The sequence below is a fragment of the Agrococcus sp. GW821-FHT14H11 genome (genome assembly GCF_058803545.1).
Genome location: NZ_JBXAPA010000008.1, coordinates 1 through 54179, shown reverse-complemented (window position 1 = coordinate 54179; position 54179 = coordinate 1). Strand labels below are relative to the sequence as shown.

Genomic DNA, 54179 nt, shown 5'->3' with positions numbered 1-54179 from the left:
GTAGGTCGCGGGGCCGACGACCACGGGGCGCGCGTGGACGCCGGCCTCGCGAGCCTCGAGGAAGCGATCGACGATGCGGCGGTCGGCGAGCGAGAAGGTCGAGTCGGCGTCGAGCTCGGGCACGAGGTAGTGGTAGTTCGTGTCGAGCCACTTCGTCATCTCGAGCGGCGCGTCCTCGGCGTCGCCGCGGGCGAGCAGCCACTCGCCGGCGAGCCCGCCCGGGAGCCGGCCGCGCAGCCGCGGCGGGACCGCGCCGAAGGTGAGCGTGGCGTCGAGGACGTGGTCGTAGTGCGCGCCGTCGACGGGGATGGACGCGTCGTCGGGCCGGAGCCCGAGCGCCACGAGCCGCTCGAGGTCGGCGCGGCGCTGCTCGGCGGCGGCGGCGTGGAAGCCCTCGTCGTCGAGTCGCCCGCGCCAGTGGGCCTCGAGCGCGCGCTTCAGCTCGCGTCGGCGGCCGATGCGGGGGTAGCCGAGGATCGTGCCCCCGGGGAAGGTGCTGGTCATGGTGCTCCTGTCGTGATCGTGCGGGTGGGGGCGAGCGCGCCGATGCCGTGCAGCACGTCGATCGCCGGCCGGTGGTCGTTGAAGGTGTAGAGGTGCACGCCCGGCGGGTCGTGCTCGGCGAGCGAGTCGATGAGCGCGACGGCCGCATCGACGCCGATCGCGACCGCCTCCGCGGGCGTCGCCCGCTCGAGCCGCTCGGCGAGCACGCGCGGCAGCCCCTCGCCGGCGAGCTGCGCCGAGCGCACGAGCCGGCGGTGCGAGGTGGGGATGACGACGCCGGGCACGATCGGGATGGTCACGCCGCGCGCGCGTGCGAGCTCGACGTAGCGCGCGTAGTCGTAGGGGTCGTGGAACAGCTGCGTGATCGCGAGCGTCGCCCCCACCTCCTGCTTCGCGAGCAGCGCGTCGACGTCGCCGCGGTGCACCCCCGCGCCGGGGTGGCCGTTCGGGAAGGCGGCGACGGCGATCTCGACGCCGCAGCGCCGCTCGGCGAGCGCCGAGGCCCGCAGCCCCGGCAGCGGCACCTCGGCGTAGGGCACCCGCTCCGAGTCGACGCGATCGATGAGCTGCACGAGCTCGGCCGCCGACCGCAGCGACGTGGCGGGCTCGGGGACGCCGTCAGCGGGCGGGTCGCCGCGGAGCGCGAGGAACCTCGTGATGCCGGCGTCGAGGAACTGCCGCACGAGCCGGGCCGTGTCGCTCACCCCGAGCCCCGTGCAAGTGAGGTGCGCCATGGGGCTCACCCCCGCGTCGAGCAGTCGCTGGAGGACGCCGAGCGAGTGCCGCGAGGTCGTGCCGCCGGCGCCGAACGTGACCGAGACGAACGCCGGCTCCACGGCGGCGAAGGCGTCGACCGCCTCGAGCATGCGCGCCGCGGCGGCATCGTTCCGGGGCGGGAAGAGCTCGAAGGAGTAGGGGAGCGCGCTCACGGTGCCTGTTCCTCCAGGGCCAGCCCCTCCAGCGCCTGCTCGAGGTCGGCCACGATGTCGTCGGCCCGCTCGAGCCCGACCGAGATCCGCACGAGCCCCGGCGTGATGCCGAGCGCGCGCCGCTCCTCCTCGGCGAGCTTGCCGTGGATGGTGCTGCCGGTGTGGATCGCGAGCGTGCGCACGTCGCCGATGTGGGTCATCTGGCTCACGAGCCGCAGCCGGTCGAGGAAGGCGCGCGCCGCGGCCCTGCCGCCGCGCAGCTCGACCGAGACGACCGATCCCGCGCCGTCGGGCAGCATCCGCCCGACGACCTCCGCCTGGGCGTCGTCGTGGTCGGGGTGGTGCACGCGCGCGACGGCCGGATGCGCCGCGAGGGCGGCGACGACGGCGCGCGCGTTGGCGACGTGCCGCTCCATGCGCAGCGAGAGCGTCTCGATGCCGTGCAGCAGCAGGAAGGCGCTCGTCGGCGGGAAGGTCGGCCCGTGCTCGAGCACGATGACCGAGCGCAGGTAGGCGCCGTAGGCCGCGCTCCCGAAGCGCTCGGCGAACGACGGCGCGCCGTGCGGGCGCGGGGCGTGCAGGTGCGGGAAGCGCTCGGCCGACCAGTCGAAGGCGCCGCTGTCGATGACCGCGCCGCCGATGACGGAGCCGTGGCCGCCGAGCCACTTCGAGGTCGAGTGGATGACCACGGCCGCGCCGTGCTCGAAGGGGCGGCACAGGTAGGGGGTCGCGACGGTGTTGTCGACCACGAGCGGCACGCCGGTGCGCGCCGAGACGCGGCCGAGGAGCGCGAGGTCGGCGACCTCGCCGAGCGGGTTCGCGATCGACTCGGCGTAGATGGCGCGGGTCGTCGGCCGCACGGCCGCCACCCAGCGCTCCTCGTCGGCGTCGATCGGCAGCTGCTCGAACTCGAGCCCCTGCCGCGCGAGCGAGCCGCGCACCATCTCGCGCGTGCCCTCGTAGAGGCGGTCGGTCGTGAGGATGTGGTCGCCGGCCTGCGCGAGGGCGTGCAGCGCCGCGGCGATCGCCGCCTGGCCGCTCGCGACGAGCACCGCGTCGGCGCCGCCCTCGAGGTCGGCGATGCGGCGCGCCGCGACGACGTTGGTCGGGTTGTCGTTGCGGGAGTAGGCGCGCTTGGCGCTGCGGCCCGCGAAGCGCTCGACGCCGTCGTCGAAGTCGTCGAGCACGTAGCCGGCGCTCTGGTAGATCGGCGTGACCCGCGCGCCCGCCTCGCCGTCGACGATGGCGCCGGCGTGGATCTGCCGGGTCTCGAAGCCCCAGCCGCCGCTCATCGACCGGCTCCCGCGCCCACCGGCAGCACGGCGTCGGCGATCCGCTCGACGGCCTCCTCGAGCACCGGCGCGGGTGTCGCGAAGACGAGCCGCACGTGCGTCTCGGAGCCGCGGCCGCAGAGCGCCCCGTCGGTGAGCGTGACGCCGGCGCGCTCGCGCAGCAGCGTCGCGGGGCTGCCGGCGGGCAGGCCGAGGCCCGCGAGGTCGAGCCAGGCGAGGTAGGTCGCCTCGGGCGCGCGCCAGCGCACGCCCGGCAGCCGCTCGGCCAGCAGCCCGGCGAGCAGGTCGCGGTTGCGCTGCAGGTAGGCCACCGCCTCCGCGAGCCACGGCCCGCCGTCGCGGTAGGCGGCGGTCGACGCGATCACGCCGAGCGTCGAAGCGCCGTGGGCGACGGCGAACCCGAAGCGGCGGTAGACGGCCTCGTCGGCATCGTTCGCGGTGATGAGCTGCGCGGCCTTCAGCCCCGGGATGTTCCACGCCTTCGAGGCGCTCGTGCCGGTGACCGCGTGGGCCGCGGCGGCGGGGGACACGGATGCGTAGGGCACGTGCGCGCGCCCGTCGAAGCGGATCGGGGCGTGGATCTCGTCGGCGAAGACCCGGCCGCCGTGGCGCTCGACGATCGCCGCGATCGCCTCGAGCTCGGCGCGCGGCAGCACCGTGCCGGTCGGGTTGTGCGGGTTGCACAGCACGAGCGTGCGGGCGCCGGCGGCGAACGCGCGGTCGATGGCCTCGAGGTCGTGGCACCAGCGGCCGTCCTCCACGACGCCGGGCACCTCGACGACGGGTCGCCCGAGGGTCGCGAGGTAGGTGAGGAAGGGCATGTAGGCGGGGGTCGGCACGATGACCGCCGAGCCGGCCGGCGAGTACTCCTCGACGGCGACGCCGAGGGCGGCCATGACGTCGGAGACCGCGTGCACCCGCTCGGGGTCGACGGCCCATCCGTGCTCCCGCGCCTGGAAGGCGGCGGTCGCCTCGGCGAGCTCGGCGGCCGTGGCCGGCGCGAGGTAGCCGAGCACGTCGTCCTGCACGGCGCGCGCGAGCGCCTCGCGCACGGGCGGCGCGGTGCCGAAGTCCATCTCGGCCACCCAGGCGCCGATCGTGCCCGGGTGCAGGCTCCACTTGCGGCTCGACGGGCGCTCGAGGTCGACCCGGCGGATGCCGTCCCAGGCGTGCTCGCCGCGACAGTGCTCGGCCATGCTGCTCCCTCATCTCGTGGACGAGGGCCAGACTCGCAGTGGCTGCGCCGCAGGCGCACCCCGGGCGGTAACACGGCGACATGCGCCGCGCGCGCCCGCGGGCGTCAGTCGTCGCGCTGGGGAGCGTTCCGCCTCGCGGCCCAGGCGAGCGCCCAGAGGGCGACGACGACCGCCGCGCACACCATGGACGCCCACAGCCCGGCACCCGTGGAGACGACGACCTCGAAGATGAAGCTCGTCACGCCGACGAGGAGCACCGACACGACCACGAGCGTCGCGATCAGCAGCACGTTCGCCAGCCGCACGATCTCCTGCTTCATGCGCTTCTGGAAGTGGAGGCGGTGCACGAGCACGGGCGTGAGGCCCAGGACGGTCGCGAGCGCGGCGAGCGCGACGAGCACGAGGTAGTGCATCACCTCGTCCTGGTCGAGGTCGCGGAAGCCCGACTGGAACGCGACCGCCAGCAGGAAGCCGGAGACCAGCTGCGTGCCGGTGAGCACGACGCGGAGCTCCTGCAGGATGTCGCCGAAGTTGCGGTCGGCGCGCTCCTCAGGGGTCTCGTCGCGCCCGCGGGTGTCGTTCTGCATGTCGGCATCCTGCCACCGACTCGGGCCATCCGTGCGCCACGGGCGCCGCCACGGCGCAGCGCTCCGGTTCAGTGGTCGCGGAGGCGCTCGATCAGCTCGGCCTTCTTGAGCCCCGAGGTGCCCTCGATGCCGAGCTCCTTCGCTCGGTCGCGCAGCTCGTCGCCGGTGCGATCCTCGTAGCGCTCGGCGTCGCCGCCGCGCTCGCCGACCTCGGAGCGGCCGTCGCGCGCCGCCGCGTTGGCGATGCGGGCCGCCTTCTCCTTCGAGTTCCCCTCGTCGCGGAGCTTCTCGTAGAGCTCCTCGTCCTTGATGTGCGGATCAGGCATCGGATTCCTCTCGCAGCGGGTCGTCGTCGGGCACCGACGCTACTCGTCGACGCCGTCGCGTCAAGGGCCGCGGCACGGCGAGCAGCGCGATGCCGGCGCCCACGACCACGAGGCCCGCCCAGCCGACCGGCGTCGGCCGCTCGCCGACGACGAGCACCGCGAGCAGCGTCGCGACCACCGGCTCGGCGAGCGCGAGCGTGGTCGCGCTCGACGACGGCAGCGCCCGCAGCGCGTAGCCGAAGAGCAGGTAGGCGAGGGCCATGGGCACGAGGGCGAGGTACCCGATCGTGAGCGCGCCGCCCGGCGATGCGAGCGGGCCGAGGCCGACCACCGCGAGCCACGCGAGGCACGCGAGCCCGCCGAGCAGGAAGAGCGCGCCCATCGCGCCGGTCGCCGGAGCGCCACGGGCGATGAGGCGAGCGCCCGCGAAGGCGTACAGCGCGTAGCCCAGCCCGGCCGCGAGCGCGAGTGCGACGCCCGCGGGCGCGGCCGAGGCATCCGCCGGTCCGCCGCCCGCGGCGGCGCCGTGCCCGCCCACCGCGAGGAGGGCGATGCCCACCACCGCGACGCCCGTGGCGGCCGCCCAGCGCCGGTCGGGGCGCCGGCGGTCGACCGCCCACTCGAGGAGGGCCGCGAAGATCGGGCCCGAGCCGAGCGCCACGACGTTGCCGACGGCGACGCCCGCGAGCGTCATCGACGGGTAGTAGGCCGCCGGGTAGAGCACGACGCCCGCGGCGCCGGCGAGCAGCCACCCCAGGTGCGCGCGCTGCCGCAGCACGCCGAGCACGCGCCGGGCGGATGCGGCGGCGAGCAGGAGCCCGCCGACGCCGAACGTCGCGAGCCCGATCGCGAGCGCCGAGGAGCCGGACGGCGCGAAGTGCGCGACGGTGCCGGTGGTGCCCCACAGCACGGTCGCGAGCAGCACCGCGACCGCGTGCGAGGGACGCGCCTCGGCCGCGGGGATCTGCACGCGACGATCCTACGGACGTGCCAGCATGGCCCCATGCGACACCGCGTCTCCGAGCTGCTCGCCGGCGCCCGACTGCTGCTGCGCGGCTTCGGCACCTGGGCCCGCGACCCGGGCCTCATGCTGCTGGGCGCCATCCCGGCGCTCATCGTGGGGCTCGCCATGCTCGCCCTCGTCGTGCTGCTCGCCTTCCAGGTGGGCGGATGGGCCGAGGCGCTCACGCCGTTCGCCGACGGGTGGGACGAGCAGTGGTCGGGCGCGCTGCGGCTCGCCCTCGCCCTCGGCATCCTCGTCGGGGCGGTCGTGCTGTGCGTGCTCACCTTCGCCGCCGTCACGCTGGCGGTCGGCGAGCCGTTCTACGAGCGCATCTCCCGCTCGGTCGAGCGGCGGCTCGGCGGCATCCCCGACGAGGTCGAGCTGGGCTTCTGGCCCGGGCTGGGCAAGGGCCTGCGCGACGCGGTCGTGCTCATCGGCATGGCGATCGGCACGGGCGCCGTCGTGTTCCTCGTGGGCCTCGTGCCGCTCGTCGGCACGGTGCTCGGGCTCGTGGCGGGCGCCGTGCTCGGCGGCAGCGCGCTCGTGCGCGAACTGACCGGCATCGCCGGCGACGCGCGCGGCCTCTCGCTCGCCGAGCGCCGCGCGCTGCTGCGCAGCCGTCGCTGGCGGTCGCTCGGCTTCGGCATGGTCGCCTACCTGCTGCTGCTCGTGCCCGGGCTCGCCGTCGTCGCGACGCCCGTGGCTGTCGTGGGCGCTACCCTGCTGGTGCGCGACCTCCGCGGCGAGCCGACGACGGCCGTCCAGAGCGCGCCGTAGGCTGGTCGGGCCCACCCCACCGAGAGGTTCCATGCCTGCTGCAGCCGCTGTCCGACGCGCCTCCGCCGACGAGATCGCCGATTGGGACGCGCTCATCGAGGCGAACCCCGACGGCGGGCACATGGTGCAGTCGAGGGCGTTCGCCGAGGTGAAGCGCTTCGACGGCCTCGAGCCCGTCTTCCTCGTGATCGACGCGCCCCTTCCGGTCGGCGGCGGCACCGAGCGCATCCACGCCCTCGCCCTCGAGGGCTCGGTGTCGCTCGGCCGCTACTGGTACCTGCCGATGGGGCCGACCGCCACCGACATGGCGGCCGTCGTCGAGGGCCTCCGCGCCTTCGCCCGCACCGAGCAGGGACTGCTGGTGGTCAAGATCGAGCCGCACCTCGAGCGATCGCCCGAGCGCATCAACGAGCTCGTCGCGCTCGGCCTCGAGCAGAGCCGCGACATGCAGGTGATGACGCACACGGTGGTGCTCGACCTCGCGCAGGGCGAGGAGGAGCTGTTCGCGTCGTTCTCGCAGATGATCCGCCGCCAGGTGCGCGGCGCGACCAAGAAGGGCTACCGCGTCGAGCGCCCAGAGCCGACCCGCGAGACCTTCGACCGCATGCACGCGATGATGCTCACGGTGCAGGGCGGCAAGGGTATGGCCGGCATGCGCGAGCGCGCGTACTACGACGAGTTCTGGGGCCGCTTCACCGAGGCCGGCACGGGGCGCTTCTACTTCGGCTACGACGACGACGGGGACGAGCCGCAGGCCGGCATCTTCGTCACGACCGCGGGCCGCACCGCCGTCTACAAGGACGGCGGCTCGCGCCCCGACCGCAAGATCAACGGCGGCTCAGCGCTGCTGCTGTGGACGGCGATGCAGGACTGCATCGCCGAGGGCAAGCTCGCCTTCGACCTCGCCGGCACGCCGCCGGCCGACCGCGCCGACGACCCGACGCATCCGTTCCACGGCCTCGCGCAGTTCAAGCTGCGCTTCGGGTCGATCACGAGCTTCCTGCCGTCGTTCGACCTCGTGCTGCACCCGGTGCGGCACCGCCTGTGGGAGTCGGTCGTGCGCCGCGTCGAGTGGCGCCTGAAGCCCGGCCCGGACACGCTGCGATGAGCGCGCCCACCGCGGTCCGCTTCGCGACCGACGACGAGATCGCGCGCTGGGACGAGCTCATCGAGCAGAACCCCGACGGCGGCATCATGACCGGCGCCCGGGCCATGGGCGAGATCAAGCGCTACGACCGGCTCGAGCCGCGCTTCCTCGTCGTCGAGGGCGCTGAGACCGTCTACGCGCTCGCCCACGAGGGCACCGTCTGGCTCGGCCGCTACTGGTACGTGCCGCTCGGCCCGACCTGCGCCGACCTCGAGGGCATGGTGCGGGCGATGCGCGAGTTCGGCCGCCGGCAGGCGGGCCTGCTCGCCATCAAGGTCGAGCCGCACCTGCTCCGCAGCCCCGAGCTCATCGCCCGCATGGAGGGCGTGGGCGCCGTGCGCAGCCGCGACATGCAGCTGCTCACCCACACGGTCGTGCTCGACCTCACGCGCGGCGACGAGCTCATCATGGACTTCCAGAAGAAGCTCCGCTCGTCGATCCGCGGCGCCGAGAACAAGGGCTACCGCGTCGAGCGCATCGAGGCGCACGACGCGACCGAGCACGACTTCGAGCGCTTCTACGAGCTGCTGAAGACCATCAACGGCGGCGAGGGCGTCGCGGCGATGCGCGAGTACGCCTACTACCGCCTCTTCTGGGGCGAGTTCGCGAAGACCCGCAACGGCCGCTTCTACTTCGGCTACGACGACGACTCCGGGCAGGCGCAGGCCGCGATCTTCGTCACGCTCGCCGGCCGCACCGCCGTCTACAAGGACGGCGGCTCGCGCCCGACGCGGCACATCGCCGGGGGAGCGGCGCTGCTGCTGTGGCGCGCGATGCAGGACGCCGCGGCCGACGGCAAGTCGGCCTTCGACCTGTGCGGCACGCCCCGCCCCGACCAGCTCGACGACGAGACGCACTGGTACCACGGCGTGGGCCAGTTCAAGAAGAAGTTCGGGCCCGTCGTCAGCTACCTGCCGTCGTTCGACATCGTGCTCCGCGGCGTGCGCCACCGGCTCTGGGAGCAGGCGGTGCGCCGCATCGAGTGGCGACTGAAGCCCGGCACCGACGCCCTGCGATAGGAGACCCGTGGCATCCGCATCCGCCCACCGCTGGACGATCCGCCGAGCCCGGCAGGACGAGCTGCTCGACTGGGACGCCCGGGTCGAGGCGAACCCCGACGGCGGCCAGTGGACCCAGGGGCTCGCCTACGCGAAGCTCAAGGCCACCGAGCGCCTGCACCCGGTGTTCCTCGTGCTCGAGGCCGAGGGCGCCGGGCCGGTGCACGTGCTCGCCCTCGAGCACCGCAGCCTCGCCGGCCGCTACTGGTACCTGCCGCTCGGCCCCGGTGCCGCCTTCGACGAGCTGCCCGGCATCGCGGATGCGCTGCGCGCGGCCCGCGGGGACGTCGCGAAGGGCGTGTTCGCGGTCAAGGTCGAGCCGTACGAGGTCGACACGCCGGAGCGGCGCGAGGCGCTGCGCGCGGCCGGCTTCCGCGCGGCGAACACGGTGCAGCAGAACATCCACACCGTGCTCGTCGACCTGCGCCCAGACGTCGACGACATCTTCGCCGGGTTCAGCAAGAAGCTGCGCAACCACATCCGCAACGCGATCAAGCACGGGTACCGCGTCGAGAAGGTGCCGCACTCGGAGGAGACGTACGAGCAGATGTACGCGCTCATGCAGACGGTCGCCGGCGGCAAGGGCGTCGACACGATGAAGCCGTACGCGTACTACCGCACGCTGTGGGGCGAGCTGTGCGAGCGCGGGCAGGGCCACTTCTGGTTCGGCTACGACGGCGCGCACGACGGCCCGCAGGCGTCGGCGTTCATGATCGGCTTCGGCCGCTACGCGCTGGCCAAGGACGGCGGGAGCGTGCCCGACCGGGCGATCCGCGGCGGCGCGCACCTGCTGCGCTGGACGGCGATGCAGTGGTTCAAGGAGCAGGGCCGCGAGGTCTACGACACGTACGCGACGCCGCCGTCGTGGCGCGCCGACGACGAGACGCACCGGATGCACGGCCCGGGCATCTTCAAGCGCCTCTTCGGCCCGATCGTCGACCACCTGCCGAGCCACGACCTCGTGCTCGACGAGGCGCGCTACCGCCTGTTCCTGCGGCTGCTGCTGCCGGTCGAGCGGCGCGTGCGCCGGCGCCCCTGGGGCATCTGGTAGCCGAGGCTCACGCGACCGCGCGGCCGCAGATCTCGTCGAGGCTCGTGCCGAGCAGCTCGGCCGAGCGACGGTACTGCGCGAGCAGCCGCTCGCGGGTGGCGGCGTCGGGCATCGCGTCGAGCCGCCATTGCAGCGCGTTGTCGCGGAGGTCCGCGATCTTGACCGCCACCGCGAGCTCGCTCCGCCGCACGCGCTCGAGGAACCCCTCGAGCGGCTCGTCGTCGCGCGCGGTCATCGCCTCGACCGCCTCGACGATGCGCTGCGGGAAGTGCTCGGCGAGCAGCTCGCGCAGCGAGATCGAGCCCCACTCGAGCACGTCGTGCAGGATCGCCACCGAGCGCGCGTCGTCGCCCTCGACGTCGAGCATGACCCGGATGGCGTGGGCCACGTAGGGCTCGCCCTGCCGGTCGGTGCGGCCCTGGTAGGCGCGCGTGGCCACGAGGATCGCGTGCTGCAGGTCGCCGGTCGCCATGACGCGAGCGTAGCCCCGCGGCTATCCTGAACGCATGTCACGCGTCGCCGATCCCGCCGAGCTCGCCCGCCTCCTGCGGGGGACCTGGGCGATCCGCGCGACGACGTTCCCCTACTGGACGCACGCCGAGCGCAAGAACCCGCGGGTGAGCTTCGAGCTCGTGCGCAACTCGCCGCTGCAGCTGCGCGAGGTCTACGAGTACCACCGGCCCGACAAGGGCGACCGCGAGGTGATCGCCGAGGCGACGTGGGCGGGCCGGCACTTCTCGTGGCGGATGCTCGGGCGCTCCCGGCTGCTGTCGAGCGCCTACGTCGTCTCCGACACGCCCGCGACGCCCGACATCGTCGCCATCCACTTCGGCCGCTCGACGGTGCTCGGCCAGAGCGCGGTGTCGATCCTCGCCCGCCCGCACCTCGACCCCGACGAGGTGCGCCGGGCCGTGTCGATCGACACGCACTCCTTCGAGCTGTCGGCCGAGGAGTTCTGGCGCCTGCAGTGGCTCGTGCCCTACACGCCGTCGGCGCCGGCCTCGAGCGACTCGCGCGCCTGACGCACGTCCTCCAGCAGGGCGCCGATGAGCACCCAGTGGGTCGGATGCGGCGCGGGCACCTCGATCGGCGTCGTGAGCGCCGGCCCCTCGAGCGCCGGCATCGACGTGGTGCGCCCGTCGTCGAGCGCCTGCTGGTCGACGAGCGCGCGCACCTCGTGGGCGATCCTGCGCGACTCGGCGGCGATGCGCTGCACCGTGGCGTCCGCGACGAGCGACGGCTCGAACCGGTCGGCGATCGAGCGCGACATGCCGATGACTCGGTTCGTGAGCACGGTGAGGCTCAGCAGCAGCCGCTCGTCGCGCTCGATGCGCTCCCGCAGCGCGCGGGTGCGGGGGTTCAGGCGGGTTGAGTCCTCGAGCGCGTCCATCGCGCCCCGCGTGGCCTGCACGCGCCCCCGCAGCGCCCGCGCGTCCGCGAGCAGCCGCGCGCCCTCGATGCGCTCCGACGTGAGCGCGCGTGCGACGCGGTCGTAGGCGTCGGCGATGTCGTGCGCGAGCTCGCGCATCGCCCGCTCCGCCGGCTCGTGGTGCACCGGCGGCACGACGACGAGGTTGATGAGCAGCGCGACGACGGCGCCGATGAGCGTCTCGACGACGCGCTCGAACCCGAACAGGGGCCCCGTGCCGGCTCCCAGCGCGAGCAGGATCATGGCGCTGATCGGCAGCTGGTTCGCCGCCATCGGCGCGAGCCGCAGCAGCCGCGCGAGCACGACCGCGACCATCGTCACCGCGAGCACCATGAGCGGCCCCGGCGGCAGCAGCAGGTGCGCGACCCAGGCCAGCACGACGCCGCCGAGCACCCCGCCCGAGCGCTCGACGCCCTTGCCGATCGACTGGTTGACGCTCGGCGCCACCACGAGCAGGGCGGCGATAGCCGCGAAGATCGGCAGCTCGACGCCCAGCAGCAGGCGGCTGGCGAACCACGAGAGCGCGATCGCGACCACGGTCTTCAGCACCTGCAGCCATGAGACCTGCTCGACGCTCAGCAGGCGCCCGAACCACCGACGCCCGATCCGCTGCACGGCTCCACGATACGCGCGGCGTGCGCCGTTCCCAGCGGGGGCGGTGTTGGATGGGGCCATGCTCGACAACGCCGCCGCCGTGCTCATGCGGCTCGTCGCGGAGAGCGGGCGAGAGCTCGTCGACTTCGCGCAGAAGGATGTGGAGCCGGTCAACGACGGCTTCATCATCGGCTACTCCTGCGGAGTGCGCACGCACGACGACACGATCGAGCGCGTCACCATCTACGTGAACACGTCGCCGGGCGCCCCGGTCGACGAGCACACCGTCGAGCTCGTCGACGCCTCGGGCCGTCGCCTGACCGCGTGGGCGTACCCGCAGGACCCCGCGCTGCCGTCGCTCCCGGCCGTCTCCTACCCCGAGGCCGCGGGCGTCGTGCTGGCGAAGTTCGGCATCGCCGCCGAGGGCGCGAAGCTGCGCATGGAGGCCTACCGGCCCGGCAAGCGCGCGGTGCTGCGCGTCGACACCGCCGACGAGCGCTGGTTCGCGAAGGTCGTGCACCCGTCGCTCGCCTCGACCATCCACGACCTGCACGAGCGCTTCCGCGCCGCCGGCGTGCCCGTGCCGCGCACGCTCGGCTTCTCGGACGCCGGCCTCGTGCTGCTCGGCGAGCTGCCGGGCGTGCCGGCCATCGAGGTCTTCGAGCGCATCGACCGCGTCCGCTTCGCCCGGGGGCTCGACGAGCTCACGCAGCACATCGCCACAGTGCCCGCGGCGATCGGCGCGCGCGAGTCGCTCGCGCGCCGCGTCGACTGGTACGCCGAGCGCATGGAGGAGACGGCGCCGGTCTTCGCGCGGCAGACCGCGAGGCTCGCGCGCATCGTGCACGAGCGCTACGCGGCGACGCCCGTGCCGCGCCCGGTGACGATCCACGGCGACCTGCACCTCGGCCAGATCTTCGTGGCCGAGGACGACCCCTCGCGCATCACGGGCATCCTCGACATCGACACGGCGGGGCTCGGCGACCCGGCCGACGACCGCGGCGCGCTCTTCGGGCACGTCGTCGTCAGCGCCGTCGAGCGCACGCCCGGCACGCCCGCCGGCGCCGCGCTCGCCGCGTTCGCCGACGAGCTGCAGGCCGGCTGGCACGGCGACGCGCGCGTCGCGGCGATCGCGGCGACGCACCTGCTCGGGCACGCGCTCGCCAACGCGGGGCGCGGCGACGACCGCGGCAACTCGTCGGCGCAGCAGCTGCTCGAGCGCGCCGAGGCCGTGCTGCGCTAGCTGCGAGCGGCTAGGCCTCGCCGAGCAGCGCGCGCACGCGCGGCACCACCTCGGTGCCGAACAGCTCGATCGAGCGCAGGTTGTCCTCGTGGCTCGTGCCGGAGTCGTACTTCAGGTCGAAGCGCTCGACGCCGAGGGTCTCCTTCGCCCAGACGATCTTCTGCGCGACCGTCTCTGGGCTCCCGGCGAACATCGCGCCGTGCTCGGACATCGACGCGTCGAACTCGCGCTCGGTGGCGTCGCCCCAGCCGCGCTCCCGGCCGATGCGGTTGCGGTAGACCATCCACTGCGGCATGAGGATGCGCTTGGCCTCCGCGTCCGTCTCGGCGACGAGGCCGGGGGAGTGCATGCCGATGCGGCCGGGCGCGTGCCCGAACTGCTCCATCGCCTTCCGGTAGAGGCCCGCGAAGGGCGCGAACTGCGCGGGGCTGCCGCCGATGATCGCGAGCATCATGTCGAACCCGTGCCGTGCGGTGCGGATGACCGACTCGGGGGAGCCGCCGACGCCGACCCAGACAGGGATGCGGCCGCCGTGCTCCGCCGCGTGCGAGCGCGGGTAGACGGGCTGCTCGTGCAGCGGCGACCGCAGCGTGCCCGACCAGGTGACCGGCTCCTCGCGCACGAGCGCGGCGAGCAGCTCGAGCCGCTCCTCGAACAGCGCCTCGTAGTCCTCGAGCCGGTAGCCGAAGAGCGGGAAGGACTCCACGAACGAGCCGCGGCCCACGATCATCTCGGCGCGCCCGCTCGAGATGCCGTCGAGCGTCGAGAACTGCTCGAAGACCCGCACCGGGTCGTTCGACGAGAGCACCGTGACCGCGGTGCCGAGGCGGATGCGCTCGGTCGCGGTCGCGAGCGCGCCCAGCAGGATCTCGGGCGCGCTCGCCGCGAAGTCGTCGCGGTGGTGCTCGCCGACACCGAAGAACGCCAGCCCCTGCCGGTCGGCAGCGACGCCCTCGGCGACGACGTCGCGCAGCACCTGCGCGTGGCTGAGCGGAGCGCCGTCGACGACGGGCACTGCGGCGAACGTGTGGACACCGAACTCGATGGGCATGGGGATCCTCTCCGCTCAGGCCAACCGGGCGAGCGCGCGGGGCATTCCGCGCACGAGGAAGGGCCCGGGAGCGATCCCGGGCCCTTCCTCGTCGTGCGTCAGATCAGTGACCGTCGTGCTTCGCGGCCTCGAGCTCGCCGCGCGTGACGGGGCTGATGCGGTCCTCGAAGAACCAGCGGGTCATCGCCGCGCGCAGGTGCGTGCCCGGCGTGATCCGGCCCTTCGCGTTGGGACGCACCATGACCGGCTCGTACGTGTCGAACGACTTGAGCCTCCACGACTCGTACTCGTCGAGCGGCTCGTGCACCTCGACGTACTCGCCGCCGGGGAGCCGCAGGATGCGGCCCGACTCGTAGCCGTGCAGCAGGATCTCGCGATCCTTCTTCTGCAGGCCGATCGCGATGCGCTTCGTCAGGAAGTACGCGATCACCGGTCCGAGGATCAGCGTCGCCTGCAGCCACCAGGTGACCTGGAAGACGTTGAGGCGGAAGTGCGTCGCGATGAGGTCGGACGAGGCCGCGGCCCACAGCACCGCGTAGAACACGATGCCGGCGGAGCCGATGGCCGTGCGCGTCGGGTTGTTGCGCGGGCGCTCGGCGATGTGGTGCTCGCGCTTGTCGCCCGTGATCCACTGCTCGATGAAGGGGTAGAACATGACCAGCACGATGAAGATGCCGAGCACCGCCATCGGGATGAGGATGTTCCACGAGAGCGTCATGCCCCACAGCTCGGTCTCGAGCCCCGGCGCCAGGCGCAGGGCGCCGTCGGCGAAGCCGATGTACCAGTCGGGCTGCGTGCCGGCGGAGACCGGCGACGGGTCGTAGGGGCCGTAGTTCCAGATCGGGTTGATCGTGAACGTGGAGGCGATGAGCACCAGCACGCCGAACACGATGAAGAAGAACGATCCGGCCTTCGCGGCGAACAGCGGCATGATCGGCGCGCCGACGACGTTGTCGTTGGTCTTGCCGGGGCCGGCGAACTGCGTGTGCTTGTTGATGACCATGAGCACGAGGTGCACGCCGATCATCGCGATCACGAGCGCCGGCAGCAGCATGATGTGCAGCACGAAGAGCCTCGGCACGATCTCGTGGCCCGGGAACAGGCCGCCGAAGAACAGGTACGAGATCCAGGTGCCGACGATCGGGATGCCCTTGACCATGCCGTTGATGATCGCGAGGCCGTTGCCCGAGAGCAGGTCGTCGGGGAGCGAGTAGCCCGTGAAGCCCTCGGCCATCGCCAGGATGAACAGCACGAAGCCGATCACCCAGTTGATCTCGCGCGGCTTGCGGAAGGCGCCCGTGAAGAACACGCGCAGCATGTGCAGGCCGATGGCGGCCACGAACAGCAGCGCCGCCCAGTGGTGCACCTGGCGCATGAGCAGTCCGCCGCGGATGTCGAACGAGATGTCGAGCGACGACGCGTACGCGGCCGACATCGCGATGCCCTTGAGCGGCACGTACGAGCCCTCGTAGTGCACCTCGGTCATCGACGGCTCGAAGAAGAACGTCAGGAACGTGCCCGAGAGCAGGATCGCGACGAACGAGTAGAGGATGACCTCGCCGAGCATGAACGACCAGTGGTCGGGGAAGACCTTGCGGCCGAGCGTGGCGACGAGCGTCGACATGCTCGTGCGCTCGTCGAGGTAGTTCGACGCCTTCGAGGTGAAGGTGTCGCGCGTTGCGGTGGAGGTCATGCGCGGTTCTCCGTCTCAGCGGCCGAGAGCGGGACGTGGCCCTCGTCGATGTGGTGCAGACGCTCGAAGTACGACGGACCGATGGGCTCGGTGAAGTCGCTCTGGGCGATCAGGTAGCCCTCGTCGTCGACCGTGATCGGCAGCTGGGGCAGCGGACGCTTGGCGGGACCGAAGATCACCTTGGCGTGGTCGGTCACGTCGAACGTGGACTGGTGGCAGGGGCACAGCAGGTGGTGCGTCTGCTGCTCGTACAGCGCCACGGGGCAGCCGACGTGCGTGCAGATCTTGGAGTAGGCGACGATGCCGTCGTACGACCAGCCGGCGCGGTCGGGCTGCTCGTTGAGGCGGTCGAGCGGCACGCGCACGAGCAGCACCGAGGCGAGCGCCTTCTGGTCGAGGTAGCCGCCGTCGTGGTCGAGGTCCTTGAGGTCCTCGGGGATCACGTGGAAGGCGGAGCCGACCGTGACGTCGGCGGCGCGGATGGGCGTGCCCGTCGGGTCGAGCGCGAGGCGCGTGCCCTGCCGCCACATGGTGTTCGAGATCGCCTCGACGGCGTCCTGCGCGGGGGCGAGGTCGCGGAAGAGCACGATCGCCGGCAGCGGCACGAGCGCGATGGCGCCGATGAGCGTGTTGCGGATCAGCGAGCGGCGCGTGAAGCCCGACTCCTGGTCGCCGAGCTGGAAGATCTCGACGGCACGGGCGCGGCTCTTCTCGGAGCCGCGCGACGGGTGGCGCTCCTCGACGACCTCGTGCGAGCTCATGAGCTGGCGGGCCCAGTGCATGCCGCCGATGCCGATGCCGAGCAGCGCGAGCGCGATGGCGAGGCCGAGGAAGAGGTTGCTGAGGCGCACGCTCGTCATGTCGCCCTCGACGATCGGCACCGCGATGTACGCGACGATCGCGAGCACGGTGCCGAGCATCGACACCAGGAACCAGCCGACGACCTGGCGCTCGGCGCGGCGCTCCTTCTCGGGGTGCAGGTCGGTCTGGCGCGGGCGGTGCGGCGGCAGGCCGGGGTTCTCGAACGCGTCCGACTGCTCGATGGCCGCGCCGCGGTCGTAGACGGCGACCTGCTGCTGCTCGTGCCCGGCGTGGTCCTCAGCCGACATGCTGGTCCTCTCTGTGTCCTGCGTCATGATCAGTTCGGCTTCGAGGTGAGCCAGACCGAGACGGCCACCAGGCCGCCGAGGCCGAAGATCCAGATGAACAGGCCCTCCGACACCGGTCCGAGGCTGCCGAGGTCGAAGCCGCCGACCGACGGGTTCTCGTCGAGGTAGTCCAGGTACGCGAGGATCTCGCGCTTCTGCTCCGGGCTGATGTTGGCGTCGTTGAAGACCGGCATGTTCTGCGGGCCGGTGAGCATCGCCTCGTAGACGTGCGCCGGGTCGATGTCGCGCAGGTGCGGGGCCCACTTGCCCTCGGTCAGCGCGCCGCCGGCGCCGGCGACGTTGTGGCACATGGCGCAGTTGATGCGGAAGAGCTCGGCGCCGCGGGCGACGCCCTCCTCGTCGACCTGCGACACGTCGAGGAGCTCGTCCGAGGGGACCTCGGGCCCCGGCGCGAGCGAGGCGACCCATGCGCCCATCGCGTCGGACTGCTCCTGCGTGAACATGGGGTCGCGCTGCTCGGCCTGCGGGCCGGAGTAGGCCATCGGCATGCGGCCGGTCATGACCTGGAAGTCGACGGATGCGGCGCCCACGCCGATGAGGCTCGTGCCGTTCTCGGTGCCCTCGGCGTTCAGGCCGTGGCACGAGGCGCAGTTGGCGCGGAACAGCTCCTGGCCGTCCTCGACGGTCAGCTGCTGCGCGTGGGGAGCGGTGCCCGCCGGCTCGGCGTTCGCCACGGTGCTCACCGCTGCCGAGGCGCTGCCCGCGGCCACCAGGCCGATGAGGAGCATCGCCGCGCTCGCCAGGGGGTGCCTGCGGCCGGTCTTCTTACGAGTTGCCAATGTGCTCACCAACCGATTACTTGAGCCAGTAGATGACGAGGTACAGGCCGATCCAGACCACGTCGACGAAGTGCCAGTAGTAGGAGATGACGTGCGCGCTCGTCGCCTCCTTGTGCCCGAACCGCTTCACCGCGTACGCGCGGCCGATGACGAACAGGAAGGCGAAGAGCCCGCCCGTCACGTGCAGGCCGTGGAAGCCGGTCGTGATGTAGAACGCCGAGCCGTAGGAGTTCGACGACAGCGTGATGCCGTGGCCGACGAGCACGACGTACTCGAACACCTGCAGGATGACGAAGACCGCGCCCATGGCGTAGGTGAGGTAGAACCACTCGACCATGCCCCACTTGGACAGCTGCAGCGCGCTGCCCGTGCGGAACGCCTGGTGGTGCTCCGCCGCGTTCGCACCCGCCTGGCAGGTGAAGCTCGACGCCAGCAGGATCGCGGTGTTGATGGTCGCGAAGATCACGTTCAGCTGCTCGGCCTCGGTGGCGAACAGGTCGCCGGACATCGAGCGGAGCGTGAAGTAGATCGCGAACAGGCCGGCGAAGAACATGACCTCGCTGCCGAGCCAGACGATCGTGCCGACCGCAACGGTGTTCGGCCGCCTGATCATCGGCGCCGACGGCGACGTGGAGAGCGCAGTAGTGGACACGACATCCATCCTAGTGACAGATCGGCCCGGGGTCCGGACCCGGACGGCCAGCGTGCCGCGCGAGGATAGGCTGGAGCAATGGATCGTCTCTTGACCTGGCCATGCGTGCTCGAGACGCTGCTGGAGGGCGAGGATCTGGCGATCCGGCAGGCCGAGTGGGCGATGGCCGAGGTCGTCGCCGGACGGGCCTCCGAGGCGCAGACCGCGGGCTTCCTCATCGCGCTGCGCGCCAAGGGCGTCGTGGCCGAGGAGCTCGTCGGCTTCCGCGACGCGATCCTCGAGGCGGCGGTGCCGCTCCCGGGCGAGTCGCGGGTGGTCGACATCGTCGGCACGGGCGGCGACCGGCAGCACACCGTCAACATCTCGACCACAGCGAGCATCGTGGTCGCGGGCGCCGGCGTGCCGGTGCTGAAGCACGGCAACCGCGCGGTCTCGTCGTCCTCCGGCGCATCCGACGTGCTCGACGTGCTCGGCGTCGTGCCCGCGAGCGACGACCCGGCCGAGGTGCGCCGCATCCTCGAGGCCGCCGGCATCTCGTTCGCCTGGGCGATGCGCTTCCACCCCGGCTTCCGCCACGCGGCCCCGGTGCGGGCGCAGCTCGGCGTGCCGACGGTCTTCAACTACCTCGGACCGCTCGTCAACCCGGCGCGCCCGGAGGTCTCGGTCGTGGGGGTCGCCGACAAGCACATCATCGAGCAGTTCGTGGGCGTCTTCGCGACCCGCGGCGCGACGGCGCTCGTCGTCCGCGGCGAGGACGGGCTCGACGAGCTCACCACCACCGGCCACTCCGAGCTGTGGGAGGTCTCGCGCGGCGACGTCGTCGAGCACGACATCGACCCGCGCGAGCTCGGCATCCCGCGCGCGAGCCTCGACGACCTGCGCGGCGGATCGCCCGAGCACAACGCCGAGGTGCTGCGCCGCACCATCGCGGGCGAGCCCGGGCCGGTGCGCGACATCGTGCTGCTGAACGCCGCCGCGGCGCTCGTCGCGTGGCGGCTCGAGAGCGACCCGCGCCAGAAGTACCGCCCGCTCAAGGAGCGCATGGCCGAGGAGCTGGCGACCGCGACGGCGTCGATCGACTCGGGCGCGGCCGCCCGCACGCTCGAGGCGTGGCGCGCCGCCGCCGCGGGCTGAGCGGGTGAGCGGCACCGCGACCGAGCACCACCGGGTGCAGCGGCAGGCCTCCTGGTCGGGCGACGAGGTCTGGCACACCTGGCGGCTCGGCTGGGCCGACCGCAGCTCGCGCTCGCTGCTGCTCGCCGCGCTCGCCGTCGGCGGGCTGCTCGCGTGCTACGGGCTCACGCTGCTGCTCCACCGGCCGCCGGCGATCGTGCCCTCGGTCACGCTCCGCGGCATCGGCGTGCTGCTGCTGATGCTCGCCGCGGTCGTCGCCCCGGCCTCGCTCGGCTACCGCATCGGCGCGGTCTTCTGCATCGTGCTGTACGCGATCGCGCAGGTGCCGATCGTGCTCATGCAGTCGACGACGCTGCTCGGCGCCACGACGTACGGCGCGTTCGACGCGATCGACTTCCTCGCCGGCGGCGCGCTCATCGTCGCGTGGATGCTCGTGCGGATGCGGCACCCCTTGACGATCCTCATCGTCGTGCTCGGCTACGCGACCGCCGGCGCCGCCTTCTTCGGGCGGGCGCTGCCGCTGCTGCGCCCGCGCCTCGCCGCCGACCCGTGGGCCGAGCAGGTGTCGATCGCCGACGAGGCGCTCGTGCGCTCGGTGCTGCTCGCGCTGCTGCTGGGCCTCGTGCTGCTCGCGTGGTGGCTCGACGGGTGGATGCGCGCACTGCTGCCGGTCGCGAACGTCGCCGAGCCGCACGGCTCGGGGCGCGCATCGCGCACGGGGGAGCGGCCGCGGCTGCGCTCCGCGCTCATCCTCGCGCTCGCCGGCCTCGACCTGCTGGCCATCGCGGTCGCGATCTCGGCGAAGCAGCCGGTCGCGCGCGGCCGGCTCTCGGAGGACGACGACTGGTGGGCATCGATCGTGCTCGCGGTCTCGACGGCCAGGGCGGCGATGGTGATCCTCGGCATCGCCGCGGCGATCATCTGGATCACCGACCCGCAGTACCGCGCCCTCTGACACCGCGCCCTCTGACACCGAGCGCTCTGACACCGAGCGCTCCGACGCGAGGAGGGGGCGGCCGCAGCCGCCCCCTCCGATCACCCTCCGGCTCGAGGGATCACTCGACGTCGTCGTCGACCCAGTCGAGGGTCTTCTGCACGGCCTTCTTCCAGTTGCGGTAGGTGCGGTCGCGCGCCTCCTGCTCCATCTGCGGCTCCCAGCGGCGGTCCTCCTGCCACTGCTGGCGCAGCTCGTCGAGCGAGCCCCAGAAGCCGACCGCGAGGCCGGCCGCGTAGGCGGCGCCGAGCGCGGTCGTCTCGGCGACGACCGGGCGGATGACCGGCACCCGCAGGATGTCGGCCTGGAACTGCATGAGCGTGTCGTTGGCGATCATGCCGCCGTCGACCTTGAGCTCGGTGAGGTCGACGCCCGAGTCGGCGTTCACCGCGTCGACGACCTCCGCCGTCTGGAACGCGGTCGCCTCGAGGGCCGCGCGCGCGATGTGGCCCTTGTTGACGTACCGGGTGAGGCCCACGAGCGCGCCTCGCGCATCCGGCCGCCAGTAGGGGGCGAACAGGCCCGAGAACGCCGGCACGAAGTACGCCCCGCCGTTGTCGTCGACCGACTTCGCCAGCTGCTCGACCGCCGGGGCGTCGGGGATGAGGCCCAGGTTGTCGCGCAGCCACTGGATGAGCGAGCCGGTCACCGCGATCGAGCCCTCGAGCGCGTAGTGGGTGGGCTCGTCGCCGATCTTGTAGCCGACGGTCGTGAGGAGGCCGTTCTTCGAGTGGACGATCTCCTCGCCGGTGTTGAAGATGAGGAAGTTGCCCGTGCCGTAGGTGTTCTTCGCCTCGCCCTTGTCGAACGCGGCCTGGCCGAAGGTGGCCGCCTGCTGGTCGCCGAGGATGCCCGTGATGGGCGTCTCGCGCAGCAGCGACTCCGAGGCCGCGACGCCGAACTCGCCCGACGACGGCTTGATCTCGGGGAGCATCGAGCGCGGCACGCCGAAGTCGGCGAGGATCGCGTCGTCCCACTCGAGCGACTCGAGGTCCATGAACAGCGTGCGCGACGCGTTCGTGACGTCGGTCGCGTGCACGCCGCCGTTGACGCCGCCGGTGAGGTTCCAGAGCACCCAGCAGTCGGTCGTGCCGAAGAGCAGGTCCCCGGCCTCCGCCGCCTCGCGCGCGCCCTCGACGTTCTCGAGGATCCAGACGATCTTCGTTCCCGAGAAGTAGGTCGCGAGCGGCAGGCCGACCTTCTGCTTGTAGCGGTCGGTGTCGCCGGCCGCGAGGCGGTCGACGATCTTCTGCGTGCGGGTGTCCTGCCAGACGATCGCGTTGTAGACCGGCTCGCCGGTCTGCTTGTTCCAGACCACCGCGGTCTCGCGCTGGTTGGTGATGCCGATCGCCTTGACGTTGTGGCGGGTCACGTTGGCCTTCGACAGCGCCTGGCCGATCACCTCGCGGGTGTTGTTCCAGATCTCTTTCGGGTCGTGCTCGACCCAGCCGGCCTGGGGGAAGATCTGCTCGTGCTCGAGCTGGCCGGTGGAGACGATGCTGCCGGCGTGGTCGAAGAGGATGGCACGGGTGGAGGTCGTGCCCTGGTCGATGGCGATGACGTAGTCGTTCACCGGAACTCCTTCGTTTGGTGGTGGATGCGTGCAGGGAAAGAGGAGGGGAGGGGGCGATCCGCCCCCTCCCCGTCGATTCAGGCCGCCGCGATCGTCGCGATCAGCGCCGGCGCGGCGAGCCCTGCGAGCACGCCGCCGATGATCGGGCCGGCGACCGGGATCCACGAGTAGCCCCAGTCGCTGTCGCCCTTGCCGCGGATCGGCAGCACCGCGTGCGCGATGCGCGGTCCGAGGTCGCGGGCGGGGTTGATGGCGTACCCGGTGGGTCCACCGAGCGAGGCGCCGATGCCGACGACGAGGAGCGCCACAGGGAGTGCGCCGAGCGCGGCGAGGCCGGCGGGCACGCCGTCCTCCGTGCCGTTCTGCGCGCCGAAGCCGATCACGACGAAGACCAGCACGAAGGTGCCGATGATCTCGGTGATCAGGTTCCAGCCGGTGTTGCGGATGCCGGGGCCGGTCGAGAAGGTGCCGAGCTTGGCGCCCGGGTCCTCCTCGATGTCGAAGTGCTGCTTGTAGGCCAGCCAGCAGAGCACGGCGCCGAGGAAGGCGCCGAGGAACTGGCCGCCGAGGTAGGCCGGGAGCGCCGCCCAGTTGTACTCCGCGCCCGTCGCGAGGGAGTTCGCGAGCAGGCCGAAGGTCACGGCCGGGTTGATGTGCGCGCCCGAGTAGATGGAGACGGTGACACCGGCGAACACCGCGAGGCCCCAGCCGAAGTTGATCATCAGGAAGCCGCCGCCGAAGCCCTTGTTGCCCTTCAGCACCACGTTGGCGACCACGCCGCAGCCGAGCAGGACGAGCATCGCGGTGCCCACCAGCTCGGACAGGAAAATCAGACCGATGTTCGGATCGTCCACAGGACCCTGCTTTCTCGTCCACGGGCCTCATCGCCCGTACCGCCCGCTCGGGTGGTATCGCCACTGTAACCAGCAATGGGTTGGCTGTGTGGAGTCGATTGGAGGATGTCTCAGATGGTCCGTCGAGTTTCCAGCGGTCGAGGCGTAGCGTGAGCACAGACCCGCTGTCGTCCGAAGGAGAGCCACCGTGAAGAAGCTCATCAACGACCCCGCCAAGACCGTCGACGAGGGCCTCGCAGGCTTCGCCGCGGCCCATGCCGACCTCGTGCGCGTGGTGATCGACCCGCCCTTCGCCGTCGTGCGCGCGGATGCGCCGGTGGCGGGGAAGGTCGGGCTCGTCTCGGGCGGCGGCTCGGGCCACGAGCCCCTGCACGCGGGCTTCGTCGGCTTCGGCATGCTCGACGCCGCCGTGCCGGGCGCCATGTTCACGTCGCCCACGCCCGACCCCATCCTCGAGGCGACGAAGCAGGTCGACGCCGGCGCTGGCGTGCTCCACATCGTCAAGAACTACACCGGCGACGTGCTGAACTTCGAGACGGCCGCCGAGCTCGCGCTCGCCGAGGGCATCGAGGTGCAGTCGGTCGTCGTCGACGACGACGTCGCGGTCAAGGACTCGCTCTACACGGCCGGCCGGCGCGGCGTCGCGGGCACGCTGCTCGTCGAGAAGCTCGCGGGCGCAGCCGCCCAGCGCGGCGACACGCTCGACCAGGTCGCCGAGGTCGCGCGCACCGTCAACAGCCGCGTGCGCTCGATGGGCATGGCGCTCGCGCCGTGCACCGTGCCGCACGCGGGCGAGCCGAGCTTCGACCTCGGCGACGACGAGGTCGAGATCGGCATCGGCATCCACGGCGAGCCCGGCCGCGAGCGCATCGCGCTCGAGCCCGCGGACCGCATCGTCGACCGGCTCATGGAGCCGATCCTCGAGGACCTGCCCTTCTCGAAGGGCGACCGGGTCGTGCTGCTCGTCAACGGCATGGGCGGCACGCCGCTGTCGGAGCTCTACATCGTCTTCCGTCGCGCGGCCGAGATCCTCTCCGAGCGCGGCATCGAGCTCGCCCGCTCGCTCGTCGGCTCCTACGTCACGAGCCTCGAGATGCAGGGCGTGTCGATCACGCTCCTGCAGGTCGACGACGAGCTGCTCGACCTCTACGACGCCCCGGTGCAGACCGCGGCGCTCCGCTGGGGCCGCTGAGGTGGCCGAGCAGCACCTCGACGGCGCCTGGACGCGACGCTGGATCGAGGCGGTGGCCGCCGCGGTCTCGAGCCGCAAGGCCGAGCTCACGGCGCTCGACCGCGCGATCGGCGACGCCGACCACGGCGAGAACCTCGACCGCGGCTTCCAGGCGGTCCTCGGCAAGCTCGACGCGCTCGACGACGGCGCGACGCCCGGCGCCGTGCTGAAGCTCGTCGCCACGACGCTCATCTCGACGGTCGGCGGCGCCGCCGGTCCGCTCTACGGCACCGCGTTCCTCAAGGGCGCCATGGCGGCGGGCGAGCGCGACGCGCTCGATGCGGTCGGCCTCGTCGAGGTGCTCACCGCGGCGCGCGACGGCATCGTCGCGCGGGGCAAGGCCGAGCTGCAGGACAAGACGATGGTGGATGCGTGGACGCCGGCCGTCGACGCCGCCGCGGCAGCGGGCGACGACGTGCGCGCCGTGCTCGAGGCGGCCGCGGAGGCCGCCCAGGCCGGAGCCGTCGCCACCGAGCCGCTCGTCGCCCACAAGGGGCGCGCCTCGTACCTCGGGGAGCGGGCGATCGGGCACCGCGACCCGGGCGCCGAGTCGACCGCGCTCATGCTGCGCGCCGCCGCGGAGACGCGGTGACCGTCGGGCTCGTCGTCGTCTCGCACTCCGCCCGGATCGCGGAGGGGGTGGTCGAGCTCGCGGCGCAGATGGCGCCGAGCGTGACGATCGCGGCCGCCGGCGGCACCGACGACGGTGGCATCGGCACGAGCTTCGACCGCATCCAGGCGGCGCTCGCCGAGGCGGAGTCCGGCGACGGCGTCGTGGTGCTGTGCGACCTGGGCTCTGCCGTGCTCACGGCCGAGACCGCCCTCGAGCTCGCGGAGGCGCCCGAGCGCATCCGCATCGCCGACGCGCCGATCGTCGAGGGCGCGGTCGCCGCCGCGGTCGCCGCCGAGTCGGGCGACGGGCTCGACGCGGTCGTCGCCGCCGCCGAGGCGCGGCAGGCGGAGGCCGCGCCCCCGCAGGCGGGCGACGAGCCCGCGGGCGAGGCGCAGCGCCTCGAGCTCGTGCTCGAGAACGAGCACGGGCTGCACGCCCGCCCGGCTGCCGAGCTCGTGCGCACGGCGAGCGGCTTCGACGCCGCCGTCACCGTCGAGGGCGTCGACGCGAAGAGCATGCTGCGCGTGCTCGCGCTCGGGCTCGATCGCGGCTCGCGCGTCGTGTTCGAGGCGACGGGCCCCGACGCCCGCGACGCGCTCGCCGCGATCGAGGCGCTCGCGCGGAACCGCTTCGGGGAGTAGCCCGGCTCAGCCGGTGACGTGCACCGCGAACTCGTCGGCGGCGGCACGCGCGCGCACGAACGAGCAGAGCGGCCGCACGCGCTTGCCGTCGGCGATGGTGGCGCGCAGCGCCGCATCGACGAGCTGCGAGCCGACGCCGCGCCCGCCGAACGACGGGTCGACCTCGGTGTGCACGAAGGAGCGCACCCCGTCGGCGTCGCGGTAGTCGGCGAAGCCCGCGAGGGCGCCGTCCAGGTGCGCCTCGAACCGGCGCGCCTCGGCGTTGTCGACGATCTCGATCTGCTGCTGCTGGTCCATGGCGGTCACGCTACCGCCCTAGGCTGATCCGGTGGCAGCGACAGGGACGACTCGGCTCGCGACCGCGCTGCTCGTGGCCCTGACGATCGTGTGGGGCTCGACCTTCTTCCTCATCCGCGACCTCGTGCAGCACGTGCCGTCGCTCGACTTCCTCGGCGTGCGGTTCCTGCTCGCCGCCGTCGTCATGACGCTCATCGCATGGCGGTCGATCGCCCGGCTCGGGCGACCGCTGCTGCTGCGCTCGGCCGCGCTCGGCGGCCTCTACACCGCCGCGCAGATCCTGCAGACGATCGGCCTCGAGACGACCCCCGCATCCGTCTCCGGGTTCCTCACCGGCCTGTACGTCGTGCTCACGCCGCTCATCGCCGCGCTCGCGCTGCGCCACCGCATCGAGCGCAGCACCTGGGTCGCGGTCGCCGTCGCCGCCGCGGGCCTCGTCGTGCTCACCCTCACCGGCATCTCGTTCGGCGTCGGCGAGGCGCTCACGCTCGGCGGGGCGCTCGCCTACGCGCTCCACATCATCGCCACCGCGCGCTGGGCCACGACCGAGCACGCGCTCGGCATCTCGATCGTGCAGCTGTGGGTCATCGGGCTCGTATGCCTCGCCGGCGGCGCGCCCGACGGCATCACGCTGCCCGACACCGGCGGCCAGTGGCTGTCGATGGCGTACATGGTCGTCTTCGCCTCGATCGGCGCCATGTGGGTGCAGACGTGGGCGCAGGCGCAGATCAGCGCCACCCGGGCCGCGGTCATCATGACCGCCGAGCCGGTGTGGGCGACGGCGTTCGCGATCGCGTTCGGCGGCGAGCAGCTCACCTGGCGGCTGCTCGTCGGCGGCGGCATGATCCTCGGCGCCATGTACGCCGTCGAGCTGCTCGCCGCGCGCCGGCACGCGACCGCGACGCGCGACGAGACGCCGACGGGCGCGATCGACGCGCCCGTGCGCATGCCGGGGGAGTAGCGGCCGCGCCAGCAGACGTGCGGCATGCTTGACCCATGCAGCTGGACCCGCGACGCATCCTGATCTTCCGCACCGTCGCGCGCGAGGGCTCCGTCTCGGGCGGGGCGCGCGCGCTCGGGTGGACGCAGCCCGCCGTGAGCCAGCACATCCGGCTGCTCGAGGAGGAGGTCGGCCAGGCGCTGCTGCTGCGCTCGTCGACCGGCGTCACGCTCACCGAGGCCGGCCAGCGGCTGCTGCGCCACGCCGACGGCATCGCGGGGCTGCTGGGCTCCGCCGAGGCGGAGCTCGCGTCGCTCGCCGAGGGCGCCGGCACGGTCACCATCGCCGCGTTCCCGTCGGCGCTCGCCGACTTCGTGCCCCGCGCGATCGCGGCGGCGCGGGTCGCCGTGCCGGGCCTCACGGCCCGCGTCATCGAGGTCGAGCCGCCCGAGGCGATCGAGGCGGTGCTCGCCGGAGACGCCGACGTCGCGGTCGCCTTCGAGTACGACGAGCTGCACGACGAGGTGCAGCTCGCGCGCATCGAGCTCGGCCCCGACCCCTCGCGCATCGTGCTGCCGCGCGACCACCCGCTCGCCGACGGCCGCCCTGTCGACATCGGCGACCTCGCGAGCGCCGACTGGGTGGGCGGCTGCGAGCGCTGCCGGTCGCACCTCGAGGCCCTCGCCGCTGACGCCGGCTTCGCCCCGCGCATCCAGTTCGAGACCGACGACTTCGTCGCGGCGCAGTCGTTCGTCGCCGCCACCGGCTCCGTCACGCTGCTGCCCGACATGGCGCTGCGGGTGCTCACGCGCGACGACGTGGTGGTGGCGCCGCTCGCCGACGGCTCAGGCCGGACCGTCTCCCTGCGCCACCGCCACGGTGCGGAGCGCGTTCCCGCGGTGCAGACCGTGCTCGACGCCATGCAGCGGCTCTGGAGCGAGCGCGTCGGCTGACGCCTCGCCGAGCGCGATCCGCGCGAGGGCGGCCGCGTGCTGCTCGCACGAGTCGATGAGCGGCACGCGCGCGTCGCTCGCGTCGACGAGCAGCATGATCTCGGTGCAGGCGAGCACGATCGCCTCGGCGCCCGCGTCGGCGAGCGCGGCGAAGGCGTCGCGGAAGGCCGCGCGCGACGCCTCCGTCACGACGCCGCGCGTGAGCTCGTCGAAGACCATGCGGTCGAGCTCGACCTGCGCGGATGCGTCGGGCACGACGGCGCGGATGCCGTGCGCGGCGAGGCGGTCGGCGTAGAAGCGCTCCGACATGACCCAGCGCGTGCCGACGATGCCGAGCGTGCGAGCGCCGACCGCGCGTGCCGCGTGCGCGACGGCGTCGGCGATGTGCACGAGCGGCACCCCGATGGCGGCCTCGACCTCGGGCGCCACCTTGTGCATGAGGTTCGTCGCGATCGCGATCGAGCCGGCGCCCGCGCGCTCGAGGGCCGCCGCCTCGCGGGCGAGGATCGCCGCGGCGCCCGGCCAGTCCTCGCGCAGCTGGCAGTCGCGCACCTCGGCGAAGTCGACGCTCGCGAGCAGCATGCGGGCGGAGGCGTGGCCGCCGCGCACCGCGGCGACCCGCTCGTTGATCGCGCGGTAGTAGTGGGCGGTGGAGTGCCAGCTCATGCCGCCGAGGATGCCGAGGGGTGCGGGGTGCATGCCGTCCACTCCACCACCCACAGTGGGCATCAGTCCAGCCTGTGTTGCTCAGCGCTCGGATAACCGTCGCTTATACGTCGGCGACGCCGAGCCGGAGGCGCTGCTGCAAGCTGAGCGCGAGCAGGGCCTGCGCCGCCGCGTACGGGATGAGCACCGCGAACGCGCGCAGCGCATCCGGCATCTCGAGCACGAACAGCCCGAAGCCCTGGATGAGGTCGGTCGCGAGCAGCAGCAGGCCGCCCACGAGGCCCGGGGTGTCGATGGCGGCGAACGCGGCGAGGCCCGCGAGCACGAGCGCGTACACGAGCACGGGCACGGCCAAGGGTCCGGCGTTCGCGGCGATCACGGTGCCGGCGAGCAGCGCGACGAAGGCGTAGCCGGGCGCCGCCCAGCTCCAGGCGAGCGAGCGCCGCCGCGTCGGCCACAGCGCCGCGAGATAGACGAGGTGCCCGGCGAGGAAGAGCCCCAGCAGCACGATCGTGATGGCCGTCGCGGCGCCCAGGCCGTCGCCGAGCGCGCACAGCACGAGCGCGGCGACGTGCCAGCGGCCCACCGCGTGGCGGAGCGCCCCGATGAGCACGAGCGCCACGGCGATGGGGGTCGCGAGCGCCCACATGAGCGCCTTGCGCGTGAGCTCGAGCAGCCCCGCGTCGCCGATCTCGAGCCCGAGCAGCAGCGCGGCGCCGACGTTCGCGGCGAGCGCGATGCCCGAGCACCAGAACGCGAGGCGCAGCGGCCGCGGCACGCCCACCGGCCCGCCCGCGGGCGCCCCGGCGCGCAGGCCTGCGGTCGGCGTGGCGGACATGCCGCCATCGTTCCACGCCGAGCGCGGTGGGCGGCAGCGGGCCGTCGCCGTGTCGGCGAGCCGGGTGGGCGGTCGGTGGCAGAGTGGCCGCGTGCACGACAACCCGTTCCGCCCCGGCTTCGGCATCTCGCCGCCCCTGCTCGCCGGCCGCGACGCGCTGCTCGCCGAGTGGCGCGAGGTGCTCGGCCTCGGCGCGTGGTCGCCCTTCCGCGCCGCGCTCGTCACCGGCATGCGCGGGGTCGGCAAGACGGTGCTGCTCAACGCGGTCGAGGACGAGGCGCGGGGCCGCGGCTGGACGGTCGTGCACGGCACGCTGCACGTCGGCCTCGTCGAGGCGCTCGAGCGCGACCGGCTGCCGGCGCTGCTGCAGGCGCAGGATCCCGAGGCCTACGCCCGCGAGCTCACCGGCGTCACGCTGCCGCAGCTGGGCGGGGCGACGACCCAGGTGGTGCCGCAGTACCCGCGGGAGCCCCGGCTCGAGAGCATGCTCGCGCGGCTCGTCGAGCTCGCCGAGGCGGGCGGCGCCGGCGTGCTGCTCTCGCTCGACGAGGTCGCGGTCGAGTCGATGCAGGAGCTGCGCCGCATCGCGATCGCGGTGCAGCACCTGCTGCGCGAGGATCGCCGCGTCGCGATCGTCGCGGCCGGCGTGCCCGCCTCCATCGCCGCGGCGCTCGAGGCCGACGGCCTCACGTTCTTCCGCCGCGCGCAGCAGGTGCGGCTCGACACCCTCACGCTCGCCGAGGCGCGAGCGGCGATCGCCGAGCCGGTGCGCGCCCACGGGCGCTCGATCGGCGAAGCGGCGCTCGAGCGCGCGGCGCGCGCGAGCGAGGGCTACCCGTTCCTCGTGCAGACGATCGGCGCCCGCGCGTGGGAGCACCGCCCCGCCGACGACGAGATCACGGCGGATGCGGTCGAGCACGCCGTCGAGGTCGCCTACGCGACGATGGGCGAGAGCGTCATCGTGCCGGCGCTCCGCGGCCTGTCGGGCCGCGACCGCGACTACCTGCTCGCCATGGCCGAGGACGACGGGCCGGCGACCACGGCCGACGTCGCCGAGCGGATGGGCGCGACGAGCGGCAACGCCGGCAGGCAGCGCGCGCGGCTGCTCGATGCGGGCGTCATCGTCGTGCCCGGGCGGGGACTCGTCGACTTCGCCATCCCGCGCATGCGCGAGCACCTGCGCGAGCACCCGCACGACGCGCAGCTGGGGCTGCCGACCGCCGCCCGCCGCACGTTCCACGACTGACGCGCGTCGGCTACGCTCGTCACGTCAGGCGCCCTCGCGCGCCGGTCTCGAGAAATGGGACCACGCGCATCCGCGCGCGACACACACGAACCCCATCGTCGAGGTTCCGTGCCACGTCGCGCCGCACCCGCTGCCGCGCCGTGGATGAGCCTCCGTCCCGCCCTGGAGTGCCCGTGTCCGACACCACCACCGTCTCCGCCGCCGTCGCCGCCGAGCTCGAGCAGCACGCGTCCCACGTCTTCGCCCTCATGGGCAACGGCAACGCCTGGTTCCTCGACGCCGTCGTGCGCCGCGGCGCCATGCGCGTCACCGCCGTGCGGCACGAGGCGGCAACAGTCGCCGCCGCCGACGCCTGCTTCCGCGCGGGCGGCGGGCTCGCGATCGCGACCACCACCTACGGGCCCGGCTACACGAACGCGCTCACGCCGCTCGCCGAGGCCGCGCAGGCGCGCGTGCCGCTCGTGCTCGTCGTCGGCGACCAGCCGACCACCGGGCCGCGGCCGTGGGACGTCGACCAGGCCGCGATCGCGGCCGCAGTCGGCGTCGAGACGATCGTCGTCGGCACCGGAGACGCACGTGCCGCCGCCCGCCGCGCGGCGCAGACGGCCCTCGTGGAGCGCCGCCCCGTCGTGCTCGCGCTGCCCTACGACCTCGCCCACCGGCCGGCGGAGGAGGAGACCGGTGGCGTGGCCACGGCGGAGCGCGCGCCCGTGCCGCCGTTCATCGCGATCGACGCCGAGCAGCTCGCGGGCGTGGCGGCGCTGCTCGACGCCGCCGAGCGGCCGCTGGTGCTCGCCGGCCGCGGCACGCACCTCGCGGGGGCGGCCGAGCCGCTCCGCGCGCTCGCCGCACGGCTCGGCGCCCGCACCGCCTCCAGCGCGCTCGGCAGCGGCATCTTCGCCGCCGACCACCGGCACCTCGGCATCTCGGGAGGCTTCGCCTCCGAGCGCGCCGCCGCCGCGATCGAGCAGGCGGATGCGGTGCTCGTCGTCGGCGCGGGCCTCAACCAGTTCCAGACGCGGTTCGGCGACGCCTTCGCGCCCGCCGCCCGCATCGTGCAGGTTGACGTGCTCGATGCAGCGACGAACCCGCGGGTCGACGAGCTCGTGCGCGGCGACGCGCGCCTCGTGGCCGACGCGCTGCTCGCGCTGCTCGGCGACGGCGACGGCCACGCGCGCGGCGACGAGGGGTGGGCCGCGGCCGGCCTCGGCGACGTCACGGGCATCCACTTCGAGCGCGAGGCGGGGGAGCCGGCCGCGCCCGACGGGCGGCTCGACCCGCGCAGCCTCTTCCACGCGCTCGAGCGCATCCTGCCCGACGACCGCGTGGTCGTCTCGGACGGCGGGCACTTCATCGGGTGGGCGCCGACGCACCTGACGATCGCCGACCCCGAGCGGCTGCTGATGGTCGGCACCGCCTTCCAGACCATCGGGCTCGGGTTCCCGAGCGCGGTGGGCGCCGCGGCGGCCCGGCCCGACGACACGCTCGTGCTCGTCTCGGGCGACGGCGGAGCGCTCATGGCGCTCGCCGACCTCGACAGCGTGGCGCGCACGGTGCGCCGCGGCGTGGTCGTGATCGTCAACGACGCCGCCTACGGCGCCGAGATCCACCAGTACGCCGTGCGCGGCGTCGCCGAGCAGCCCATGCTCATCGACCAGGTCGACTTCGCCGCGCTCGGCCGCGCGGTCGGCGCCGAGGGCGCGGTGATCGAGACGCTCGCCGACCTCGCGCAGCTCGAGGCCTGGCTCGCGAGCGGCGCCGAGGGAGTCTTCGTCGCCGACTGCCGCGTCTCGCAGCAGGTCGTCGCGCCCTACATGCTCGAGATCGTCGAGGCGGCGACCCGCGCCTCGGCCCGGTAGGTCACGCCGGCTCGTCGCCCTCGTGCGCGACCGGCTCGTCGCCCTCGTGCGCGACCGGCTCGTCGCCGCCGAGCGGCCGGTCGCCGAGCTCGAGCAGGCGCCGCAGCAGCTCGAGCACCTCCTCCGGCAGCAGCGGCTCGGCGACCGTCACGTCGCAGCGCGTCTCGACCGTCACGCGCCACAGCGGCGCGTCGGGCATCGCCTGGCCGTCGAGCGCCTCGAGGGCGCCCGAGGCGACGAGGGTGTCGAGCCGCTCGCGATCCGCGCCGGGGATGACCTCGAGCTCGAGCACGGCCGCGCGAGTGCGGCCGAGCATGCCGCCCGAGCGAGCGACCCGCACCGCGTCATGGGCCGCATCCGTCGGCGCCGCATCCGTCGGCTCCGCGCCGTCGCCGTGCGCCGGTCCGGCCGCGGGCTCGAGCACGCCGACGGCCTCCCACGCGGCCCGCACCGCGCCGGTCTCGCGCACGTCGTCGCCGTAGCGCGCGGCCGCCGCGGCGAGCGTGGCCTCGGCGAAGTCCCGGAAGCCGGCCGTGCGGGGGAGCGGGCCCGTGAGGGCGTCCATCCAGATGCGGCCCGGCGCCTCCCACGCGTGCCCGCCGATGGCGGTCGCCGCGAGGTGGAAGGCGCGGTTGGGGATGCCGGAGTTGATGTGCACGCCGCCGAGGTCGTCGGTCGTCACGACGAGGTCGCGCATGTGGCCCGGCTGCGGGTCCTTGCCGAGCACCGGGTCGTCGAACGCGGTGCCGGGGGCGGCCATCGACCGGAGCGCCACGCCCTGCACCTGCTCGGTGAAGACCCCGGCACCGATGAGCCAGTCGGCCTCGTCGGCGCGCTGGCCGAGCGAGTGCTGCTTCACGAGCGCGCCGAGCACGTCGGCGATCGACTCGTTGAGCGCCCCGGGCTCGTCGCGGTAGACGAGGTCGGCGGTCGCGGAGATCACGCCGTGGCCGAGCTCGTGGCCGATGACGTCGACCGCGCCGGTGAAGCCAGCGAAGACCTCGCCGTCGCCGTCGCCGAAGACCATGCGCTCGCCGTCCCAGAACGCGTTGTCGTAGCGCTGCCCGTAGTGCACCGTCGCGAGCAGCGGCATCCCCGCGCCGTCGAGCGAGTCGCGCCCGAGCGCCTCGAAGAGCATGCGCCACGAGTCGCCGAGCCCGTCGAAGGCCTGGTCGGCCGCCGGGTCGCCGGTGGGCGGGTCGCCCTCGGTGCGCACCGGGTCGCCGGGCAGCGCCGTCGTGCCGCGCGCGTCGCTGACGATGCGGCGGGGCGCGGGGCGCTCGCCGGGCACGCGCGCGGGGGCGGGGGCGCGCAGCCGGCGATGCGCGGGCGCGGCGGCGCGCTCGGCGCGGATGCCGCGGTCGAGGCCGAGGGTGTGCGCGGCGACCGAGGCGGCGGGGCTGCCCGCCGCGGCGAGGCGCTCGAGCAGGAACGGCGGCACGATGCCGTGCCGCGCGGACGGGTGGGGCGCGCGGTCGGACTGCCGCTCGCGCAGCGCGCGCGCGAGGCGCGGCGCGATGATCGCCGCCCAGTGCCGGTAGCCGGCCGCCGACGGGTGGAAGCCGTCGGATGCGTGCAGGTGCGGCTCGAGGATCGCGGGCGTCGGCAGGTGCAGCACGTGCGGCTCGTCGGCGGCGATCCGCTGCAGCACGTCGTCGAGGCTGCGGGCGTGGCCGCCGATGAGGGATCGGATGGGCTGCGGCAGCCACTCGAACGTGTCGATCTGCGGCGCGCCGGCGAGGCCGAGCACACCGCCGGGCGCGAGGCGCTGCCCGAGGCCGTCGACGAGCCCGCCGATCGCGCGCGCGAACGCGCGTCGGCTGACGAGCTGCAGCGCGTCGTTGGCGCCGACGAGCAGCACGATCGCGTCCCACGGGGCGTCGTCGGGCGCGCCGACGGCGGGCAGGTGCCGCTCGAGCACCTGCGCGGCATTCGAGCCCTCGAGGCCCTCGATGCGCCACGCGACCGGTCGGCCGCGGTAGCCGGCGACGAGCGCGGCGGTCTGCACGGCGAGGCTGTCGTCGAGCCGCTCGGCGCCGACGCCGGTCGCGGTCGAGTCGCCGATGACGAGCAGCCGCAGCGGCGCGCCGTCGCCCTCGCCGACGGTGCCCGAGCGCGTGCCCGCAGGCTCCGGCAGCCACACGAGCCCCGACTGCAGGCGCTTCGCCTGCCCCAGCAGCACCGGGGCGAGCGCGAAGGCGGCGGGGCGGGCGAGGCGGTGGAGCGCGCGCTCCGCGCGCCGGGCGGCGACCGCCGCGGTCGCCCCGATCCGTGCTGCCAGCTGCATCCCGCACCCCTTCGCCTCGTGAGACGCCGATGCTACTCGGCGGCGCTGACGCGGTCGTCAGCGGCCGCGGCGCATCCGCACCCGCACCGGGTCGCCGACCAGGATGCCCTCCGCGCGCCGCACGACCATCTTGAGCGGCAGCAGGTAGCCGCCGTCGCGCGGGAACAGCGAGGTGGTGAAGGTCGTGCCGCCGACCGTCGCCTCCACGGGGATGACGCCCCACCCGTAGGTGAGCTCGCGGGCGCTCTCGGCGATCAGCTCCGACTCGTCGGCGGGCACGGGTGCGAAGACGAAGGGGGCGGGGCCGCGCCATTCGATCGCGGTCGTGCTGAACTCGAGCTCCACCCGCGGCACGCTACTCCTCGGGCCGGCCCATGCGCCCCTCAGTGCGCCGTCGAGGTCCGGGTAATGGCCGTCGCCCCGATAGCCTGGAGCGCATGTCGCGAAGCGCCGCCGTCAGCATCTCCGTCCTCGTCGGGGCGATCGTCCTCATCGTCGCAGCCGCGCTGCTGATCGTGCGCCCATGGGAGACGAGCACCGCGGCGCCGGCGCCGGCCGCGGCGAGCGGCCCGCCCGCCGAGCTCGTCGACGAGACCACGCACATCCTCGACGACGCAGGGGAGGGCGCACCCGTCGTCGTCGAGTTCCTCGACTACGAGTGTCCCGCGTGCGGCCAGTTCCACCCCATCGTCGAGGAGCTGCGCTCGACCTACGCGGGCGAGGTCACGTTCGCGGTGCGCTACTTCCCGCTGCCGAGCCACGACGCTGCGATCCCGGCGGCGCTCGCGGCCGAGGCGGCCGCCCAGCAGGGGCAGTTCGAGGCGATGCACGAGCTGCTCTTCGACCGCCAGCAGGAGTGGGCCGGCACCGAGGACGCCGTGGCGGTCTTCCGCGGCTACGCCGAGGAGCTCGGCCTCGACCTCGAGGCCTACGACGCCGCCGTCGCCGACCCCGCGACGCTCGACCGCGTCGCGCTCGACGCCAACGCCGGCATCTCGCTCGGCGTGCAGTCGACGCCGACGTTCTTCGTCGACGGCGAGCAGCTCGAGCTGCGCGACTTCGCCGACCTCGAGACGGCGATCCAGGCGGCGCTCGAGCAGTAGGCCCGCTTCCCGAGCGCGCCTCGGCAGGGCAGCCGCCGACGGCCCGACGGGGAGGAGGAGCCGCCGGCGGCTCGACGCGAGGCCGCGACCGACGCCGTCCGCCTCTGTCGCGAGCGACGCTAGCTGGCTCGCCCGGCCGGGCGGAATGGGCAGTTCTCCCCGCCGGGAGCTCGTTGCCTCCGCAGGTGCCAGGATGGCGACGTGCCGCGCCGTCGGAGCCTCGGAGCGCTGGCCGCCGCGTGCCTGCTGGCGGTCGCGCCGCTCGGCTGCGCGGGCGCGCCCGCGCCCGACGAGGGGCCAGCTCCCGACGTGCTCGTCGAGCTCGTGCAGCTGCGCGGCGACGTCGCCTCCGGGCACGTCGAGCTGCGCGTCACGAACCGCGGCGACCGCGAGCTCGTGATCGCCTCGACGGCCTACGAGTCGAGCCGCTGGAGCGCTCCGATGGTGCGCGACGACGAGGCGCGCATCCCGCCCGGTGCGCGCCGCAACCTGCGCCTGCCGCTGCCGGAGCCCACGTGCGACGCGGGCCCGCTCGAGCATCGCGCGACGCTCCGCCTCGCCGACGGCCGGGAGCTCGAGGCGGAGCCGACCGACCCCTACGGGCAGCTCGAGGCGCTCGACGACGCCGTCTGCGACCTGCGCGCCTTCGAGCGCGAGGTGGCCGGGCTCGCGTGGGGCGAGCCGGACATCCCCCAGGACGGCTCGGGGCCGGCGGTGCTGCGGCTCGAGGTGACGCCGGTGGCGGGCGACGGCGAGCCGCTCGGGCGGCTCGAGGCGATCCCGGCGACCGTGCTCCTCGCGCTCGAGGCCGACGGCGAGCGCGCCGAGGCGCTGCCGCTCGGCATCGAGCTGCGCGCGGGCGCGGCGCCCATCGCGGTGCGGGTGCCGCTCGTGCCCGGCCGCTGCGACCTGCACGCGGTCGCCGAGGACAAGCAGGGCACGCTCTTCCGCATCCGCGCCGAGCACGGCGACCGGCCCGTCGACCTCGTGCTCCCGAGCCCCGACGCGCAGCGCGACGCGCTGCTCGACTGGGTCGTCGCCCGCTGCGCTGCCCTGCCCTGAGCGGCCGCCGTCAGCGGCCCTGCGCTGGGCTCAGTCGCGCGCGGCAGCCCGCAGATCGATGCGCGACGTGCCGATGCGGTCGCCCGCCTTCCACTCGTCCCAGCCGGGCTGGTCGGCCATGAACGCCTCGACCTCGTCCTTCGACGCGCGCAGGTGCGGGTCGTGGCGCAGGTAGTGCCGCGTCTCGCGGGCGACGAGGCCCGAGAGGATGAGCAGGCCGATGAGGTTGGGCAGCGCCATCAGGCCGTTCGCGACATCCGAGAACGACCACACGAGCGACAGCTGCGTCGTGCAGCCGATGAAGACGACCGCCGAGAAGAGCACCCGGAACGGCATGACCCAGCGCCGCCCGAGCAGCCGCTCGACGTTGCGCTCGCCGTAGTACGACCAGCCGAGGATCGTCGAGTAGGCGAACATCAGCAGGCCGAGCGTCACGATCCAGTGGCCCCACTCGCCGGGCAGGCCGGTGCTGAACGCCTCGCCGGTCATGAGCGCGGCGCTGATCGGCTCGCCGGTCGCCTCGTCGACGTCGTCCCAGACGCCCGTGACGACGATGGTGAGGCCGGTGATCGAGACCACGATCAGCGTGTCGATGAAGGTCTGCGTCATCGACACGAGGCCCTGGCGCACGGGGTGCGTCGTGCGGGCCGCGGCGGCCGCGATCGCCGCGGAGCCGAGTCCCGACTCGTTCGAGAACAGGCCCCGCGCGACGCCGTACTGCACGGCGATGATGAGCACCGACCCCGCGAACCCGCCGACCGCGGCCGTGCCCGTGAACGCATCCGTGAAGATCTGCGCGATCGCCGCCGGCAGCCCGCCGAGGTTCGCGCCGAGGATGTACAGGCCACCGAGCACGTAGAGCACGATCATGACGGGCACGAAGCCGGCCGTGACGCGCCCGATCGACTTGATGCCGCCGACCAGCACGACGAGGGTGAGGACGGCGAGGATGATGCCGGTCACCCAGGTGGGCACGCCCCAGCTGCTGTCGACGTTCGTCGCGATCGAGTTGCCCTGCGTCATGTTGCCGATGCCGAAGCAGGCGACGACGGTGAAGACGGCGAACGAGAGCGCGAGGACCTTGCCGAGCGGGCCCGGGATGCCCTTCTGCAGGTAGTGCTGCGGGCCGCCCGACTTCTCGCCGGCGTCGTCGGTCGTGCGGAACCGCACGGCGAGGTAGGCCTCGCTGTACTTCGAGGCCATGCCGACCAGGCCCGTCACCCACATCCAGAACAGCGCACCGGGCCCGCCGATGCCGATCGCGGTCGCGACGCCGACGATGTTGCCGGTGCCGACCGTCGCCGCGAGCGCCGTGGTGAGCGCCTGGAACTGCGAGATGTCGCCCTCGGCGCCGTCGTCCTTGCGCTGGAAGAGCCCGAGCCGCAGCCCCGCGCCGAGCTTCAGGAACTGCAGCCCGCCGAGCCGGATCGTCAGGTAGAGGCCGGTGCCGACCAGCAGCGGGATGAGGAGGAACGGGCCCCAGATGATGCCGCTCAGGGCATCGAGGGCGGTCTGCAGCGGCTCGAGGTTCATGGGCGCTTCCGGTGTCGTGCGGTCGGGGTCGTGGTGGCTCGCACCGGGGAACGACCCTAGCCCGGGAGCGCGTCCCGGGCCGCATCCGCCGTCAGCGCTGCCGGCTCGGACGCACGGTGAGCGTCTGCGCCGCGCGCCCGACGGGCCCGTGCTCGTCGTGCAGCTCTGCGGCCGTGATGCCCTGCCCCGTCGGGCCGAACGCGACCGTCGTGTCGAAGCCGATCCAGCCTGCTCGCGGCTGCCGCAGGAGGTGGATGGTGAGGTCGAGGTTCGGGAACATCCACGCATCCGGGCTCTCGCGCACGGCGACGCCGTTCGCGACGTCGACGAGGCCGATCCAGCGGGCGAGCGGGCTCGCCTCCTCGCCCTCGACGAGCGCGAGCGGCGAGGCGATCCACATGCGGCTGCGGCCCGGGGCTCCCCGGCCGCACTCGCGCACCTCGAGCGACCGCACGAATCCGCCGCCCCACGCCTCGTCGAACGCGGTCGGCCGCGCCTCGTCGCGCGCCGGCAGGGGAGGGGCGGTGCCGCCGGCGACCGCGGCGGTGTCGACGGCGACGCTGTGCCACGCCCGGGCGACGGCGACGTCGCGGCCGGCGATGGATGCGGTGGCCTCGGTGAGCTCGATCGTGCGACCGGGTCGGCGGGTCTCGACCCGCACCGCGATCTCGTCGAGCGCCAGGAACCCGAGGATGTCGAAGGCGATGCGTCCGAGGAGCAGGTCGGCCGCTCCCGCGGCGGTGCGGTGCTGCTCGATCGCGTGCGTCAGCAGGCCGCCGAGCGGGGCGAAGTGCAGCTCGCCCGGCTGCCAGGCGCCGCTCGCGTGCTCGGTGGGGAGGTAGCGGCCGTCGCCGAGCGCTCGCAGGTACGCGGGGGCTGCAGGGTCGGCGCGCATCCTCCGAACCTAGCCGCCCGCGCCCTCCGGCGGGTGCAGCAGCAGGTCGGCCAGGTCGTCGAGGTAGCGCTCGAGCGGCACCGGCGCGTCGGTGCCCCAGCGCACGAGCGCCTCGCCGCCGCGCACGACGAGCGCGCGGTCGCCGTCGATGAGCGACACGTCGATCGGGATGGGCGCGATCGCGTGGTTCACCGTCTCGCCGAGCGGGAAGCCGCCCTGCATGGCGGCCGCGCGGTAGGCGCGGCGCTGCTCGACCGAGGCCGAGTGGAACTGGGGCCGGCCCGGCTCGGCGACGCGCGTCGAGATGCCCGTCTGCCACACGGCGCCGTCGCGCGTCACGAGCAGGGCGCCGAGGCGCCAGGCGCGGCCGAGCGAGCGCATCGTCGGCCGGCGGCGGATGCCGAGCACGGGCTTCGGCTCGATGTGCTCGGCGAGCGCCTCGTCGCGGGCGCCGGCCGCCGCGAGGCGCTCGGCGACGCGCTCGAGCGCCGCCCGGGCGCGCTCGACCGCCGCCGCATCCGCCGGGTCCACGTCCACGCCGAGCATCGTACGGGGGCGCGCCGAACCCTCCGCGCGCAGGGTCAGGTGACGTCCGGCGTCATGGCGTCGACGCGCAGCCGCACGAGGTAGCCGATGACGTCGCCCTCGAGCATCTCGAGGGTCGAGCGCACGCGCTCGGTCGTCGCCGAGCCGTCGACGGCAGCCCCCTCGGGACTCCGGGTGACCCGGACGCACTCCACGTCCTCGATCAGGCCACGGGTCACGATGACGGCACGGCCCGGGACGGCATCCACCTCGGTGTCGAGCTCGAAGTGGATCGAGCGCGGCTCGCCGAAGAGCCTCGCGCTCCAGGCATCGGGTGCCGAGAGCCTCCACTCGACCTCGATCCCGGGAGCGGCGGCGAGGCCGGTGTCCCACACCTGCCAGTCGGTCAGCCAGACGGTCGCGCGCTGCGTCACAGGCGCACGATGCCGCTGTCGCCGAGGTCGGGCTCGCCGTCGGTGACCAGGCCCTTCACCAGCTGCACGGCGGTCGCGACGGCGCCGGGGGAGTCCCAGTACTCGGCGCTCGTCGCCGTCACCTCGAGCAGGCCGTTGTCGGGGTCGTCAGGGCCGCCCGACATGAAGATGCCTGCCGACGCGTCCCACAGCTCGCGCAGCTTCGCGCGGTCGTCGACGAAGCGGGCGGTGCCCGCGAGCGACACCCAGCCGCCCTTGCCGGCGTAGTGCACGTTGACGCGCGGGTCGGCCTCGATCGCCGCGACCTTGTCGGTCGACCGCTCGCTGATGAACCAGACGGTGCCTGGGTGCTCGAAGTCCTGCGTGCCCATGGGTGTCGAGACGAGGTCGCCCTGGGCGGAGACGTAGGCGAGGGAGGCGATGCGCGTCGAGCGCATGATCTCGGCGATGGTGTCGAGCCGGTCGTCGTGTGCAGTCATGGCGCCACGCTCGCACCGGGGGCTGTGCGCAGGCTGGGGGTGCACGATGGGCGCATGCCCGACGACCGCGACCTCGACCTCGTCCTCCTCGGCGCGAGCGGCTTCGTGGGCCGGCTCGTCGCCGGCCACCTGGCCGAGCACGCGCCCGCCGGCCTGCGCATCGCCCTCGCCGGGCGCTCGCGCGAGCGGCTCGAGGCCGTGCGCTCCTCGCTCGGCGCCGCGGCCGCCGACTGGCCGCTGCTGATCGTCGACAGCGGCGACGCCGCCGGTGTGCGAGCGCTCGCCGAGCGCACGCGGGTGGTCGCGACCACCGTCGGCCCCTACCTGCGCCACGGCCTGCCGCTCGCCGAGGCGTGCGCCGCGTCGGGCACCGATTGCGTCGACCTCACCGGGGAGGTGCTCTACGTGCGCGCGCTCAGCGATCGCTGCCACGACCGGGCGCGCACGACCGGCGCCAGGCTCGTCGTCTCGTGCGGCTTCGACTCGGTGCCGTCCGACCTCGCGGTGCACCTGCTCCGCGAGCGCGCCGCCGCAGACGGCGCGGGCGGCCTCGGCGACACGACGCTGCGCGTGCGGCGCCTCGTCGGTGGCGTGAGCGGCGGCACGATCGCGTCGTTGCGCGAGCAGCTCGAGCGCACGCGGGCGGATGCGTCGCTCGGTCGCATCGTGCGGGATCCGGCCGCGCTGAGCGGCGGCACGCCGCTCGCTCCCGGCCAGCCCGATGTCGCGGTGCCCTTCCGCGACGCCGAGACGGGGGAGTGGGATGCGCCGTTCGTCATGGCGCCGTACAACACCCGCCTCGTGCGCCGCTCGCATGCGCTCCGCGCCATCCAGGACGACGCCGGCTTCCGCTACCGCGAGGTGGTGCCCACCGGTCGCGGCACCGCGGGCCGCCTCCGCGCGACGGCGCTCGCCGCGGGGTTCGCGGCGCTCGCGGGCGCGCTCGCGACCCCGGGCATCCGCTCCCTGGTGGCGCGAGCGCTGCCCGCCCCGGGCGAGGGGCCGTCGGCCGAGCGGCGAGCGGCGGGCTCGTTCGAGGTCGAGACGACGACCACCACGACCCGCGGCCGCCGGTACGCGGCGGCCGTCGCGGCCGAGGGCGATCCCGGCTATGCCGCCACCGCGGTCATGCTCGGCGAGGCCGCGCTCGCGCTCGCGGTCGACAGTGCGCGCTGCAGCCCCGACGGCGGCGTGCTGACGCCCGCGGTGGCGCTCGGCGACGTGCTCGTCGAGCGGCTGCGCCGGCGCGGCTTCCGGCTCGACGTGCGCGAGCTCCAGCCCCCTGCCGGGCGGCGGCCGTAGAGTGCCAGGATGCTCACCTTCGCCGATCGCGTGCCCACCGTCGACGAGCAGCGCGCCGTCGCGACGGCGGTCGGCTGGGGCGAGCACTTCGACTGGGCGTCGATCGGCGCCTCGCTCGTCGGCTCGCTGCACGGCGTCGTCGCGCTCGACGGCGACGAGGTCGTCGGGGTCGGGCGGCTCGTGGGCGACGGGGTGCGCTACTTCTACGTGCAGGACGTGATGGTGCGGCCCGATGCGAGCGACGAGGGCATCGCGTCGCGCATCGTCGAGCGACTGCTCGAGTGGGCGCGGTCGCAGGCGCCGGCGGATGCCGTGGTCGGCCTGTTCGCGAGCCCCGAGGCCGTCGGGGTCTACGAGGGCCTCGGCTTCGCGGCCGCCGACGGCGACCCGCTCGGCATGACGCTCGACCTCGCCCCGCGCGACGGCATCCGTGCCTGACCCGCGCCGCCGCGATCGCGCGCCGCGCGCGGGCCGCACGCGCCGGGAGCGGATCGGCGACCTCGAGTTCCGCGTCTCGGGCGACCTGCGCGAGCGTCCCGGCCCGCGCGAGGCGATCGTGCTGGTGCACGGCATCGGCATGTCGCAGCGCGCGATGCATCGGCTGCACCGGACGCTGCGGCCCGGCGCGCTCGTGCTCTCGATCGACATGCCGGGCCATGCGGGCCTGCCGGTGCCGCGGCGCGAGGTCGACGTGGTCGAGATGGCGGGGGCGCTCGGCGCGCTCCTCGCCCGGCTCGGCCTGCCGCCGGTCGTGCTCGTCGGCCACTCGATGGGCGCGCAGTGGGCGGTCGAGCTCGCGGTGCAGCGGCCGGAGCTCGTCTCGCGCGTCGTCGCGATCGCGCCGGTCGTCGACGCCGCGCATCGCTCGGTGCGCGAGCAGCTCGTCGCCCTGCTCGCCGACGCGGTGCGCGAGCCGCCGAGCCTCGTCGAGATCGCCTGCACCGACTACCTGCGCTGCGGGGTCGCCTGGTACGCGGCGCAGCTGCGGCAGACGCTCGCCTACCCGATCGAGCGGCGCCTGCCGGTGCTGCGCCGCCCGCTGCTCATCGTGCGCGGCGCGCACGACACCGTCGCGGGCGAGGCGTGGTGCCGCGCGCTCCGCGACGCGACCCCCGACGCCGCGCTCGTGCGCATCCCCGGGCACCACCACGCCGCGCAGCACTCCGCGCCGCGCGCCGTCGCCGCCGCGATCGTCGCGCACCGCTGACCGCCTCGAGCCCCCGAGCGGGGGAGCGGCGTCAGCGCAGCGCCGCCTCGAGGCCCTCGAGCAGGCGGTCGACGTCGCCGTCGTCGGTGTAGGGCGCGACGCCCATCCGCAGCCCCTCGTCGACGTCGAGGCCGAGCGCCCGGAACGGCTCGAGCGCGTAGAACGTGCCGGCGGGCGCGAGCACGTCGCGGTCGGCGAGCGCGCGCGACACCGCTCGCGCGTCGTTGCGGGGGAACGTGACGAAGAGCGTGGGCGTGCGCTCCGCCGCGACCGAGTGCATCACGACGCGGTCGCCGAGCCCGGCGAGGCCGCGCTCGATGCGCTCGCGCATGCGCAGCTCGTGCGCCTCGATGCTCGCGTGGCCCGCGAGCAGGCGCTCCCGCCGCGAGCCGGGCACCTCGGCGACATCCGCCAGCAGGTCGATCGCGGCTGTCACGCCCGCCATGAGCTCGTACGGCAGGGTGCCGAGCTCGAAGCGCTCCGGCACCGCGTCGGTCGACGGCAGGAGCTTGTCGGGCGTGAGCGACTCGAGCAGCGCCGGGTCGGCGGCGAGCGCGGCGCAGTGCGGTCCGAAGAGCTTGTACGGCGAGCAGACGAGTGTGTCGGCGCCGAGCGCCGCGGTGTCGATCGCGGCGTGCGCGGCGAGGTGCACCGCGTCGACGTGCACGAGCGCGCCCACCTCGTGCGCGCGCCGGGCGATGCGCGCGACGTCGGGCTTCGTGCCGAGCAGGTTGGATGCGCCGGTGACGGCGACGAGGCGGGTGCGGTCGGTGATCACCGCGTCGAGCTCGTCGAGGCGCAGGTCGGCGCTGCCGGGGTCGAGGCGCAGCCAGCGCACGGCCGCGCCGGCCGCCTCCGCCGCCTGCAGCCACGGGCGCACGTTGGCGTCGTGGTCGAGCTGCGAGACGACGACCTCGTCGCCCGGCCGCCACGTCTTCGCGAGCGCGCGCGAGAGGTCGTAGGTGAGCTGGGTGGCGCTGCGGCCGTAGACGATGCCGCGGGCGTCGGCGCCCAGCAGGTCGGCCATCGCCGCGCGGAAGGCGGCCACGGCGCGGTCGGCGTTGCGCTCGCTCTCGACGAGGCCGCCGCGGTTGGAGAGCGGCCCGGTGAGCGTGCGCGCGATCGCCTCGCCGACGACCGCGGGCGTCTGCGTGCCGCCGGGCCCGTCGAAGTGGGCGATGCCGGAGGCGAGGGATGGGAAGTGCGCGCGGAAGGCGGCGACGTCGAAGGCCATGGTGCTCCTCGGGGTGCGGGACGGATCCCGCTCAGGCTACGGGCGTCCGCCGCCGCCGTTGCCGTTGCCGCCGCCGGGTCCGGCGTTCTCGTTGCCGGAGTTCTCGGCGCCGGTGCTCGCGCCGCCCTGGCCGCCGCCGGACGTGCCGCCGCCGCCCGACGTGCTGCCGTCGGTCGTGACCGTCGCCGGGGCGATCGGTGCCGCGGGCGCCGGCTCAGCCGGCGCGGGGTCGGCGACCGCGGTCTCGGCAGGGGCCGTCTCGGTCGGTGCGGGCTCCGTCGGGGCAGGTGCGACGACGCTAGGGGCGGGAGGCTCGGACTCGATCACCGCTGGTTCGACCGTGGGTGCGGTCGGGTCGCCCGCCTGCAGCGCCATCGCGGGGACGGCGACGAGGAGCGCGGTGCCTGCGGCGAGCCCGCCGGCGATCGCCCAGCGGCGGCGCCTGCCGCGCGTCGCCGCGTCGGCCGTGCCCGCCTCGGGAGCGATGGCGGCGGACCGGAGCGTCTCGGCGGTGGTGCTGCGGTCGGCAGCCATCGCAGCGACGGGCGCGGGGCCGGAGTCGGCGGCGATGATCGCGGCGGTCGCGACGCTGCCGAGCGCCGCCGTCGCGTCGATGTCGCCGGTCGTGGCGACGGCGGCGGCCATCTCGATGAGCCGCTCGAGCACGGCCGCGGCCGTCGGGCGCGCCTCGGGCTCGCGCGCCGTCATCGCCGTCAGCAGCGACTTCCACTCGTAGCCGATCGAGCCGGGGATCTCGGGATCGCGCGCGAGCCGCGCGCTCAGCGACTCGAGCAGCGGCCCGGGGTACTCGCGGCGCCCCGTGAGCGCCTCGAGCAGCACGAGGCCGAGCGAGTAGATGTCGGAGGAGGGCGCGACGCGCGCGCCGGTGGCCTGCTCGGGGCTGAGGTAGGCGGCGGTGCCGAGCACCGTGCCGGTCGCGGTCAGCCGCGCGGCGCCCACGATGGCGGCGATGCCGAAGTCGGCGAGCTTCGCGTCGAAGTCCCTCCCGGGCACGAGCGAGGGCGCGAGCAGGATGTTCGCGGGCTTGATGTCGCGGTGCACCACCTCGCTCGCGTGCACGATGACGAGCGCCTCGGCCAGGTCGTGCGCGATGCGCCACGCCTGCTCCTGCGGGAGCGGCCCCTGGGCGAGGCGCGCGGCGAGCGTGGGCCCGTCGACGAGCTCCATCACCAGGTACGACACCAGCAGGCCGTCGAGCGTCGTGCTGCCCGCGTCGAAGAGGGTGACGAGCGCGCGGTGGTTGAGCGAGGCGAGCAGGTCGATCTCCGACCGCTCGCGCTGCAGGTCGGCCGGATCGGTGCTCTCGCGCACGATCGCCTTGACCGCGACCTCGCGCCCGAGCACCTCGTCGGTGGCCCGATGCACCGAGGCCATGCCGCCGGCGCCGATGCGCTCGCCGATGCGATAGCGCTCGGCGAGCAGGCTTCCCTGCTGGAGCGGGTCGGCAGCGCCCATGGCGTCCTCCATTTGTCCCCCTGAGCGTATCCCGCCCTTGGGGGACGGATGACCAGCGGACTCGCAGGAACAGGCGTGCGGGCCCACAGGAAGCAGCCGGCGCGTCAGCGCGGCGTCGGCACGAGCGCCACCTCGCCGAGCGCGCCGCCGTCGACGACCGCCGTCATCACGGTGCCGATCGGCTGGCGGCGCCGGTCGGTGGGGGAGCCCGGGTTCAGCAGGCGCAGCCCTCCGGGCGTCGTCGAGTCCCAGGGGATGTGCGAATGGCCGAAGACGAGCACGTCGGCCGGCGCGGGGGAGGAGGGCCCGAAGCGCGCGTCGCATCGGCGCTCCCGGCCGGCGGCGGCGCCCGTCTCGTGCTCCACCGCGAAGCGGAGCCCATCGACCTCGAAGCGCGCGGTCTCGCCGAGCCGGCGGTGCAGCTCGGCGCCGTCGTTGTTGCCCGCGACGCCCACGAGGCGCGCTGCCCGCGACTCGAGCTCGTCGAGCAGCTCCGGCACCACCCAGTCGCCGGCGTGCACCACCAGGTCGGCCTCGTCGACGAGCCGCCACACCTGCTCCTGCAGCGCCTTCGCGCGCAGCGGCAGGTGGGTGTCGCTCAGCAGCAGCAGCCTGGTGGTCACACGCGGCGCATCAGCCGGTGACCTCGACCTCGCCGACCATGGTCGCCGGGTGCGGGTCGCACACGAACGTGTAGGTGCCGGCCACGAGCGTCACCTGCACCGACGTCTCGTCGGTGCCCGCGACATCCGTCGCCACGTCGACGCCGCCGGGGCCGGTCAGGCGGAAGTTGTGGGCGGCGGTGCGGTCGGCGAAGGTGAGCGTGTAGTCGCCGGCCGCGAGCGTCTCGACGGGCTGGCCGTCGGCGTCGGTGAGCGCGATCTCGTACGCGTCGGGGTCGTCGGCCGTGCCGACCATGCCGATGAGCGCCATCCCCGCCTCGTCGCCCGACGATGCGGGGGAGGAGGGCTCCGTCGCGGGTGCCGAGCTCGGCGCCGCGTCGCCGGAGGACGGCGGAGCGGACTCACCGCTGGCGGAGCAGCCCGCGAGCGCCAGCGCGGCGGCTGCGAGGAGGGCGGTGATCGATGCGGATCGAGGTGTCATGGCGGTGCTCCCTTGTCGGTGGGTCCACAGCGGTTCGGAGCCGCGGGCCGGAGGGATGGGTCCGGGGATGGGTCAGGTGCCGTCGCGCTGGGCCGTCGAGAGCGGTCCGGTGATCGGCTCGCCCTTGACGCGGGCCGTGCGCAGGGTGTCCACGACGATCACGATCGCGAGGATCACGAACGACAGGCCGACCGACGCGATGACGTCGGTGAGCCAGTGGTAGCCGAGGTACAGCCGGCTGCCGATCTGCGCCACGATGCCGACCGCGGCGAGCGCGAAGAGGCCGATGCGCAGGGGGATGTGCCGCTGCCGCGAGGCGATGAGGTAGGCGGTGATGAGCAGGAAGTCGGATGCGCCGAGCACGTGCCCGGAGGGGAACGAGAAGGTGTGGTCGGCGCCGAGCACCATGAGGTCGATCGGGGGGCGCGGGTGCTGCACGAGGGGAGCGATGGAGAGGGCGCTGATGACGCCGAGCGCCATGCCGCCGCACAGCACGAGCGGACGCCAGGCGTGGCTCGCGAGGATCGTCCAGCCGATGCAGACCACGAGCACGATGATGGGCATCGCGACGGGGCCGAAGACGTACGCGAGCACCGACATGGTGACGGTCTCTGCGTCGTCGCGGGCGTCGACGAACCACTGCTGCACGGGCTCGTTGAGCCTCGCGGCGCCCGAGTCGGTCAGCACGCCCACGAGCATCACCGTGAAGATCGTGAGGCCCACGACGGCGAGCGCGATGGCGCTGCCGTAGAGGGTCCGCCGCTCCGAGCGGGAGATGTAGCGCTCCTCGACGAGGAACTTGCGACGCCACTCGGCGTCGAGGATGCGCGGGCTGCGGGTTGCTGCGGTCACCGGCTCAGCGTAGGGCCAGGAGCCGGCTCGGCTCGCTCCGTGAGCGTCGACGCGAACGCGCCGATGAGCGCGAGCGCGGCGAGCGTGACGATGCCGGTCGCGCCGAGGATGAAGAGGTTCATGGGGTCGTCGAGCGCGATGGTCGCGTCGTGGACGGATGCGGCGATGCGGAGCACGGGGGCCTGCCTTCCTGGTGGGTGGTCACGGTAGCCCGCGGGGCTGGGGGATCCCGGGGAGGCCTCGTCGGCACTCGACTGGATATCGGAGATATCAACCCAGGTCGTGAACCTGAGCACAGAGTCGCCTCGAGCAGCCCGCACCGGTCGTCATGCGCTACCGCCGCGGGCTTATGGCCACGAAGGGCTCACAGGTAGCGGCATACGTCCTTGGACTGGCATTCGGAGGGGTTGGCTTGTGCGGCGCCGTCTCGGAGGTGGGCGACGTTGGTGCGGAGCGCTTGTAGGTCGGTGATCTGCTGGTCGAGGGCAGTGAGGCGGATGTCGAGGAGCTCCTTGACGTGGTGGCACGGGGCGGTCCCGGTATCTCGAATATCGAGTACCTCGCGGATCTGAGCGAGTGTGAGTCCGGCGGCGCGCCCTCGCCGGATGAAATCCAGCCTGGCGATGGCCTCTTGGTCGTAGTCGCGGTATCCGTTGACGGTCCGTTCGGGGGGCGGCAGCAGTCCGCTGTCCTCGTAGAACCGCAGGGTCTTGGTGGTCGTGCCAGTGGCCTCGGCGAGTTCACCGATTCGCATGGCGGTCTCCGCTCTCGGTACTTGACCTTCTACTGCACTGGAAGGTCCATGGTGGGTGATGGATGGGCGAATACCAAACCGGAGGAGATCGAGATGAGCGCGGAGTACGACGTTGACCTGGCCGTCATCGGGTCGGGAGGGGCCGCGATGGCAGCAGGTATCGCGGCCCGCAAGGCGGGCGCCGAGGTCGTACTGATCGAGCGCGGCGCTCTGGGCGGGACCTGTGTCAACGTCGGCTGTATTCCGTCCAAGACCCTGCTGGCCGCTGCCGGGACCCGGCACAGTGCGCTAACCAACCCGTTCGACGGCGTTCCCACCTCCGCGGACGGCGTGGACCTGGACGCCCTGGTGGCGCAGAAAGCTGAGTTGATCGACCGACTCAAGCAGCACAAGTACACCGAGGTCGCTGAAGCGTGGGGGTTCCCGCTGATCTCAGGTGAGGCTCGATTCGCCGACAAGGACACGGTGGAGGTCGACGGGAAGCCGCTGCGGGCACGGTCCTACGTGATCGCGACCGGTTCGCAGCCCACGGTGCGCGGCATCGACGGGATCGAGGACGTGGAGTACTTGACGTCGACGACTGCGATGGAACTGACCGAGGTGCCCGAGTCGCTGGTGATCATCGGTGGCGGCTATGTCGGGATGGAGCAGGCCCAGCTGTTCGCGCACCTCGGCGCTCGCGTGACTGTGATCGGGCGCCTGGCGCCGCGCGCAGAGCCGGAGTTGCGCGAGGTCATGGCCGGTGTGTTCGCCGATGACGGTATCGCCGTGATCGCCGAACACGCGACCGGCGTCGAGACCGCCGAGGAAGGCGGCGTCAGAGTGATCACCGCGTCTGGGAACCAGGTGACTGCGGAGCGACTGTTGGTGGCGACCGGCAGGCACTCCGACACCATCACGTTGAATCTCGCGGCAGCTGGCGTCGACACCGACGCCCGGGGCTTCGTCGTGATCGACGAACACCAGGCCACGTCCAACCCGCGGGTGTATGCAGCGGGCGACGTTGCGGGCACTCCGCAGTACGTGTACGTCGCCGCCGCCTCTGGACGGGTCGCCGCCGTCAACGCACTCGCCGACGGTGGGACAAAGCGTGAGACGGTGGACTACACCGGCCTGCCGGCGGTGATGTTCACCCGCCCACAGTTGGCCTCGGCAGGGCTCACTGAGAAAGAAGCGCTTGAGCAAGGCCACCCGTGTGCCTGCCGAACTTTGGCTTTGGAGGACGTGCCGAGAGCACTGGTGAACCGCGACACTCGCGGCGCGCTGAAACTGGTCGCCGACGCCAGCACCGGCAAGGTCCTAGGCGTCCACGCGGTCGCCGACGGAGCGGGCGAGATCATGCTCGCCGCCACTTACGCGATCAAGGCCGAGATGACCGTCGACGACCTCGCCGACACCTGGGCTCCCTACTTGACCATGGCCGAGAGCCTGCGGATCGCCGCCGGGCTGTTCCGCAACGAACTACCCACCTCCTGCTGTGCCTGACCCGACCCGGGCCGCACCGGCCGGGCCGCAGGACGCCGGGTTGGTGCATTGTCTGCATCACCTATGAGCGGTGGGCGCTCGTTAAGAGTCCACCACGCACGGAAAACGCCCGGTCAGCAGGTTTTGGTGGGATTTGTTTGCTGACTTGGGCCTCAGGGAGAGCGGGGCCGGAGCTTCGGTATCAACTTGTCTGGATACCGGGGATATCAACGTACGTCGTGAGCTCCACGCGACGATGAGCCGCGCCCACGATTGACACGCTCTGGGATGAAGCGTGGCACCAGCCGCACGAGCACCACCATGGCCACCAGCTCGACGAGGGTTTGGGTGACGACGGCGAGCGGGGCGATGCCGAGTGTCGCGGGCAATGCCAGTGCGAGCGGGAGGACGACGAGCGAGTTCCTGGTCGCAAGCGAGAAGGCGACCGCCCGCGTTCCAGGGACGTCGAGCCGGGCCATGCGGCCCGCGAGCAGGCCGAGCATCACCGCGACGACGACGAACGCCACGTAGAGCGGCACGACGCGGATGAGGGCGCCGATCTGCGAGCCAACGGCGCCGATCTGCGACTCGACGACGGTCGCGAGCGTGAGCATCATGAGCGGCACCATGGCGGCGGCCATGACCGTCTCGACGACTCGGCCGAAGCGGTGTCGCTTCGCGAAGGCCTGGACGATCGCGGCCGCGGCGAGCGGGATGACGATGAGCAGCAGGAAGGCCTCTGCGAAGGGGCCGACGTCGATGACATCGAGCACTTCGGTTCCGACGAACAGCAGCAGGTAGAGCGGCAGGAGGAGGATCTGCACCAGCATCAGCAGGGGAGCGGCCGCGAGCAGGCGTGCGCGTGCGCCGCCGGCGAGGCCGGTGAAGACGATCACGTAGTCGATGCACGGCGTCAGCAGCACCAGCAGCACGCCGAGCAGTAGGCCGCGGTCGTCGGCGACAAATCTCGATAAACTCCACGCGAGCACAGGAACCACGACGAAGTTCGCGCCGAGAATCGTCACGAGGAATCGGGCGTCGCGGAACGATCGCCCCACCTCGACGAGCGGTACGCCGAGGAAGGTCGCGAAGAGCAGCAGCATCAGCACTGGCTCGATCGCGTGCTCCAGCGTGGGTGCGACCGAGGGGGAGATGAGTCCGACCGCTGCGCCGACGGCGATCGCGGCGAGGTAGATCGGAACCTGGTGTTGGTCCCAGGCCTGCACCAGACGCGGCGTCATCCGGTGTGGGGGAGCTGTCCGGTGATCTCCGCGAGCATCGACGCACCTTCTGGAGGCGTGCGCATCGCGAGCACAAACATCTCGCCGCGCAGCGCGAGATCGAACGCGAAGAACGGACAGCACGCTTGCTCATCGGCGGCGACACGTGCCGCCGACGCGACGACCGCGATCGGGAGCAGATACTGCAGGCCGCCGTCGACCACTTCGGGCTCGGCGCCCTCGAGCAGCGAGCGCCAGCGATCCACCCGGCCTTGCATGCCGGCACCGAGCGAGCAGGCAACCGCCGGAGAAGAGGGCTGGTCGGTCATGGGTGCAAGATTACGCTCACGCCGCTCGGCGCGCTGGCACACAGGAGAGGGTCGGGAGCCGAACTAGTTAGATATCACGAATTCGACTGGATATCAGGGATATCAACTCACGTCGTGAGCTCCCGTGCTCGGGCTCTGCCGAGCACTCTCCGGCCAGGTGCTGATGATTAAGGCTTCATGGGCTTACCTGTGAAAGCGAACGCAATGCAGAGGGCCAGGCCGCCGAACACGAACACGTCTGCAAAGTTTCCGATGAACCAGTCGGCGTAGGCGATGAAGTCCACGACGTGACCTCGGCCCGGTCCAGGGTGGCGCGCCAGCCGGTCGATGACATTCCCCAACGCCCCACCGAGGATGAGGCCGAGGCCGACCGCCCACGGCAGTGACGTGGTTCTCCAGGTGAGCCAGGCCGCGACCATGGTGCCCGCGGCGGCGAGGACGGTGATGAGCGGCGTTGCGGTGGCGCCGAGCGAGAATGCTGCTCCTGGGTTGAAGGTGAGCTGGATCGCGAGCATGTCCCCCAGGAGCGGATGTCGCTCGCCGATAGCGAGGGTCGCCTCAGCCCAGAGCTTGCTGAGTTGATCAATCGCGACGGCGGCGAGTGCAGTGATGTAGCCGACCATCGTGACTCGCCACAGTCGAGGTCTCCTGTCTGGTGGGGCGGTGTCCCCTGGGGCGGATTGTGTCGCTGCGTGTGTCGGCGAGTTGCTGCTGGTGACCGACATCAGGCCAGTGCCTCGAACAGGCGGGGGATGACGCCGGACTCGATCAGGATGAACAAGCCCAGGCCGATGAACACGACGGGGACCAGCCAGTGCTCGATCCGCTCGAGGCCCTCGGTGACGGCCTTGTGCGTGCCGATGAGTTTGCCGAGGAGGCACCAGACGCTCACCAGAGCGAGGAATACGACGATGGTGATGGCGGTGTCCGCGGGCGAGATGGTTCGGAACACCGGCGTGTAGAGGCTGATGTTGTCCGCGCCATTCGCGATGGTGACTCCGGCGATGCCGAGCAGGCCGAGGTTCTTCATCGCCGACTCGTCAGGATCTGCATCGTCACGGTCGCGCAGTCCCCGGATGAGTCCGATCACACCGATCAGCAGCGGGATGAGGCCGAGGAAGCCGACCCACTCGTCCGGGACGATCGTAAGCCCCAGTGCCGCGACAACGCTGATCGCAACGAGCGTCGCGAATCCCAGATATTGGCCGAGAACGATCTGCCAGGGCCGGGGCCCGCCGCGGGACGATGCCAGGAAGAGCACGGTGAGTATGACGATGTCGTCGATGTTGGTTGCCGCGAACATGCCGATCGCGGACGTAATGGTCGCGAGCATTTAGATCTTCTTCGTCTCGAGCTCGCCAAGGACCTCGAAGGGCGATTCGACCTCGCCGCGCCACGCCTCGACGCCTTCGCGGATCGCGAGCCCAGCGACGATCAGTGCAGCCACGGAGTCTGCCCACATCCAGCCGAAGAGCAGGTTGAGCAACAGGCCGATGAGGACCGTGCCCGACAGGTAGATGCACAGGAGCAACTGCTTTGCGTCCGCCTGCACGCTGCGCGAACCGAGCTCACGGCCAGTGCGGAACTCGAACCAGGCCAGAGCCGGCATGACGAGCAGGCTGAGAGTGGCGATTCCGATGCCCAGTGGGCTGTGATCGACTTCTTCGATTCCGGTCAACGTGAACACCGCGTCGATGATGACGTACGCGGCGAGAGCGAAGAACGCGATGCCGATCGCGCGGACAGTCGCCTTCTCCCACCGCTCCGGATCCTTGCGGGTGAACTGCCATGCGACCGCGGCAGCGGAGAGCACTTCAACGACTGAATCGAGACCGAACCCGATCAGAGCGGCTGAAGAGGCCATCGAGCCCGCCCAGATCGCGACGATCGCCTCGATGACGTTGTAGGTGATCGTGAATCCGACGATCAGTCGCACTCGGCGGTGCAGGGTGCTCCGTCGCTCCTCGGTCAGCGTCTCCGCGCTCATCGGGCCGTCTCGCAGCAGCCGGGGACAGGGCACTCCGGATCGAGGCATGGCGCCTGCTCGTCGACAGCCAAGGTCACCTCAACTAGCGCAGTCAGCGCCTGCGCGAGGTGCGGGTCGGCGATCTGGTACCGCGTCTGGCGGCCCTCAGGCTCGGCCACGGCGATGCCGCAGTCACGTAGGCAGGCTAGGTGGTTCGATACGTTCGAGCGTGTCAGGTCGAGCTCGCGCGCAAGGACAGCGGGGTAGTTCGGCGCCCGCAGCAAGCTCAGCAAGATGCGGGAGCGCGTCGGGTCCGCCAGTGCCCGGCCCAGCCGATGCATCACGTCCAGTCGATTCGCAATAGTCAGCACACACTGACTATACAGCAGTCACTGACGCTCGCGGCATCGAAGCGTCGCGCGGCAGTGCGCGCCGCGCGCTGCCGCAGATTCTTACAGCGGCATGCGCGGGGATCGGCCGCCTGCTCGTCGCTCCGCCTGCGGGTTTCGGCGAGTGCGCGGGGGATACCAGACGGGCGTGAGGGCTTCGTACCCTCTTCGACTGGATATCGGGGATATCAACCTAGGTCGTGAGTTGGATGTGCTCGGCACTCTCGTGCGAGTACGTCCGTGGC

The 54179-nt window shown here is 73.1% G+C and carries 60 protein-coding genes (1 of these 60 running past the window's edge); 21 read left to right on the top strand and 39 right to left on the bottom strand.

What is annotated here, in order from left to right:
* From metE to AC1RNL_RS10145, 7 genes are all read right to left on the bottom strand, one after another.
* Positions 1 to 504, bottom strand: partial view of a 5-methyltetrahydropteroyltriglutamate--homocysteine S-methyltransferase gene (gene metE / locus AC1RNL_RS10175; protein WP_492935137.1) — the 5' portion only. Its footprint begins 1758 nt before the window's first position; 504 of the gene's 2262 nt are visible here — the first part of the coding sequence; the start codon lies at positions 502 to 504; its stop codon lies beyond the left edge, outside the window.
* Entirely contained in the window at positions 501 to 1433 is a 933-nt protein-coding gene (locus AC1RNL_RS10170) for a methylenetetrahydrofolate reductase (protein ID WP_492935136.1), read from the bottom strand. Before AC1RNL_RS10170 ends, metE begins: the two co-directional genes overlap by 4 nt.
* Positions 1430 to 2725, bottom strand: coding sequence for an O-acetylhomoserine aminocarboxypropyltransferase/cysteine synthase family protein (locus tag AC1RNL_RS10165; RefSeq protein ID WP_492935135.1), 1296 nt, complete (start codon positions 2723 to 2725; stop codon positions 1430 to 1432). The genes AC1RNL_RS10170 and AC1RNL_RS10165 overlap by 4 nt, the downstream gene beginning before the upstream one ends.
* Positions 2722 to 3921 (bottom strand): MalY/PatB family protein, encoded by a 1200-nt coding sequence (locus AC1RNL_RS10160; protein ID WP_492935134.1) that lies wholly within the window; start codon positions 3919 to 3921, stop codon positions 2722 to 2724. Before AC1RNL_RS10160 ends, AC1RNL_RS10165 begins: the two co-directional genes overlap by 4 nt.
* A 104-nt stretch (positions 3922 to 4025) precedes the next feature.
* Complete coding sequence (locus AC1RNL_RS10155; RefSeq protein WP_492935133.1) at positions 4026 to 4508, bottom strand: DUF6328 family protein; 483 nt, start codon at positions 4506 to 4508, stop codon at positions 4026 to 4028.
* Between the two features lie 68 nt (positions 4509 to 4576).
* Positions 4577 to 4834 carry a DUF7218 family protein gene (locus tag AC1RNL_RS10150; protein ID WP_492935132.1) on the bottom strand — a complete coding sequence of 86 codons (258 nt, stop codon included), beginning with the start codon at positions 4832 to 4834 and terminating at the stop codon, positions 4577 to 4579.
* On the bottom strand, positions 4827 to 5804 hold the full coding sequence (locus AC1RNL_RS10145; RefSeq protein ID WP_492935131.1) for a DMT family transporter: 978 nt from the start codon (positions 5802 to 5804) through the stop codon (positions 4827 to 4829). The genes AC1RNL_RS10150 and AC1RNL_RS10145 overlap by 8 nt, the downstream gene beginning before the upstream one ends.
* A 33-nt stretch (positions 5805 to 5837) precedes the next feature.
* On the opposite strand from AC1RNL_RS10145, the gene AC1RNL_RS10140 reads away from it, so the two are divergent.
* From AC1RNL_RS10140 to AC1RNL_RS10125, 4 genes are read left to right on the top strand one after another with little or no spacing between them, the layout of a single operon-like run.
* Complete coding sequence (locus tag AC1RNL_RS10140) at positions 5838 to 6614, top strand: EI24 domain-containing protein (RefSeq protein WP_146354187.1); 777 nt, start codon at positions 5838 to 5840, stop codon at positions 6612 to 6614.
* 31 nt (positions 6615 to 6645) lie between these two features.
* Entirely contained in the window at positions 6646 to 7722 is a 1077-nt protein-coding gene (locus AC1RNL_RS10135) for a lipid II:glycine glycyltransferase FemX (protein ID WP_310125491.1), read from the top strand.
* Positions 7719 to 8780 carry a lipid II:glycine glycyltransferase FemX gene (locus AC1RNL_RS10130; RefSeq protein ID WP_492935130.1) on the top strand — a complete coding sequence of 354 codons (1062 nt, stop codon included), beginning with the start codon at positions 7719 to 7721 and terminating at the stop codon, positions 8778 to 8780. Before AC1RNL_RS10135 ends, AC1RNL_RS10130 begins: the two co-directional genes overlap by 4 nt.
* Positions 8781 to 8787: 7 nt before the next feature.
* Positions 8788 to 9870, top strand: coding sequence for a lipid II:glycine glycyltransferase FemX (locus AC1RNL_RS10125; protein ID WP_492935129.1), 1083 nt, complete (start codon positions 8788 to 8790; stop codon positions 9868 to 9870).
* A gap of 7 nt (positions 9871 to 9877) precedes the next feature.
* Here AC1RNL_RS10125 and AC1RNL_RS10120 read toward each other — a convergent pair whose 3' ends face one another.
* The gene (locus tag AC1RNL_RS10120) at positions 9878 to 10342 is read right to left on the bottom strand and encodes a phosphohydrolase (protein ID WP_400530123.1); all 465 of its coding nucleotides are present in this window, start codon (positions 10340 to 10342) and stop codon (positions 9878 to 9880) included.
* 34 nt (positions 10343 to 10376) lie between these two features.
* On the opposite strand from AC1RNL_RS10120, the gene AC1RNL_RS10115 reads away from it, so the two are divergent.
* Complete coding sequence (locus AC1RNL_RS10115) at positions 10377 to 10892, top strand: hypothetical protein (protein WP_128189946.1); 516 nt, start codon at positions 10377 to 10379, stop codon at positions 10890 to 10892.
* Here the strand turns inward: AC1RNL_RS10115 and AC1RNL_RS10110 are convergent.
* Positions 10850 to 11914 (bottom strand): FUSC family protein, encoded by a 1065-nt coding sequence (locus tag AC1RNL_RS10110; RefSeq protein WP_492935128.1) that lies wholly within the window; start codon positions 11912 to 11914, stop codon positions 10850 to 10852. The genes AC1RNL_RS10115 and AC1RNL_RS10110 overlap by 43 nt on opposite strands.
* 58 nt (positions 11915 to 11972) lie before the next feature.
* Here AC1RNL_RS10110 and AC1RNL_RS10105 point away from each other — a divergent pair, with 58 nt between their 5' ends.
* Positions 11973 to 13136 carry a phosphotransferase family protein gene (locus AC1RNL_RS10105; protein WP_492935127.1) on the top strand — a complete coding sequence of 388 codons (1164 nt, stop codon included), beginning with the start codon at positions 11973 to 11975 and terminating at the stop codon, positions 13134 to 13136.
* A gap of 10 nt (positions 13137 to 13146) precedes the next feature.
* On the opposite strand, the gene AC1RNL_RS10100 is transcribed toward AC1RNL_RS10105, so the two are convergent.
* From AC1RNL_RS10100 to ctaE, 5 genes are all read right to left on the bottom strand, one after another.
* On the bottom strand, positions 13147 to 14187 hold the full coding sequence (locus tag AC1RNL_RS10100) for an LLM class flavin-dependent oxidoreductase (RefSeq protein WP_492935126.1): 1041 nt from the start codon (positions 14185 to 14187) through the stop codon (positions 13147 to 13149).
* Between the two features lie 103 nt (positions 14188 to 14290).
* On the bottom strand, positions 14291 to 15880 hold the full coding sequence (gene qcrB / locus AC1RNL_RS10095; protein WP_310125471.1) for a cytochrome bc1 complex cytochrome b subunit: 1590 nt from the start codon (positions 15878 to 15880) through the stop codon (positions 14291 to 14293).
* Positions 15877 to 16989, bottom strand: a complete 1113-nt coding sequence (gene qcrA, locus AC1RNL_RS10090) for a cytochrome bc1 complex Rieske iron-sulfur subunit (protein WP_492935125.1) — start codon at positions 16987 to 16989, stop codon at positions 15877 to 15879. Before qcrA ends, qcrB begins: the two co-directional genes overlap by 4 nt.
* 29 nt (positions 16990 to 17018) lie before the next feature.
* The gene (qcrC, locus tag AC1RNL_RS10085) at positions 17019 to 17837 is read right to left on the bottom strand and encodes a cytochrome bc1 complex diheme cytochrome c subunit (protein ID WP_492935124.1); all 819 of its coding nucleotides are present in this window, start codon (positions 17835 to 17837) and stop codon (positions 17019 to 17021) included.
* A gap of 7 nt (positions 17838 to 17844) precedes the next feature.
* Positions 17845 to 18489, bottom strand: a complete 645-nt coding sequence (gene ctaE / locus AC1RNL_RS10080) for an aa3-type cytochrome oxidase subunit III (RefSeq protein WP_310125466.1) — start codon at positions 18487 to 18489, stop codon at positions 17845 to 17847.
* 69 nt (positions 18490 to 18558) lie between these two features.
* Here ctaE and trpD point away from each other — a divergent pair, with 69 nt between their 5' ends.
* Positions 18559 to 19614, top strand: coding sequence for an anthranilate phosphoribosyltransferase (gene trpD, locus AC1RNL_RS10075; RefSeq protein ID WP_492935123.1), 1056 nt, complete (start codon positions 18559 to 18561; stop codon positions 19612 to 19614).
* A 4-nt stretch (positions 19615 to 19618) separates the two neighbouring features.
* Positions 19619 to 20569 (top strand): hypothetical protein, encoded by a 951-nt coding sequence (locus tag AC1RNL_RS10070; protein WP_128189955.1) that lies wholly within the window; start codon positions 19619 to 19621, stop codon positions 20567 to 20569.
* Between the two features lie 100 nt (positions 20570 to 20669).
* Here the strand turns inward: AC1RNL_RS10070 and glpK are convergent, their stop codons facing one another.
* Both glpK and AC1RNL_RS10060 read right to left on the bottom strand, forming a co-directional pair.
* Complete coding sequence (gene glpK / locus AC1RNL_RS10065) at positions 20670 to 22181, bottom strand: glycerol kinase GlpK (RefSeq protein ID WP_146355998.1); 1512 nt, start codon at positions 22179 to 22181, stop codon at positions 20670 to 20672.
* Between the two features lie 77 nt (positions 22182 to 22258).
* Complete coding sequence (locus AC1RNL_RS10060) at positions 22259 to 23035, bottom strand: MIP/aquaporin family protein (protein WP_128189957.1); 777 nt, start codon at positions 23033 to 23035, stop codon at positions 22259 to 22261.
* A 187-nt stretch (positions 23036 to 23222) separates the two neighbouring features.
* On the opposite strand from AC1RNL_RS10060, the gene dhaK reads away from it, so the two are divergent.
* The 3 genes from dhaK to dhaM are packed head-to-tail and all read left to right on the top strand — an operon-like array spanning position 23223 to position 25520.
* A complete protein-coding gene (gene dhaK / locus AC1RNL_RS10055) occupies positions 23223 to 24227 on the top strand; it encodes a dihydroxyacetone kinase subunit DhaK (protein ID WP_128189958.1) in 1005 nt (334 codons plus the stop codon).
* A 1-nt stretch (position 24228) separates the two neighbouring features.
* Complete coding sequence (gene dhaL, locus AC1RNL_RS10050; protein ID WP_128189959.1) at positions 24229 to 24858, top strand: dihydroxyacetone kinase subunit DhaL; 630 nt, start codon at positions 24229 to 24231, stop codon at positions 24856 to 24858.
* A complete protein-coding gene (gene dhaM / locus AC1RNL_RS10045; RefSeq protein WP_128189960.1) occupies positions 24855 to 25520 on the top strand; it encodes a dihydroxyacetone kinase phosphoryl donor subunit DhaM in 666 nt (221 codons plus the stop codon). Before dhaL ends, dhaM begins: the two co-directional genes overlap by 4 nt.
* Before the next feature lie 6 nt (positions 25521 to 25526).
* Here dhaM and AC1RNL_RS10040 read toward each other — a convergent pair whose 3' ends face one another.
* Complete coding sequence (locus AC1RNL_RS10040; RefSeq protein ID WP_128189961.1) at positions 25527 to 25817, bottom strand: GNAT family N-acetyltransferase; 291 nt, start codon at positions 25815 to 25817, stop codon at positions 25527 to 25529.
* 31 nt (positions 25818 to 25848) lie between these two features.
* On the opposite strand from AC1RNL_RS10040, the gene AC1RNL_RS10035 reads away from it, so the two are divergent.
* Both AC1RNL_RS10035 and AC1RNL_RS10030 read left to right on the top strand, forming a co-directional pair.
* Positions 25849 to 26778: a DMT family transporter gene (locus tag AC1RNL_RS10035; RefSeq protein ID WP_128189962.1), complete on the top strand. Its 930-nt coding sequence runs from the start codon at positions 25849 to 25851 to the stop codon at positions 26776 to 26778.
* Positions 26779 to 26813: 35 nt separating this feature from the next.
* Complete coding sequence (locus AC1RNL_RS10030) at positions 26814 to 27710, top strand: LysR family transcriptional regulator (protein ID WP_146356004.1); 897 nt, start codon at positions 26814 to 26816, stop codon at positions 27708 to 27710.
* Here AC1RNL_RS10030 and AC1RNL_RS10025 read toward each other — a convergent pair.
* Both AC1RNL_RS10025 and AC1RNL_RS10020 read right to left on the bottom strand, forming a co-directional pair.
* Positions 27603 to 28409, bottom strand: a complete 807-nt coding sequence (locus tag AC1RNL_RS10025) for an aspartate/glutamate racemase family protein (RefSeq protein WP_492935122.1) — start codon at positions 28407 to 28409, stop codon at positions 27603 to 27605. The two genes, AC1RNL_RS10030 and AC1RNL_RS10025, sit on opposite strands and share 108 nt — an antisense overlap.
* Positions 28410 to 28479: 70 nt before the next feature.
* Positions 28480 to 29214 carry a lysoplasmalogenase family protein gene (locus AC1RNL_RS10020; RefSeq protein ID WP_492935121.1) on the bottom strand — a complete coding sequence of 245 codons (735 nt, stop codon included), beginning with the start codon at positions 29212 to 29214 and terminating at the stop codon, positions 28480 to 28482.
* A gap of 91 nt (positions 29215 to 29305) precedes the next feature.
* Between AC1RNL_RS10020 and AC1RNL_RS10015 the strand changes: the two genes are divergently transcribed.
* A complete protein-coding gene (locus AC1RNL_RS10015) occupies positions 29306 to 30460 on the top strand; it encodes an ATP-binding protein (RefSeq protein WP_492935120.1) in 1155 nt (384 codons plus the stop codon).
* Between the two features lie 173 nt (positions 30461 to 30633).
* The gene (locus AC1RNL_RS10010; RefSeq protein WP_492935119.1) at positions 30634 to 32319 is read left to right on the top strand and encodes a thiamine pyrophosphate-binding protein; all 1686 of its coding nucleotides are present in this window, start codon (positions 30634 to 30636) and stop codon (positions 32317 to 32319) included.
* Between the two features lies 1 nt (position 32320).
* Here the strand turns inward: AC1RNL_RS10010 and AC1RNL_RS10005 are convergent, their stop codons facing one another.
* Both AC1RNL_RS10005 and AC1RNL_RS10000 read right to left on the bottom strand, forming a co-directional pair.
* Positions 32321 to 34606 carry a protealysin inhibitor emfourin gene (locus AC1RNL_RS10005; RefSeq protein ID WP_492935118.1) on the bottom strand — a complete coding sequence of 762 codons (2286 nt, stop codon included), beginning with the start codon at positions 34604 to 34606 and terminating at the stop codon, positions 32321 to 32323.
* A 57-nt stretch (positions 34607 to 34663) separates the two neighbouring features.
* Positions 34664 to 34951, bottom strand: a complete 288-nt coding sequence (locus AC1RNL_RS10000) for a DUF1905 domain-containing protein (RefSeq protein WP_492935117.1) — start codon at positions 34949 to 34951, stop codon at positions 34664 to 34666.
* Between the two features lie 92 nt (positions 34952 to 35043).
* Between AC1RNL_RS10000 and AC1RNL_RS09995 the strand changes: the two genes are divergently transcribed.
* Both AC1RNL_RS09995 and AC1RNL_RS09990 read left to right on the top strand, forming a co-directional pair.
* Positions 35044 to 35709, top strand: a complete 666-nt coding sequence (locus AC1RNL_RS09995) for a DsbA family protein (RefSeq protein ID WP_492935116.1) — start codon at positions 35044 to 35046, stop codon at positions 35707 to 35709.
* 201 nt (positions 35710 to 35910) lie between these two features.
* Entirely contained in the window at positions 35911 to 36771 is an 861-nt protein-coding gene (locus tag AC1RNL_RS09990) for a hypothetical protein (protein WP_492935115.1), read from the top strand.
* A 30-nt stretch (positions 36772 to 36801) separates the two neighbouring features.
* Here the strand turns inward: AC1RNL_RS09990 and AC1RNL_RS09985 are convergent, their stop codons facing one another.
* The 5 genes from AC1RNL_RS09985 to AC1RNL_RS09965 form a co-directional block, all read right to left on the bottom strand.
* Positions 36802 to 38304: an alanine/glycine:cation symporter family protein gene (locus AC1RNL_RS09985; RefSeq protein ID WP_492935114.1), complete on the bottom strand. Its 1503-nt coding sequence runs from the start codon at positions 38302 to 38304 to the stop codon at positions 36802 to 36804.
* A gap of 91 nt (positions 38305 to 38395) precedes the next feature.
* A complete protein-coding gene (locus tag AC1RNL_RS09980; RefSeq protein WP_492935113.1) occupies positions 38396 to 39199 on the bottom strand; it encodes a thioesterase family protein in 804 nt (267 codons plus the stop codon).
* Between the two features lie 9 nt (positions 39200 to 39208).
* On the bottom strand, positions 39209 to 39736 hold the full coding sequence (locus tag AC1RNL_RS09975; protein WP_492935112.1) for a hypothetical protein: 528 nt from the start codon (positions 39734 to 39736) through the stop codon (positions 39209 to 39211).
* A 44-nt stretch (positions 39737 to 39780) separates the two neighbouring features.
* On the bottom strand, positions 39781 to 40158 hold the full coding sequence (locus AC1RNL_RS09970) for a DUF6578 domain-containing protein (protein ID WP_492935111.1): 378 nt from the start codon (positions 40156 to 40158) through the stop codon (positions 39781 to 39783).
* Complete coding sequence (locus tag AC1RNL_RS09965; protein WP_310125407.1) at positions 40155 to 40637, bottom strand: pyridoxamine 5'-phosphate oxidase family protein; 483 nt, start codon at positions 40635 to 40637, stop codon at positions 40155 to 40157. The genes AC1RNL_RS09970 and AC1RNL_RS09965 overlap by 4 nt, the downstream gene beginning before the upstream one ends.
* 54 nt (positions 40638 to 40691) lie before the next feature.
* Between AC1RNL_RS09965 and AC1RNL_RS09960 the strand changes: the two genes are divergently transcribed.
* Genes AC1RNL_RS09960 through AC1RNL_RS09950 form a run of 3 tightly spaced genes read left to right on the top strand, consistent with a single transcriptional unit; the run spans position 40692 to position 43146 of the window.
* Positions 40692 to 41939 carry a saccharopine dehydrogenase family protein gene (locus AC1RNL_RS09960; protein ID WP_492935110.1) on the top strand — a complete coding sequence of 416 codons (1248 nt, stop codon included), beginning with the start codon at positions 40692 to 40694 and terminating at the stop codon, positions 41937 to 41939.
* A 9-nt stretch (positions 41940 to 41948) separates the two neighbouring features.
* A complete protein-coding gene (locus AC1RNL_RS09955; RefSeq protein WP_492935109.1) occupies positions 41949 to 42377 on the top strand; it encodes a GNAT family N-acetyltransferase in 429 nt (142 codons plus the stop codon).
* On the top strand, positions 42370 to 43146 hold the full coding sequence (locus AC1RNL_RS09950; RefSeq protein ID WP_400530172.1) for an alpha/beta fold hydrolase: 777 nt from the start codon (positions 42370 to 42372) through the stop codon (positions 43144 to 43146). The genes AC1RNL_RS09955 and AC1RNL_RS09950 overlap by 8 nt, the downstream gene beginning before the upstream one ends.
* A 31-nt stretch (positions 43147 to 43177) precedes the next feature.
* Here the strand turns inward: AC1RNL_RS09950 and AC1RNL_RS09945 are convergent, their stop codons facing one another.
* The 7 genes from AC1RNL_RS09945 to AC1RNL_RS09915 all read right to left on the bottom strand — a co-directional run bounded on the left by AC1RNL_RS09945 (position 43178) and on the right by AC1RNL_RS09915 (position 48566).
* The gene (locus AC1RNL_RS09945) at positions 43178 to 44380 is read right to left on the bottom strand and encodes a cysteine desulfurase-like protein (RefSeq protein WP_364193754.1); all 1203 of its coding nucleotides are present in this window, start codon (positions 44378 to 44380) and stop codon (positions 43178 to 43180) included.
* Positions 44381 to 44416: 36 nt separating this feature from the next.
* Positions 44417 to 45868, bottom strand: a complete 1452-nt coding sequence (locus AC1RNL_RS09940; protein ID WP_246990936.1) for a serine/threonine-protein kinase — start codon at positions 45866 to 45868, stop codon at positions 44417 to 44419.
* Between the two features lie 92 nt (positions 45869 to 45960).
* Positions 45961 to 46479, bottom strand: coding sequence for a metallophosphoesterase family protein (locus AC1RNL_RS09935; RefSeq protein WP_128190023.1), 519 nt, complete (start codon positions 46477 to 46479; stop codon positions 45961 to 45963).
* A 10-nt stretch (positions 46480 to 46489) separates the two neighbouring features.
* Positions 46490 to 46789, bottom strand: a complete 300-nt coding sequence (locus AC1RNL_RS09930) for a cupredoxin domain-containing protein (protein ID WP_492935108.1) — start codon at positions 46787 to 46789, stop codon at positions 46490 to 46492.
* Between the two features lie 243 nt (positions 46790 to 47032).
* On the bottom strand, positions 47033 to 47812 hold the full coding sequence (locus AC1RNL_RS09925; protein WP_246990939.1) for a phosphatase PAP2 family protein: 780 nt from the start codon (positions 47810 to 47812) through the stop codon (positions 47033 to 47035).
* Entirely contained in the window at positions 47809 to 47988 is a 180-nt protein-coding gene (locus AC1RNL_RS09920) for a hypothetical protein (protein WP_246990940.1), read from the bottom strand. Before AC1RNL_RS09920 ends, AC1RNL_RS09925 begins: the two co-directional genes overlap by 4 nt.
* A 188-nt stretch (positions 47989 to 48176) precedes the next feature.
* Positions 48177 to 48566 carry a heavy metal-responsive transcriptional regulator gene (locus AC1RNL_RS09915; protein WP_240240117.1) on the bottom strand — a complete coding sequence of 130 codons (390 nt, stop codon included), beginning with the start codon at positions 48564 to 48566 and terminating at the stop codon, positions 48177 to 48179.
* Between the two features lie 93 nt (positions 48567 to 48659).
* Here AC1RNL_RS09915 and merA point away from each other — a divergent pair, with 93 nt between their 5' ends.
* A complete protein-coding gene (gene merA / locus AC1RNL_RS09910) occupies positions 48660 to 50051 on the top strand; it encodes a mercury(II) reductase (protein ID WP_240240116.1) in 1392 nt (463 codons plus the stop codon).
* Positions 50052 to 50257: 206 nt separating this feature from the next.
* On the opposite strand, the gene AC1RNL_RS09905 is transcribed toward merA, so the two are convergent.
* The 6 genes from AC1RNL_RS09905 to cmtR form a co-directional block, all read right to left on the bottom strand.
* Positions 50258 to 51271, bottom strand: a complete 1014-nt coding sequence (locus AC1RNL_RS09905; RefSeq protein ID WP_492935107.1) for an arsenic resistance protein — start codon at positions 51269 to 51271, stop codon at positions 50258 to 50260.
* On the bottom strand, positions 51268 to 51579 hold the full coding sequence (locus AC1RNL_RS09900) for a hypothetical protein (RefSeq protein ID WP_310125375.1): 312 nt from the start codon (positions 51577 to 51579) through the stop codon (positions 51268 to 51270). Before AC1RNL_RS09900 ends, AC1RNL_RS09905 begins: the two co-directional genes overlap by 4 nt.
* 167 nt (positions 51580 to 51746) lie before the next feature.
* Positions 51747 to 52202, bottom strand: a complete 456-nt coding sequence (locus tag AC1RNL_RS09895) for a signal peptidase II (RefSeq protein ID WP_310125373.1) — start codon at positions 52200 to 52202, stop codon at positions 51747 to 51749.
* 101 nt (positions 52203 to 52303) lie between these two features.
* Entirely contained in the window at positions 52304 to 52912 is a 609-nt protein-coding gene (locus AC1RNL_RS09890) for a cadmium resistance transporter (RefSeq protein WP_310125371.1), read from the bottom strand.
* The gene (locus tag AC1RNL_RS09885) at positions 52913 to 53566 is read right to left on the bottom strand and encodes a cation efflux transmembrane domain-containing protein (protein WP_310125369.1); all 654 of its coding nucleotides are present in this window, start codon (positions 53564 to 53566) and stop codon (positions 52913 to 52915) included.
* The gene (gene cmtR / locus AC1RNL_RS09880; protein WP_310125367.1) at positions 53563 to 53916 is read right to left on the bottom strand and encodes a Cd(II)/Pb(II)-sensing metalloregulatory transcriptional regulator CmtR; all 354 of its coding nucleotides are present in this window, start codon (positions 53914 to 53916) and stop codon (positions 53563 to 53565) included. The genes AC1RNL_RS09885 and cmtR overlap by 4 nt, the downstream gene beginning before the upstream one ends.
* Between the last annotated feature and the right edge of the window lie 263 nt (positions 53917 to 54179).

Excerpts from the sequence above, each read along its gene's own strand:
- AC1RNL_RS10165 (WP_492935135.1), bottom strand. The coding sequence starts at position 2,725 with ATGAGCGGCGGCTGGGGCTTCGAGACCCGGCAGATCCACGCCGGCGCC.
- AC1RNL_RS10160 (WP_492935134.1), bottom strand. The coding sequence starts at position 3,921 with ATGGCCGAGCACTGTCGCGGCGAGCACGCCTGGGACGGCATCCGCCGG.
- AC1RNL_RS10155 (WP_492935133.1), bottom strand. The coding sequence starts at position 4,508 with ATGCAGAACGACACCCGCGGGCGCGACGAGACCCCTGAGGAGCGCGCC.
- AC1RNL_RS10150 (WP_492935132.1), bottom strand. The coding sequence starts at position 4,834 with ATGCCTGATCCGCACATCAAGGACGAGGAGCTCTACGAGAAGCTCCGC.
- AC1RNL_RS10140 (WP_146354187.1), top strand. The coding sequence starts at position 5,838 with ATGCGACACCGCGTCTCCGAGCTGCTCGCCGGCGCCCGACTGCTGCTG.
- AC1RNL_RS10135 (WP_310125491.1), top strand. The coding sequence starts at position 6,646 with ATGCCTGCTGCAGCCGCTGTCCGACGCGCCTCCGCCGACGAGATCGCC.
- AC1RNL_RS10130 (WP_492935130.1), top strand. The coding sequence starts at position 7,719 with ATGAGCGCGCCCACCGCGGTCCGCTTCGCGACCGACGACGAGATCGCG.
- AC1RNL_RS10120 (WP_400530123.1), bottom strand. The coding sequence starts at position 10,342 with ATGGCGACCGGCGACCTGCAGCACGCGATCCTCGTGGCCACGCGCGCC.
- AC1RNL_RS10115 (WP_128189946.1), top strand. The coding sequence starts at position 10,377 with ATGTCACGCGTCGCCGATCCCGCCGAGCTCGCCCGCCTCCTGCGGGGG.
- AC1RNL_RS10105 (WP_492935127.1), top strand. The coding sequence starts at position 11,973 with ATGCTCGACAACGCCGCCGCCGTGCTCATGCGGCTCGTCGCGGAGAGC.
- AC1RNL_RS10100 (WP_492935126.1), bottom strand. The coding sequence starts at position 14,187 with ATGCCCATCGAGTTCGGTGTCCACACGTTCGCCGCAGTGCCCGTCGTC.
- qcrB (WP_310125471.1), bottom strand. The coding sequence starts at position 15,880 with ATGACCTCCACCGCAACGCGCGACACCTTCACCTCGAAGGCGTCGAAC.
- qcrA (WP_492935125.1), bottom strand. The coding sequence starts at position 16,989 with ATGTCGGCTGAGGACCACGCCGGGCACGAGCAGCAGCAGGTCGCCGTC.
- ctaE (WP_310125466.1), bottom strand. The coding sequence starts at position 18,489 with ATGGATGTCGTGTCCACTACTGCGCTCTCCACGTCGCCGTCGGCGCCG.
- trpD (WP_492935123.1), top strand. The coding sequence starts at position 18,559 with ATGGATCGTCTCTTGACCTGGCCATGCGTGCTCGAGACGCTGCTGGAG.
- AC1RNL_RS10040 (WP_128189961.1), bottom strand. The coding sequence starts at position 25,817 with ATGGACCAGCAGCAGCAGATCGAGATCGTCGACAACGCCGAGGCGCGC.
- AC1RNL_RS10030 (WP_146356004.1), top strand. The coding sequence starts at position 26,814 with ATGCAGCTGGACCCGCGACGCATCCTGATCTTCCGCACCGTCGCGCGC.
- AC1RNL_RS10025 (WP_492935122.1), bottom strand. The coding sequence starts at position 28,409 with ATGCACCCCGCACCCCTCGGCATCCTCGGCGGCATGAGCTGGCACTCC.
- AC1RNL_RS10020 (WP_492935121.1), bottom strand. The coding sequence starts at position 29,214 with ATGTCCGCCACGCCGACCGCAGGCCTGCGCGCCGGGGCGCCCGCGGGC.
- AC1RNL_RS10005 (WP_492935118.1), bottom strand. The coding sequence starts at position 34,606 with ATGCAGCTGGCAGCACGGATCGGGGCGACCGCGGCGGTCGCCGCCCGG.
- AC1RNL_RS09995 (WP_492935116.1), top strand. The coding sequence starts at position 35,044 with ATGTCGCGAAGCGCCGCCGTCAGCATCTCCGTCCTCGTCGGGGCGATC.
- AC1RNL_RS09985 (WP_492935114.1), bottom strand. The coding sequence starts at position 38,304 with ATGAACCTCGAGCCGCTGCAGACCGCCCTCGATGCCCTGAGCGGCATC.
- AC1RNL_RS09980 (WP_492935113.1), bottom strand. The coding sequence starts at position 39,199 with ATGCGCGCCGACCCTGCAGCCCCCGCGTACCTGCGAGCGCTCGGCGAC.
- AC1RNL_RS09965 (WP_310125407.1), bottom strand. The coding sequence starts at position 40,637 with ATGACTGCACACGACGACCGGCTCGACACCATCGCCGAGATCATGCGC.
- AC1RNL_RS09960 (WP_492935110.1), top strand. The coding sequence starts at position 40,692 with ATGCCCGACGACCGCGACCTCGACCTCGTCCTCCTCGGCGCGAGCGGC.
- AC1RNL_RS09955 (WP_492935109.1), top strand. The coding sequence starts at position 41,949 with ATGCTCACCTTCGCCGATCGCGTGCCCACCGTCGACGAGCAGCGCGCC.
- AC1RNL_RS09945 (WP_364193754.1), bottom strand. The coding sequence starts at position 44,380 with ATGGCCTTCGACGTCGCCGCCTTCCGCGCGCACTTCCCATCCCTCGCC.
- AC1RNL_RS09940 (WP_246990936.1), bottom strand. The coding sequence starts at position 45,868 with ATGGAGGACGCCATGGGCGCTGCCGACCCGCTCCAGCAGGGAAGCCTG.
- AC1RNL_RS09930 (WP_492935108.1), bottom strand. The coding sequence starts at position 46,789 with ATGGCGCTCATCGGCATGGTCGGCACGGCCGACGACCCCGACGCGTAC.
- AC1RNL_RS09915 (WP_240240117.1), bottom strand. The coding sequence starts at position 48,566 with ATGCGAATCGGTGAACTCGCCGAGGCCACTGGCACGACCACCAAGACC.
- merA (WP_240240116.1), top strand. The coding sequence starts at position 48,660 with ATGAGCGCGGAGTACGACGTTGACCTGGCCGTCATCGGGTCGGGAGGG.
- AC1RNL_RS09905 (WP_492935107.1), bottom strand. The coding sequence starts at position 51,271 with ATGACGCCGCGTCTGGTGCAGGCCTGGGACCAACACCAGGTTCCGATC.
- AC1RNL_RS09900 (WP_310125375.1), bottom strand. The coding sequence starts at position 51,579 with ATGACCGACCAGCCCTCTTCTCCGGCGGTTGCCTGCTCGCTCGGTGCC.
- AC1RNL_RS09895 (WP_310125373.1), bottom strand. The coding sequence starts at position 52,202 with ATGGTCGGCTACATCACTGCACTCGCCGCCGTCGCGATTGATCAACTC.
- AC1RNL_RS09890 (WP_310125371.1), bottom strand. The coding sequence starts at position 52,912 with ATGCTCGCGACCATTACGTCCGCGATCGGCATGTTCGCGGCAACCAAC.
- AC1RNL_RS09885 (WP_310125369.1), bottom strand. The coding sequence starts at position 53,566 with ATGAGCGCGGAGACGCTGACCGAGGAGCGACGGAGCACCCTGCACCGC.